52 protein-coding genes and 5 tRNA genes (1 of these 57 running past the window's edge) are annotated in these 57,671 nt (G+C 40.3%); 37 read left to right on the forward strand and 20 right to left on the reverse strand.

Features of this window, described 5'->3' with window-relative positions:
- Positions 1-197: 197 nt before the first annotated feature.
- Entirely contained in the window at positions 198-797 is a 600-nt protein-coding gene (locus I6F40_RS07860; protein ID WP_166376978.1) for a Yip1 family protein, read from the reverse strand.
- A 206-nt stretch (positions 798-1,003) separates the two neighbouring features.
- On the opposite strand from I6F40_RS07860, the gene miaE reads away from it, so the two are divergent.
- Positions 1,004-1,771, forward strand: a complete 768-nt coding sequence (gene miaE, locus I6F40_RS07865; RefSeq protein ID WP_197192717.1) for a tRNA isopentenyl-2-thiomethyl-A-37 hydroxylase MiaE — start codon at positions 1,004-1,006, stop codon at positions 1,769-1,771.
- Here miaE and I6F40_RS07870 read toward each other — a convergent pair.
- The 3 genes from I6F40_RS07870 to I6F40_RS07880 form a co-directional block, all read right to left on the reverse strand.
- Positions 1,768-2,553: a transporter substrate-binding domain-containing protein gene (locus I6F40_RS07870; RefSeq protein ID WP_197192718.1), complete on the reverse strand. Its 786-nt coding sequence runs from the start codon at positions 2,551-2,553 to the stop codon at positions 1,768-1,770. The two genes, miaE and I6F40_RS07870, sit on opposite strands and share 4 nt — an antisense overlap.
- 54 nt (positions 2,554-2,607) lie before the next feature.
- Positions 2,608-3,345: a UDP-2,3-diacylglucosamine diphosphatase gene (locus I6F40_RS07875; protein WP_197192719.1), complete on the reverse strand. Its 738-nt coding sequence runs from the start codon at positions 3,343-3,345 to the stop codon at positions 2,608-2,610.
- Between the two features lie 87 nt (positions 3,346-3,432).
- Positions 3,433-3,924 carry a peptidylprolyl isomerase gene (locus I6F40_RS07880; RefSeq protein ID WP_197118722.1) on the reverse strand — a complete coding sequence of 164 codons (492 nt, stop codon included), beginning with the start codon at positions 3,922-3,924 and terminating at the stop codon, positions 3,433-3,435.
- Positions 3,925-4,079: 155 nt separating this feature from the next.
- Here I6F40_RS07880 and cysS point away from each other — a divergent pair, with 155 nt between their 5' ends.
- Entirely contained in the window at positions 4,080-5,459 is a 1,380-nt protein-coding gene (gene cysS / locus I6F40_RS07885; protein ID WP_197192720.1) for a cysteine--tRNA ligase, read from the forward strand.
- Between the two features lie 71 nt (positions 5,460-5,530).
- Here cysS and folD read toward each other — a convergent pair whose 3' ends face one another.
- Positions 5,531-6,385, reverse strand: coding sequence for a bifunctional methylenetetrahydrofolate dehydrogenase/methenyltetrahydrofolate cyclohydrolase FolD (gene folD, locus I6F40_RS07890; protein ID WP_002958348.1), 855 nt, complete (start codon positions 6,383-6,385; stop codon positions 5,531-5,533).
- 352 nt (positions 6,386-6,737) lie between these two features.
- Between folD and I6F40_RS07895 the strand changes: the two genes are divergently transcribed.
- The 11 genes from I6F40_RS07895 to I6F40_RS07945 all read left to right on the forward strand — a co-directional run bounded on the left by I6F40_RS07895 (position 6,738) and on the right by I6F40_RS07945 (position 16,235).
- Positions 6,738-6,814: transfer RNA gene (locus tag I6F40_RS07895), tRNA-Pro, on the forward strand.
- Between the two features lie 55 nt (positions 6,815-6,869).
- Positions 6,870-6,946 (forward strand) — tRNA-Arg (locus tag I6F40_RS07900).
- Between the two features lie 23 nt (positions 6,947-6,969).
- Positions 6,970-7,045 (forward strand) — tRNA-His (locus tag I6F40_RS07905).
- A gap of 14 nt (positions 7,046-7,059) precedes the next feature.
- Positions 7,060-7,136: transfer RNA gene (locus I6F40_RS07910), tRNA-Pro, on the forward strand.
- Positions 7,137-7,206: 70 nt separating this feature from the next.
- Positions 7,207-7,283: transfer RNA gene (locus I6F40_RS07915), tRNA-Pro, on the forward strand.
- A gap of 378 nt (positions 7,284-7,661) precedes the next feature.
- A complete protein-coding gene (gene tig / locus I6F40_RS07920; RefSeq protein WP_197192721.1) occupies positions 7,662-8,966 on the forward strand; it encodes a trigger factor in 1,305 nt (434 codons plus the stop codon).
- A gap of 164 nt (positions 8,967-9,130) precedes the next feature.
- A complete protein-coding gene (clpP, locus tag I6F40_RS07925; RefSeq protein ID WP_197192722.1) occupies positions 9,131-9,748 on the forward strand; it encodes an ATP-dependent Clp endopeptidase proteolytic subunit ClpP in 618 nt (205 codons plus the stop codon).
- Positions 9,749-9,883: 135 nt separating this feature from the next.
- Positions 9,884-11,167 (forward strand): ATP-dependent protease ATP-binding subunit ClpX, encoded by a 1,284-nt coding sequence (gene clpX, locus I6F40_RS07930; RefSeq protein ID WP_166421484.1) that lies wholly within the window; start codon positions 9,884-9,886, stop codon positions 11,165-11,167.
- A 151-nt stretch (positions 11,168-11,318) separates the two neighbouring features.
- A complete protein-coding gene (lon, locus tag I6F40_RS07935; protein WP_197192723.1) occupies positions 11,319-13,688 on the forward strand; it encodes an endopeptidase La in 2,370 nt (789 codons plus the stop codon).
- Positions 13,689-13,871: 183 nt separating this feature from the next.
- Positions 13,872-14,162 (forward strand): HU family DNA-binding protein, encoded by a 291-nt coding sequence (locus I6F40_RS07940; RefSeq protein WP_157823336.1) that lies wholly within the window; start codon positions 13,872-13,874, stop codon positions 14,160-14,162.
- A 171-nt stretch (positions 14,163-14,333) separates the two neighbouring features.
- Positions 14,334-16,235 (forward strand): SurA N-terminal domain-containing protein, encoded by a 1,902-nt coding sequence (locus I6F40_RS07945; protein WP_197192724.1) that lies wholly within the window; start codon positions 14,334-14,336, stop codon positions 16,233-16,235.
- Between the two features lie 108 nt (positions 16,236-16,343).
- On the opposite strand, the gene I6F40_RS07950 is transcribed toward I6F40_RS07945, so the two are convergent.
- The 7 genes from I6F40_RS07950 to pspF all read right to left on the reverse strand — a co-directional run bounded on the left by I6F40_RS07950 (position 16,344) and on the right by pspF (position 23,276).
- Entirely contained in the window at positions 16,344-16,835 is a 492-nt protein-coding gene (locus tag I6F40_RS07950; RefSeq protein ID WP_197192725.1) for a VOC family protein, read from the reverse strand.
- Between the two features lie 85 nt (positions 16,836-16,920).
- Positions 16,921-17,682, reverse strand: coding sequence for an ATP-binding cassette domain-containing protein (locus I6F40_RS07955; RefSeq protein ID WP_024592758.1), 762 nt, complete (start codon positions 17,680-17,682; stop codon positions 16,921-16,923).
- Complete coding sequence (locus I6F40_RS07960; protein WP_197192726.1) at positions 17,682-18,674, reverse strand: peptide ABC transporter ATP-binding protein; 993 nt, start codon at positions 18,672-18,674, stop codon at positions 17,682-17,684. The genes I6F40_RS07955 and I6F40_RS07960 overlap by 1 nt, the downstream gene beginning before the upstream one ends.
- Complete coding sequence (locus I6F40_RS07965) at positions 18,675-19,568, reverse strand: ABC transporter permease subunit (protein ID WP_024592757.1); 894 nt, start codon at positions 19,566-19,568, stop codon at positions 18,675-18,677. It abuts the gene before it with no gap.
- Entirely contained in the window at positions 19,555-20,589 is a 1,035-nt protein-coding gene (locus tag I6F40_RS07970; RefSeq protein ID WP_007580956.1) for an ABC transporter permease, read from the reverse strand. The genes I6F40_RS07965 and I6F40_RS07970 overlap by 14 nt, the downstream gene beginning before the upstream one ends.
- Positions 20,589-22,196, reverse strand: coding sequence for an ABC transporter substrate-binding protein (locus tag I6F40_RS07975; RefSeq protein WP_197192727.1), 1,608 nt, complete (start codon positions 22,194-22,196; stop codon positions 20,589-20,591). Before I6F40_RS07975 ends, I6F40_RS07970 begins: the two co-directional genes overlap by 1 nt.
- Positions 22,197-22,211: 15 nt before the next feature.
- Complete coding sequence (pspF, locus tag I6F40_RS07980) at positions 22,212-23,276, reverse strand: phage shock protein operon transcriptional activator (RefSeq protein WP_197192728.1); 1,065 nt, start codon at positions 23,274-23,276, stop codon at positions 22,212-22,214.
- Positions 23,277-23,462: 186 nt separating this feature from the next.
- Here pspF and pspA point away from each other — a divergent pair, with 186 nt between their 5' ends.
- The 9 genes from pspA to I6F40_RS08025 all read left to right on the forward strand — a co-directional run bounded on the left by pspA (position 23,463) and on the right by I6F40_RS08025 (position 31,571).
- On the forward strand, positions 23,463-24,122 hold the full coding sequence (gene pspA / locus I6F40_RS07985) for a phage shock protein PspA (RefSeq protein ID WP_002958333.1): 660 nt from the start codon (positions 23,463-23,465) through the stop codon (positions 24,120-24,122).
- A 67-nt stretch (positions 24,123-24,189) separates the two neighbouring features.
- On the forward strand, positions 24,190-24,423 hold the full coding sequence (gene pspB, locus I6F40_RS07990) for an envelope stress response membrane protein PspB (RefSeq protein ID WP_008168589.1): 234 nt from the start codon (positions 24,190-24,192) through the stop codon (positions 24,421-24,423).
- Positions 24,420-24,821, forward strand: coding sequence for an envelope stress response membrane protein PspC (gene pspC, locus I6F40_RS07995; protein WP_024590986.1), 402 nt, complete (start codon positions 24,420-24,422; stop codon positions 24,819-24,821). The genes pspB and pspC overlap by 4 nt, the downstream gene beginning before the upstream one ends.
- A 63-nt stretch (positions 24,822-24,884) precedes the next feature.
- Positions 24,885-26,303 carry a YcjX family protein gene (locus I6F40_RS08000; protein ID WP_197192729.1) on the forward strand — a complete coding sequence of 473 codons (1,419 nt, stop codon included), beginning with the start codon at positions 24,885-24,887 and terminating at the stop codon, positions 26,301-26,303.
- Positions 26,300-27,325, forward strand: a complete 1,026-nt coding sequence (locus I6F40_RS08005) for a TIGR01620 family protein (protein ID WP_197192730.1) — start codon at positions 26,300-26,302, stop codon at positions 27,323-27,325. Before I6F40_RS08000 ends, I6F40_RS08005 begins: the two co-directional genes overlap by 4 nt.
- Positions 27,326-27,786: 461 nt before the next feature.
- Positions 27,787-28,968 carry a methionine gamma-lyase gene (gene megL / locus I6F40_RS08010; RefSeq protein WP_007580969.1) on the forward strand — a complete coding sequence of 394 codons (1,182 nt, stop codon included), beginning with the start codon at positions 27,787-27,789 and terminating at the stop codon, positions 28,966-28,968.
- A gap of 237 nt (positions 28,969-29,205) precedes the next feature.
- Positions 29,206-30,003: a phenylalanine 4-monooxygenase gene (gene phhA / locus I6F40_RS08015; protein ID WP_197192731.1), complete on the forward strand. Its 798-nt coding sequence runs from the start codon at positions 29,206-29,208 to the stop codon at positions 30,001-30,003.
- 36 nt (positions 30,004-30,039) lie between these two features.
- Entirely contained in the window at positions 30,040-30,384 is a 345-nt protein-coding gene (locus tag I6F40_RS08020; RefSeq protein WP_006793641.1) for a 4a-hydroxytetrahydrobiopterin dehydratase, read from the forward strand.
- A gap of 191 nt (positions 30,385-30,575) precedes the next feature.
- Positions 30,576-31,571 carry a DUF2971 domain-containing protein gene (locus I6F40_RS08025; protein WP_197192732.1) on the forward strand — a complete coding sequence of 332 codons (996 nt, stop codon included), beginning with the start codon at positions 30,576-30,578 and terminating at the stop codon, positions 31,569-31,571.
- Between the two features lie 110 nt (positions 31,572-31,681).
- Here the strand turns inward: I6F40_RS08025 and dapD are convergent, their stop codons facing one another.
- From dapD to map, 3 genes are all read right to left on the reverse strand, one after another.
- Complete coding sequence (dapD, locus tag I6F40_RS08030; RefSeq protein WP_197142634.1) at positions 31,682-32,509, reverse strand: 2,3,4,5-tetrahydropyridine-2,6-dicarboxylate N-succinyltransferase; 828 nt, start codon at positions 32,507-32,509, stop codon at positions 31,682-31,684.
- Positions 32,510-32,518: 9 nt separating this feature from the next.
- Complete coding sequence (gene glnD / locus I6F40_RS08035; protein WP_197192733.1) at positions 32,519-35,137, reverse strand: [protein-PII] uridylyltransferase; 2,619 nt, start codon at positions 35,135-35,137, stop codon at positions 32,519-32,521.
- Positions 35,138-35,203: 66 nt separating this feature from the next.
- Positions 35,204-35,989 carry a type I methionyl aminopeptidase gene (map, locus tag I6F40_RS08040; RefSeq protein ID WP_007580976.1) on the reverse strand — a complete coding sequence of 262 codons (786 nt, stop codon included), beginning with the start codon at positions 35,987-35,989 and terminating at the stop codon, positions 35,204-35,206.
- 271 nt (positions 35,990-36,260) lie between these two features.
- Between map and rpsB the strand changes: the two genes are divergently transcribed.
- From rpsB to I6F40_RS08110, 14 genes are all read left to right on the forward strand, one after another.
- Complete coding sequence (rpsB, locus tag I6F40_RS08045; RefSeq protein WP_007580978.1) at positions 36,261-36,989, forward strand: 30S ribosomal protein S2; 729 nt, start codon at positions 36,261-36,263, stop codon at positions 36,987-36,989.
- 103 nt (positions 36,990-37,092) lie between these two features.
- The gene (gene tsf / locus I6F40_RS08050) at positions 37,093-37,944 is read left to right on the forward strand and encodes a translation elongation factor Ts (RefSeq protein ID WP_007580981.1); all 852 of its coding nucleotides are present in this window, start codon (positions 37,093-37,095) and stop codon (positions 37,942-37,944) included.
- Between the two features lie 157 nt (positions 37,945-38,101).
- The gene (gene pyrH, locus I6F40_RS08055) at positions 38,102-38,851 is read left to right on the forward strand and encodes a UMP kinase (RefSeq protein ID WP_007580982.1); all 750 of its coding nucleotides are present in this window, start codon (positions 38,102-38,104) and stop codon (positions 38,849-38,851) included.
- Positions 38,852-38,900: 49 nt separating this feature from the next.
- Positions 38,901-39,422, forward strand: a complete 522-nt coding sequence (frr, locus tag I6F40_RS08060) for a ribosome recycling factor (protein ID WP_206008562.1) — start codon at positions 38,901-38,903, stop codon at positions 39,420-39,422.
- 324 nt (positions 39,423-39,746) lie between these two features.
- Entirely contained in the window at positions 39,747-40,526 is a 780-nt protein-coding gene (locus I6F40_RS08065; protein WP_007580985.1) for an isoprenyl transferase, read from the forward strand.
- Positions 40,527-40,545: 19 nt separating this feature from the next.
- Positions 40,546-41,412: a phosphatidate cytidylyltransferase gene (locus I6F40_RS08070; RefSeq protein ID WP_007580986.1), complete on the forward strand. Its 867-nt coding sequence runs from the start codon at positions 40,546-40,548 to the stop codon at positions 41,410-41,412.
- Complete coding sequence (gene ispC / locus I6F40_RS08075) at positions 41,409-42,614, forward strand: 1-deoxy-D-xylulose-5-phosphate reductoisomerase (RefSeq protein ID WP_197192734.1); 1,206 nt, start codon at positions 41,409-41,411, stop codon at positions 42,612-42,614. Before I6F40_RS08070 ends, ispC begins: the two co-directional genes overlap by 4 nt.
- Position 42,615: 1 nt before the next feature.
- Positions 42,616-43,968: a sigma E protease regulator RseP gene (gene rseP / locus I6F40_RS08080; RefSeq protein ID WP_197192735.1), complete on the forward strand. Its 1,353-nt coding sequence runs from the start codon at positions 42,616-42,618 to the stop codon at positions 43,966-43,968.
- A 96-nt stretch (positions 43,969-44,064) separates the two neighbouring features.
- Positions 44,065-46,536: an outer membrane protein assembly factor BamA gene (gene bamA / locus I6F40_RS08085; RefSeq protein WP_197192736.1), complete on the forward strand. Its 2,472-nt coding sequence runs from the start codon at positions 44,065-44,067 to the stop codon at positions 46,534-46,536.
- An 11-nt stretch (positions 46,537-46,547) separates the two neighbouring features.
- Positions 46,548-47,066: an OmpH family outer membrane protein gene (locus I6F40_RS08090; protein ID WP_024606271.1), complete on the forward strand. Its 519-nt coding sequence runs from the start codon at positions 46,548-46,550 to the stop codon at positions 47,064-47,066.
- A 7-nt stretch (positions 47,067-47,073) separates the two neighbouring features.
- Positions 47,074-48,096, forward strand: coding sequence for a UDP-3-O-(3-hydroxymyristoyl)glucosamine N-acyltransferase (gene lpxD / locus I6F40_RS08095; protein ID WP_197192737.1), 1,023 nt, complete (start codon positions 47,074-47,076; stop codon positions 48,094-48,096).
- Positions 48,097-48,122: 26 nt separating this feature from the next.
- Entirely contained in the window at positions 48,123-48,575 is a 453-nt protein-coding gene (gene fabZ / locus I6F40_RS08100; protein ID WP_007580997.1) for a 3-hydroxyacyl-ACP dehydratase FabZ, read from the forward strand.
- A 2-nt stretch (positions 48,576-48,577) separates the two neighbouring features.
- On the forward strand, positions 48,578-49,348 hold the full coding sequence (lpxA, locus tag I6F40_RS08105) for an acyl-ACP--UDP-N-acetylglucosamine O-acyltransferase (protein ID WP_007580998.1): 771 nt from the start codon (positions 48,578-48,580) through the stop codon (positions 49,346-49,348).
- A gap of 146 nt (positions 49,349-49,494) precedes the next feature.
- Complete coding sequence (locus I6F40_RS08110; RefSeq protein ID WP_121954030.1) at positions 49,495-49,887, forward strand: septal ring lytic transglycosylase RlpA family protein; 393 nt, start codon at positions 49,495-49,497, stop codon at positions 49,885-49,887.
- On the opposite strand, the gene cydC is transcribed toward I6F40_RS08110, so the two are convergent.
- The 5 genes from cydC to I6F40_RS08135 are packed head-to-tail and all read right to left on the reverse strand — an operon-like array spanning position 49,870 to position 56,287.
- Entirely contained in the window at positions 49,870-51,615 is a 1,746-nt protein-coding gene (gene cydC / locus I6F40_RS08115) for a thiol reductant ABC exporter subunit CydC (protein WP_197192738.1), read from the reverse strand. The genes I6F40_RS08110 and cydC overlap by 18 nt on opposite strands.
- Positions 51,608-53,401 (reverse strand): thiol reductant ABC exporter subunit CydD, encoded by a 1,794-nt coding sequence (gene cydD, locus I6F40_RS08120; protein ID WP_197192739.1) that lies wholly within the window; start codon positions 53,399-53,401, stop codon positions 51,608-51,610. Before cydD ends, cydC begins: the two co-directional genes overlap by 8 nt.
- Entirely contained in the window at positions 53,391-53,555 is a 165-nt protein-coding gene (cydX, locus tag I6F40_RS08125; protein ID WP_002958303.1) for a cytochrome bd-I oxidase subunit CydX, read from the reverse strand. Before cydX ends, cydD begins: the two co-directional genes overlap by 11 nt.
- Before the next feature lie 12 nt (positions 53,556-53,567).
- Positions 53,568-54,707: a cytochrome d ubiquinol oxidase subunit II gene (gene cydB, locus I6F40_RS08130; protein WP_231609329.1), complete on the reverse strand. Its 1,140-nt coding sequence runs from the start codon at positions 54,705-54,707 to the stop codon at positions 53,568-53,570.
- Positions 54,704-56,287 (reverse strand): cytochrome ubiquinol oxidase subunit I, encoded by a 1,584-nt coding sequence (locus I6F40_RS08135; RefSeq protein ID WP_197192740.1) that lies wholly within the window; start codon positions 56,285-56,287, stop codon positions 54,704-54,706. The genes cydB and I6F40_RS08135 overlap by 4 nt, the downstream gene beginning before the upstream one ends.
- A gap of 301 nt (positions 56,288-56,588) precedes the next feature.
- Here I6F40_RS08135 and lpxB point away from each other — a divergent pair, with 301 nt between their 5' ends.
- Positions 56,589-57,671: the 5' portion of a lipid-A-disaccharide synthase gene (gene lpxB, locus I6F40_RS08140; RefSeq protein ID WP_197192741.1), read on the forward strand. 75 nt of this gene lie beyond the right edge of the window; only the first 1,083 of its 1,158 coding nucleotides appear in the window; it begins with the start codon at positions 56,589-56,591; its stop codon lies off the right edge, out of view.

Raw genomic sequence — 57,671 nt, forward strand, 5'->3', positions numbered from 1 at the left:
CTCAGTAGTAAGGTGTAATTCTTTAATAAATTCAGACATAAAAATAGGCCACAACTTCTGTTGTAGCCTATTATGAGCCCTTTGAAAGATCGTTCAATTAGCTTAAACGATCTGCATTAAGCTAATTAGCTCCTTTTTTGCGAAGGAAAGAAAGGGAACATTTCTATCAAACACGACTCATTATTAGGTAAACTTTATTAAGTAAACATTGGGCTAACAATCCCATTTGTCCAAAGCATAGCTGTTATAGCTAAAATAATAACCAGTAATATTAATCCACACGTTACTACCGAGCTGGCGTAAATAAAGCCACGCTCTTCTGGGATATGCATAAGTATTGGTACGCCGGTATATAGTAAATAGACCGAGTAAGCCAGTGCAATAATTCCAATACACACTACAAACCAAAGTACAGGCCAAAAAGCGGCGAGTGCCGACATAAACACTGGTGTTGCAGTATATGCTGCAAGTTCAAGTGTTTGTGTAAATGTAGGTTTAGACCCAAATGTAACCGCCATCCAATGGGCTAAATATGCCAATGCAAAAACACCCGCTATTAAAGCAAAATACATTGCACCTGCAATTAGCAGTGCACTATCGTGCGTTAAAAATACGGGATTGCCTGCACCTATACTCCATCCTAAATAAACAGATGAGTAGTAGCCCATTATTGAAGGAAATAAAGCAATCAGTAAAATATGCGACAAACTATAGGTTAAACTTTCATGGCGATTATCTATTGTTTGCCATTCTTCAAGTGGGTGAGCATAAATGCCCCAGAGGTGATTTAGTATCATAGTACTTACTCCATAAAAGGAACGTATTATTGTTTTGATTGGTTTATTTTTATACAGTCTATATACAGTTATGGTTCACTTATTTTGCAAAGTCAAGTTAACTCGCTATTAACATTTAGACGCAAAACAGGGCTTTGATTTATCCCAAGCAAAATTTCGTGTTAAAATAATGGTCTATCAAATTTATTTAGTAATGAGCAGTCAACGTGCCACATAGCCAACTTTTAGAGCCGATTAATAACTTTTTATTGTGTACCACCCCAGAGCAATGGGTGGAGCAAGCAATTAAAAAAGAAAACTTATCAGTCATTTTAATAGATCACTTAATTTGTGAATTAAAAGCAGCTCAAAGTGCGATGTTTTTAATACGTAAATACGCGGTAGATAAAGAGGGTAGTGATGCATTACTCGAGTGGCTAAAGCCATTTGAAACGCTTATTTACAAACGAGAAGGGAATTGGCGCGATCTGGCTGCTAAAAATAAGCTCACTAAATCAATAATTCCTAAATCGAGTTCTCCATACGGGCAAGGTCTAATCGATAAAATGGTTTTGCTGATAAAAGAAGAGCTGCATCATTTTTATCAAGTGCTCGAAATTATGGACGAGTACGGTGTTGAGTATCAAAGTATTAGACCATGTCGTTACGCAAAAGGCATGCTCCGTCATGTTAAAACGTTCGAGCCCGATGCATTAGTCGATAAGCTAATAGTAGGCGCTTATATTGAGGCGCGTTCGTGTGAGCGTTTTGCAAAGCTTGCACCGCATGTTGACAAACGTTTAGGTGATTTTTATATTTCGTTGTTACGTTCAGAAGCGCGTCATTACCAAGATTATTTAACTTTAGCGCAAGAAATTGCTGATTTTGATATTACCGAACGCGTAAACTTTTTTGGTGAAAAAGAAAAAGAGCTAATTTCGACAACCGATACTGATTTTAAATTTCACAGCGGTGTTCCAATAGCGCAAAGCTAATTTTCTTTTAAAAAATTAATATATTTTGTTATTTTCTGATTGCTGAAATTATGTTTTTTCATAATTTTAGCAATGCGTCCATTTTTAGTTATTATATCAATTCCTCTATCAAATTTTTGTAAGTATTCTTTGGCTCTATAATTTGATTTAGAGACAACTAAATATAGTTTATGAGAAGCAAGATCTGGCGATAAGTACTCAATATTATTATCATCTGAATCTTCGGTTTTAGTGTGTTCAAGCCAATAATTTCCAACCTCTTTAGTACCCGCGACTAAATCAATACGCCCTTGTTGTAGTAAATATAAGCTTGTAGGAAGGCTTTTTGTGGACGTTATTGCCAGCTCAGTATTTCTAGCAAACTCTTGGCTTACAACGGCATTGTCTTCTATACCAATACTATAAGGTGTTAATGATTGAACTGTACCATCGAAATTAATAACACTCTCTTTTCGTTTGAAAACTCCTGAGTGAGCCACTGCAAGTGGACGAGAGTAGTAAAAAATTTCATTTCTTCTTAATGAATAAAAAGCACCTAAAATAGCGGTTTTTCTGTTTTTTTCTAATAGCTTTAAAGCGCGGTCCCAGGTCGTAAACTCGGCTTCGCTATTAATACCTTGCGTTTTAAGAGCTGATTCGGCTATTTCATATAGCCAGCCATTACTAGGTAGGTTTTCGCTAAAATAGGGAGGGTAGTTTTCTGTAACAATTTGCCATGTTTGCTTGCTAAATACTTGTGTAGGAATGGTAATTACTACGATGAAAATTAACAGCTTAATCATTCAACCTCTCACTATTATTCATATATATAGATAAATAATAGTCAGAATTTTAAATTATGCGAAAGGCGTGCTAATTAATTCTTGTGATTGAGGGGTAACGACTAAATAAGAGCCTTGGGTATACCAGTCACCTAGCACTGTGCGAGTAAGTGTTTGTTCATTAACTTTATACGTATGAACATTAGGGCGGTGAGTATGACCATGAATCATATTCGTAACATTATGTTTGGCAAAGGTGGCAAGTACTGCCTCATCGACAACGTCTAAAATTTCGATAGGTTTATCAGCTTGGCTTAACTTACTTTTTTCGCGGGCATTACGCGCTATTTTTTTACGATACCAAAGCGGCATTGCAAGCATCAATTTTGGCCACCACCAACCACGGCTCTTTTTACGAAAATTTTGATATTCAGTGTCTTGAGTGCACATTTCGTCGCCATGTAAAATAACGGTAGGCGTGCCATATAAATCAATGACTGTTTGTTCATCGAGTAATGTCATTGCGGCCATGTCGGCATATTGCTTGCGCATAATGAAATCACGATTGCCATGTATAAAATAAACAGGTGTGCCATCATCATTAACGGCGCTTAAATGCTTTGCTACATCGGCACTCAGCTCTGTTATGTAGTCATCTCCAACCCATACTTCAAAAAAATCACCCAAAATATAAAGTGCATCTACATCTTTATTTAATATATGCGTATTCAAAAAGTCAAAAAATGCAGCACTAATGTCGGGGCGGTTTTCGCTTAGGTGTAAATCTGCAATAAAGTAAGTTTGGCGAGTCATAGGTCAGTCTATTCTAGTTTTAAAAAAACGGGCATATACTAATAGTACACACCCGCTTATATACTCACATAATATGAGTAAACGTTACTAGTTAACAGTAACGCTTTCGATGATCACATCTTCAAGAGGTACGTCTTGGTGAAAACCAGTACTACCTGTTGCAACTGCTTTAATCTTATTTACTACGTCCATGCCTTCTACTACTTCAGCAAAAACACAATAACCCCAACCTTGCGATGTTTCGCTGCTGTGGTTTAAAAAGTCGTTGTTGTTCACGTTAATGAAAAACTGTGCTGTAGCTGAATGAGGATCAGGTGTACGTGCCATAGCTAAAGTGCCTACTTTATTAGACAGGCCGTTATTAGCTTCATTCTGAATTGGGTCGTTTACGTCTTTTTGTTCCATACCTGGAACAAAACCACCGCCTTGAACCATAAAACCATCGATTACACGATGAAAGATAGTGCCGTTGAAAAAATCAGCATTTGCATACTCTAAAAAGTTTTTAACTGTGTTTGGAGCTTCTTTCTCAAACATTTTAATGGTGATGTCACCAAAATTAGTGTGTAGAACAACCATGTGTTTTCCTATATCCGGTTTAAATATTGGCGCTATTTTATCGTAGTTGGCTAAGATTAACAAAGTAGATGTTTGGTTTGTTATAAAGCGCTAGAGCAGGGGCTTTTCAAGTGGTAACATAACTGTTCAAGTAAATAGTCAAGGACTCAAAGTAAATGGTAAATATATACAACACACTCACGCGACAAAAAGAGCAATTTAAACCTATGGTCGAAGGAAAAATCGACATGTATGTGTGTGGTATCACCATTTATGATTACTGCCATATTGGACACGCTCGTACTTTTGTAGGTTTTGACGTAATTGTGCGCTACTTACGCCATATTGGTTACGATTTAAAATATGTACGTAACATTACAGATATCGACGATAAAATAATTAAACGTGCGAACGAAAATGGTGAGTCAATAAACGACTTAACTGTGCGCATGACTAAAGCGATGCATGAAGATTTTGATAGCCTAAATATGCTACGCCCAGATATTGAGCCAACAGTTACAAGCCATATGGATGAAATTATCGTTATGGTTAAGCGCTTGATTGAAAAAGGCCATGCCTATGTTGCAGCCGACGGCGATGTTTTGTTTGATGTATCAACGTTTGAGCAATACGGTGCACTTTCTCAGCAAGATTTAACGATGCTGCAATCAGGTTCTCGCGTTGAAGTGGCGCAAGATAAAGACGATCCACTTGATTTTGTGTTATGGAAAAAAGCAAAAGCAGGTGAACCATCATGGTCATCACCTTGGGGTGAAGGGCGTCCGGGTTGGCATATCGAATGTTCGGCAATGAGCTCAAAGCATCTAGGTGAACATTTTGATATTCACGGTGGGGGGTCTGATTTACAGTTTCCACATCATGAAAACGAAATTGCCCAATCGTGCTGTGCAAACAACGGCAAGTATGTAAATACATGGATACATACTGGCATGGTTCAAGTAAACAAAGAAAAAATGTCTAAGTCGTTAGATAACTTCTTTACAGTGCGTGAAGTTTTAAAAGCATACGATCCTGAATCTGTTCGTTACTTTTTAATTTCAGGTCATTACCGCAGCCAACTTAATTATTCACAAGAAAATTTAGACCAAGCGCGTTCATCACTTGAACGTATTTATACAGCGCTTCGTGATGTAGAACCTGTAGAGTGTGATTTAGAAGGCAATGAGTTTGTTGCTAAATTTAGAAAAGCAATGAATGACGACTTTAATACACCAGAAGCACTACCTGTGTTGTTCGAACTTGCTAAAGAGTTAAACCGCGTGAAAGACACTGATGCAGGTCAAGCTGGCAAATTAGCGTTTATACTGCGCAGCCTTGGTGAAGTGCTAGGGGTTGCTCAACAAGCACCGGAGGCTTTTTTACAAGGCGGACAAGATGACGATGAAGTTGCGACAATTGAAGCATTAATTGTAAAACGTAATGAAGCACGTGCGAGTAAAAACTGGGCTGCTGCTGATGAAGCACGTGATGCGCTTAATGCGTTAGGTGTAATACTTGAAGATTCAGCCGGTAAAACAACGTGGCGTAAAGCGTAAGCGTTTAAAATAATACACGTTAAACTAAAAAAGGGTTGCCAAATGGCAACCCTTTTTAATTTTTTAACAGCTTAGCTGTGATATTTCTCACACGCTTCAAGTGTGTTTTCAATTAAGCTAGCGACCGTCATCGGGCCAACGCCACCTGGTACAGGTGTAATAAAATGCGCTTTTTGTTCAGCCACACTGTATTGAACATCACCAACTAATTTACCCGTGTCTAAACGGTTAATACCTACATCGATGACTATAGCGCCTTCTTTTATCCAATCTCCAGGTATAAATTCAGGTTTACCTACAGCCACAACTAATAAGTCAGCGCGGCGAACATGCGTTTCTAAGTCTTGAGTAAACTTATGGCATACTGTGGTAGTACAACCCGCTAATAAAAGCTCTAGCGACATTGGACGACCAACAATATTTGACGCGCCAACGACAACTGCATGCATCCCTTTATAACGTACACCCGTTGAATCAAGTAATGTAATAATACCTTTAGGGGTACATGGGCGAAGGGCAGGCATACGCTGTGCTAATCGACCAATGTTATATGGATGAAATCCATCAACATCTTTATGTGGGGTAATGCGTTCTAAAATCTTTTCAGCATCAAGACCTTTTGGCAGTGGTAACTGCACTAAAATTCCATCAACTTCGGCATCATTATTTAGCTCGTCAATTAAATCTAAAAGAGTTTGCTCTTGCGTGTCTGCTGGTAAATCAAATGATTTGGAGATAAAACCTACTTCTTCACAGGCTTTACGTTTTGAACCAACATAAACTTGGCTTGCTGGATCAAGTCCTACAAGTACTACAGCAAGTCCTGGTGCACGTAAACCATTTGCTACACGTTCACTTACGCGTTCTGCTACAGCGCTACGTACTTGTTTTGCGATTGCCTTACCATCAATGATGTTTGCCGTCATGGGTGACCTTTAATTGGGGTTAATTAACTAGATACCGATACTCTAAAAACGAATGCATAATAAAATAGGGGTAAAAATGCTAATAAAGAAAACATACTCTTTATTTAACTCGTTTTATAATGTGCCTACTATTTTCGCAGAAAAGCATAGCAGCGCCAAGTTGCTTTTAATGTATATAACATTTGAGTTATTAAATAGTTTAAATTTCAGCCTACTATTGTAATATTTAACCATTGTGCACTAAAAATGAGCACTTGATTGGTTTTATAAAAAAAACGTTTGACCTAACCCCGTCAAATCACTATTATGCACCCCGTTGTCAACGAGGTCACTCGCTAACAATAATAAGTTTCGGCGATTAGCGCAGTTTGGTAGCGCACTTGGTTTGGGTCCAAGGGGTCGCAGGTTCAAATCCTGCATCGCCGACCATTTTTATAATTTATTATAATCGAATAGCTTATTGGTAAACTATGAAGTTTTCGATGCGCCCATAGCTCAGCTGGATAGAGCAACGCCCTTCTAAGGCGTGGGTCGAAGGTTCGAATCCTTCTGGGTGCACCATTTGAAAACATGTAAATATAGCGGTGATTGTAGCTCAGTTGGTAGAGCCCCGGATTGTGATTCCGGTTGTCGTGGGTTCGAGCCCCATCAGTCACCCCATTTACAACGAATATCGGCGATTAGCGCAGTTTGGTAGCGCACTTGGTTTGGGTCCAAGGGGTCGCAGGTTCAAATCCTGCATCGCCGACCATTTTCTTAAAATGGTCTTAAACTCTCAGTTTAAGTGTTCAGTATGAAAAAAGAAGTTAATTCTTCAATGTCGGCGATTAGCGCAGTTTGGTAGCGCACTTGGTTTGGGTCCAAGGGGTCGCAGGTTCAAATCCTGCATCGCCGACCATTTTCTTATCTAATAAGAATAATAAGTAAACTCCTCTAAGTTATAAATCTAAATTCGTTAACCTATAATTTTATTAAATAATTTGTACATTATTCTATTCAATGCTCAGTTAGCCTGTTTTTTATTCAGTTAGCCTCTATAGTCCCTTATCTAGTCCAAATAATTGCCCCCTATACTCGACTATCATAAATATTAGGTTATAATGCCGCGTCTATTGTTTAACATAGTGCCCGAAGGGCAAAGCAGCAATGGTATCTCATGGTAGCGACGGATGCTTTTAAGTGTGAAAAACCGCTTAAACTTTATCAAGACTCATGCAGATCACTTTGTTTGTAAAGGAAGGCGAACAGTCGCCAAAATTGAATATTGAGGTAAATCATGCAAGTTTCTGTTGAGACGACCCAAGGCCTTGAGCGCCGTATAACTATCACCGTTCCTTCAGAGAACGTTGAGACCGAAGTAAAAAAACGCCTACAACAACTGTCAAAAACACAGCGTATAGATGGTTTCCGTGCTGGTAAAGTTCCAGTATCTGTAATTAACAAGCGCTTTGGCCCTGCAGTTCGTCAAGAAGTTGCTGGCGAAGTAATGCAACGTAATTTTTACGAAGCAATTGTTTCTGAAAAAATTAACCCAGCTGGCGCGCCTACATTCGCTCCTAAATCACTTGAAGCTGGTAAAGATTTAGAATTCTCAGCAACATTTGAAGTTTACCCTGAAGTTGAAGTTCAAGGTTTAGACAAAATTACTGTTGAAAAACCAGCGGTAACAGTAACTGACGAAGATTTAGCTAACATGCTAGAAACACTTCGTAAGCAACATGCAGCGTGGGCTGATGTTGATACAGCTGCTGGCGAAAACGACCGTGTAACAGTTGATTTCGTGGGTACTATCGACGGTGAAGTATTTGAAGGCGGCAAAGCTGAAGACTTCCCATTAGAACTTGGCCAAGGTCGTATGATCCCAGGTTTTGAAGATAACATCGTAGGTAAAAAAGCAGGCGAAGAAGTAGTTGCTGATGTAACTTTCCCTGATGATTACCACGCTGAAAACTTAAAAGGTAAAGCGGCTCAATTCACTATCACAGTGAAAAAAGTTGAAGCGCAAGAATTACCAGAATTAAGCGAAGAGTTTGCAACTAAATTCGGTGTTACCGAAGGCGGCGTAGACGCGCTTAAAGAAGAAGTTAAAAAGAATATGACACGTGAGCTAGACCAAGCGGTTAAAGCAAGCGTTAAAGACCAAGCAATCAAAGGTCTTTTAGCTAACAACGAAATCGAAGTGCCTAAAGCACTTGTTGATCAAGAAGTTGATGCTCTACGTCAGCAAGCAGCTCAACGTTTTGGTGGCGACGCTCAAAACATGCCTGAGCTTCCAGCTGAATTGTTCCACGAGCAAGCTGTAACACGTGTTAAAACTGGCCTTTTATTAGGTGAAGTGATTAAAGCTAACGAGATTAAAGTTGATGACGCTAAAGTTGAAGCATTAATCGCAACGGTAGCTTCTGCATACGAAGATCCAACTGAAGTAGTAGAATACTACAAAGGTAATGATCAACTTATGCAGCAAATGCGTAATGTAGCAATGGAAGAGCAAGCTGTTGAAGCTATTTTAGCTAAAGCAACTGTAACTGATGTTGAAAAAGCATTTGATGACATCATGAATCCACAGCAAGGTGCTTAATAAGTCATTGACTTAAGCTCTCGCTAACGATTAAATGGCTCGTGTTACTCTGTTTATACAGCGTGCCCGGGCCATTTTAGTTTTTGGCTCTAAATTTGCGAAAAACGATAACTATGCTTCCTTATAATAAGGATAAGTATAAGCGCATAAGGAATTAAATAAGTATGAATACTGGTATTACAGATCCCCTAAATGCATTGGTCCCAATGGTTGTTGAACAAACACCAAAAGGCGAGCGCTCGTATGATATTTATTCGAGATTATTAAAAGAGCGTATTATCTTTTTAACAGGTCAAGTTGAAGACAACATGGCAAATCTGATCTTAGCGCAAATGCTATTTTTAGAATCAGAAAATCCTGATAAAGATATCTTTTTATACATCAACTCACCAGGTGGTTCAGTAACTGCGGGCATGGCTATTTACGACACAATGAACTTCATCAAACCAGATGTAAGTACAATATGTGTAGGTCAAGCTGCAAGCATGGGTGCTTTTTTACTTACTGCTGGCGCTAAAGGTAAGCGTTTTTGCCTACCAAACTCACGTGTGATGATTCACCAACCATTAGGTGGTTTCCAAGGTCAAGCATCTGACTTTGAAATACACGCTAAAGAAATTCTGTCTATTAAAGATAAGCTTAATCGCTTGATGTCTGAGCATACAGGTCAACCATTAGATATTATCTCTAAAGACACAGATCGTGATAACTTTATGAGTGCCACGCAAGCTGTAGATTACGGCTTGGTAGACTCTGTATTTACAAATCGCGACAAAAAGTAAGCGCTTGGTGAGCAGGATTGCCTGTTTGCCACTTTGAGTTACTATGCGAAAACCAATAAATTTTGGTATAGTTAAAGCGTATTGAAATAGCCGCCAACAGTTTTGGTGGCCAACGTAATAAAATGAGGTAGCTGAATGTCTGACACTCCTACAGACGGCGACAAAAGTAATAAATTGTTATACTGCTCTTTTTGTGGCAAAAGCCAACATGAAGTGCGTAAATTAATTGCAGGCCCTTCAGTATACGTTTGTGATGAATGTGTAGAGTTGTGTAACGATATTATCAGGGAAGAGATCAAAGACATTGCTCCTAAGCATGATACGTCTGACAAACTACCTGTACCAAAAGAAATTCGTAAACACTTAGACGATTACGTTATTGGTCAAGATCATGCTAAAAAAGTATTGTCTGTTGCCGTTTATAACCATTATAAACGCCTACGTAACCAATCGACTAAGCAAGACATTGAATTAAGTAAAAGTAATATTTTGCTTATCGGTCCAACAGGTAGTGGTAAAACATTACTTGCAGAAACGTTAGCGCGTCTACTTGATGTGCCGTTTACTATGGCCGATGCTACTACATTAACCGAAGCAGGTTATGTAGGTGAAGATGTTGAAAACATCATTCAAAAGCTTTTACAAAAGTGCGATTACGATGTTGAAAAAGCGCAACGCGGTATTGTCTACATTGATGAAATTGACAAAATTTCTCGTAAATCAGATAACCCGTCAATTACACGTGATGTATCGGGCGAGGGCGTTCAACAGGCGCTACTTAAACTGATTGAAGGCACCGTTGCTTCGGTTCCACCGCAAGGTGGTCGTAAACATCCACAACAAGAGTTTTTACAAGTAGATACATCTAAAATCTTGTTTATTTGTGGTGGTGCATTTTCAGGCCTAGATAAAGTAATTGAGCAACGCAGCCATAAAAATACCGGTATCGGTTTTGGCGTTAGCGTAAAAGAATCTGCGGCGAGCCGTTCTTTAAGTGATACATTTAAAGACGTAGAACCAGAAGATTTAGTTAAATACGGCTTGATTCCTGAGTTTATAGGTCGTTTACCAGTGGTTGCAACATTAACTGAACTTGATGAAGCGGCACTGATACAAATATTAAGCGAACCTAAAAACGCGATTACTAAACAGTTTTCAGTATTGTTTGGTATGGAAGACGTTGAACTTGAGTTCCGCGATGATGCCTTAGCTGCAATTGCACACAAAGCAATGGAGCGTAAAACAGGTGCACGTGGTCTTCGTTCAATCGTTGAAGGTGTATTGCTTGATACTATGTACGAGCTTCCTTCAATGGATGACGTAAGCAAAGTGGTTATTGATGAAACCGTTATTAAAGGTGAGTCAGACCCAATCTTGATTTATGAAAATAATAAACAAGATAAAGCCGCATCAGAATAGTTTTTAAGCTATTTGAATGAAAAAAGGAGCCTTAGGCTCCTTTTTTTATAATTAATTTAATCGAGTAAGGGAAAATTGTTGAACTTTAATTAGGTTATCCCCATATACTTGAGTAATCTTTAAAATAAATGAAGTGCGAAGAGAAACTATAATGACGCTTGAGAGAACCGACCGAGTCGAAATCCCAGTCCTAGCACTGCGCGATGTTGTGGTATACCCGCACATGGTGATCCCGCTTTTTGTAGGCCGTGAAAAATCAATAAAATGCCTAGAAGCGGCAATGGACAAAGACAAACAAATTTTCTTGGTTGCACAAAAAGATGCAACTGTAGATGAACCAGAACAAGATGATATTTATCGTATCGGGACTATTGCCACTGTACTTCAGTTATTAAAATTACCAGACGGTACAGTAAAAGTTTTAGTGGAAGGTACACAGCGCGCGCAAATTGAAGACTTTGTTGATAACGATGACTTCTTTGTAGCTAATGCTCAATTTATTGAATCTGATTTAATTGATGAGCAAGAGCAAGATGTATTTATTCGCAGCGCGATTAGCCAGTTTGAAGGCTATGTAAAGCTTAATAAAAAAATTCCACCTGAGGTACTAACTTCAGTTTCAGGTATCGATGAGCCTGCGCGCTTAGCCGATACAATGGCTGCACACATGCCATTAAAAGTACCTGAAAAGCAAAAAGTGCTAGAAATTTCAAGCGTGACAGAACGTCTTGAATATTTAATGGCATTAATGGAAGGCGAAATAGACTTATTACAAGTTGAGAAGAAAATTCGTACCCGCGTTAAAAAGCAGATGGAAAAATCTCAACGCGAGTATTACCTCAACGAGCAAATGAAAGCCATTCAAAAAGAGCTTGGTGAACTTGACGATGTACCTGACGAATTTGAAGCACTTAAAAAGCGCATAGAAGAATCAGGTATGCCAACAGAAGCACAAGAAAAAGCGACCACAGAGCTTAATAAGCTTAAAATGATGTCGCCAATGTCTGCAGAAGCTACCGTAGTGCGCTCATACATCGACACGTTAATTAATGTGCCATGGAAAAAACGCTCTAAAGTGAAGAAAGACTTAGCAGGCGCACAAAAAATCCTTGATAGCGATCATCATGGCTTAGATAAAGTTAAAGAACGTATTTTAGAGTACCTCGCGGTACAACAGCGTACTAATAAGCTTAAAGGGCCAATTTTGTGTTTAGTGGGCCCACCAGGTGTCGGTAAAACGTCATTAGGTCAGTCTATTGCGCGTTCGACTGGTCGTAAATATATTCGTATGGCGCTTGGCGGCGTACGCGATGAAGCTGAAATTCGTGGGCATCGTCGTACTTATATCGGTTCTATGCCAGGTAAGCTAATTCAAAACATGACTAAAGTGGGCGTTAAAAATCCACTGTTCTTGTTAGATGAAATCGACAAAATGTCATCAGACATGCGTGGCGACCCAGCATCAGCACTATTAGAAGTGCTTGATCCTGAGCAAAACAGTCACTTTGCAGATCACTACCTTGAAGTTGATTACGATTTATCTGATGTTATGTTTGTAGCTACATCAAATAGCTTTAATATTCCTGGTCCACTATTGGATCGTATGGAAGTTATTCGCTTATCGGGTTACACCGAAGATGAAAAGCTAAACATTGCAAAAGAACACTTAATCACCAAGCAAGTTAAGCGCAATGGCTTAAAAGAGCATGAGATTGAAATTGATGATAGTGCAATTATTGGCATTATTCGTTACTACACGCGTGAAGCGGGTGTACGTAATTTAGAGCGCGAAATTTCAAAATTATGCCGTAAAGCAGTTAAAAATATCTTAATTGAAAAAGACACTAAAACAGTAACTATCAATCAAGATAACCTAGAAGACTTTTTAGGTGTACAACGCTTTGACTATGGTAAAGCTGAAGATGGCGACCGCATTGGTCAAGTTACAGGCTTAGCATGGACAGAAGTTGGCGGTGATTTGCTAACAATCGAATGTGCAGCTGTACCAGGTAAAGGCAAGTTAACTTATACCGGTTCACTGGGCGATGTAATGCAAGAGTCGATTCAAGCGGCAATGACGGTAGTACGTAATCGTGCAGATACATTTCGTATTAATAGCGACTTTTACGAAAAACGTGACATTCACGTACACGTACCTGAGGGCGCTACACCAAAAGATGGTCCAAGTGCGGGCGCAGCAATGGTAACGGGTCTTGTATCTAGTTTAACAGGTAATCCTGTACGAGCAGATGTTGCAATGACCGGTGAAATTACGCTACGTGGTGAAGTACTTCCTATTGGTGGCTTAAAAGAGAAATTATTGGCAGCGCATCGTGGTGGAATTAAAACAGTCATCATTCCAAAAATTAACGAACGTGACTTAAAAGAGATCCCAGAAAACGTACTGGCAGGCTTGGATATTCACCCAGTTACTTGGATTGACGAGGTGTTAAAGCTTGCTTTAGTGCATCCTGTTGAGAGTTTTTCGGTCGAAACACCTAAAAACCAAGAAAAAAGCTAAAAAAAGTGCTTTTTAGGGCTTTTCAAATCTAAACGGTATGATAAGTTAAGCACTGGTTTTCAAGCCTAGCCCTTATGGGGCGTAGGCTTAAGAAAAATATAATCATGTGAGCATTAAAAGTTTGCTCTAAAATTTTCAAAACAGTGATGTTAGTTTAAAAAACCATCGCTCTTGATAATAACAATGAAAGAGGATGATATTGTGAATAAATCTCAATTAATCGATCAAATCGCAGCTGATGCTGACATTTCTAAAGCGGCTGCAGGTCGTGCACTAGATTCATTCATCGAATCTGTATCTGGCGCGCTAAAAGAAGGCGACTCAGTTGCACTTGTTGGTTTTGGCACTTTCTCAGTACGTGACCGTGCTGCACGTTCAGGCCGTAACCCGCAAACTGGTGAAACAATCCAAATTGCTGCTGCAACAATTCCAGCTTTTAAAGCCGGTAAAGCGCTTAAAGACGCAGTAAACTAATCACTGTTTTAAACACATTAGTTATGGCGAGTGTAAAGTTACTGATTCACCACAACAGATGAATTAAGTAACTTTTCCGCCAGTTACTTCAAGTGAAAAAGCGTATCTGGTAAGATACGCTTTTTTTACATGTGACAAGGTAAAATACCTTGATCAAAAAGAGATAAACAAATGCTTGAGAAAATCAGAGAAGGTTCGCAAGGACCTGTAGCCAAAATAATTTTAGGCGCGGTGATTTTATCTTTTGCCTTAGCAGGGATCGGTAGTTACTTAGGTCAAACCACAGAACAACCCGTTGCTGAAGTAAATGGAATTAAAATTAGTCAAACCGATTTTAACCGTGCTTATCAAAATGAACGTAGCCGTTTAGAGCAACAATTTGGTGAATACTTTACACAAATTGCTGCTGATCCAAATTACATGGCGCAAATTCGCCAAGGTGTAGTTGACCGCTTAGTACAACAAGAATTGCAATCACAGCTAGCGGCTGATTTAGGCCTTCGCGTAAGCGATGAAAGTGTACGTAAAACAATTTTAGAACTACCGTACTTTCAAATTGGTGAAAAGTTTAATAACGATCGTTACTTACAAGTAATTCGTCAAATGAACTTTCAACCAGATGCTTTTCGTGAATACTTACGTAAAGATATGACACGCAGCCAAGTAGTATCGGCTGTTGCAGGTACAGACTTTGCACTAGAGAGCGAGCTTAAAAGCGCAATTGCTCTACAGCAGCAAACTCGTAGTATTGATTATGTAGTGGTAAACAAAGAGGCGCTTGCCGCGAACGTTGAAGTATCAGATCAAGAAGTGTCTGATTACTACGACCTAAATGCATCACAATTTTTGTCTCCAGAGCTTATCTCAGTAAGTTACATTGAGCTTAAAGCAACAGATATTAATGTTGAATCGGTAACCGAGGATGACGTTAAAGCGTATTACGAGCAAAATAAAGCACAATACGTTGAGCCAGAAAAACGTCGCGTATCACATATCTTAATTGATAACAGTGAAGACGATGATGCAGCAAAAGAAAAAGCCAATGCACTTCATGCACAACTAGAGCAAGGTGCAGACTTTGCTGAGTTAGCACAATCATCATCTGACGATATCGTTAGTGGCGAAATGGGCGGCGACCTTGAATGGATTGAACGTGACGTAATGGACCCTGCATTTGAAGATGCGACTTTCGCACTGCAAAACAAAGGTGACATTTCTGAGGTTGTTGCTTCTGAGTTTGGTTATCACATAATTAAACTTACAGACATTCAACCACAACAAGTTAAAGCGTATGACGATGTTAAAGCTGACTTACGTGCTGAATTAGAACAAGCTGAAAAAGTAGATGCGTTTTACGAAAAGCAAACAGAAATGGGCGCACTTGCATTTGAAATTTCAGACCGCTTAGACGACGCTGCAGAAGTTGCTGAAGTGGAAGTTAAATCTACACCTCTTTTAGCACTTAATGCTCTACCAGAGCCTTTAAACAGCCCTGCAGTTGTAACAGCACTAACATCAGTTGATTTACTTGAAGATAAAGTAAACTCTGAAGTGATTGAGCTTGGTGAGGAGCATGCAATTATTGTTCGTATTAACGAGCATAAACCTGCTGCTACTAAAGCGCTGGATGAAGTAAGCGAGCAAATTAAAGCGCGTTTAGTTAATGAAAAATCGTCTGAGCTTGCTAAAGAAAAAGCGCGTAGCTTATTTGCAGAAGTACAAGCAGGTAAGAGCTTAAACGATGTAGCAAACGAGCAAAGCTTGACGGTTCGTCAAGAAGCGCAGTTAACACGTCAAAGCTACACTGTTTCACCTGCTATTGTGACTCAAGCATTTAAAATGGCTCACCCTGCAGGTTCTGCGGTAGTTGAGCTTGTTAATTTAAATAATGGTGATGCAGCAATTGTTGCGCTTAAGTCGGTAACAGATGCACAAGTTGCAGCTAATATTGACCCTCAAGCAAAACAAAGCATTACTATGGCGCAAGCTAATAAAAACTACATGGTATTTATTGAAGCGCTTAAAGCCAATGCTGAACTTAACTTACCAACGTCTACACAAACTGTTGAATAATTAATTTTAGCTCATAAAGAAAGGCGCTTTTAAAGCGCCTTTTTTATTGTCTTAAATAAAGTTGGTATATTACCAATTCGCTTAATTAAGTATTATTGCAGGTTGGTATTAATTACCTCTGGCAATAAACTCAATTCGATTGCCGCTAGGCTCTCTTATCATCATATGTTGGGTTGGACCTTTACCTAAGTTTTCTGGTGCAAACTCTATAATAATATTATTTTGCATTTTTAAGTGTGTATGTAGCTCGCTTAACTTTTTGATACTTTCTACACTGAGTGCTAAATGGTGTAAGCCCACATTTTCTGCTCGATTAAACTCCACACGTTTTTCATCATTTTTTACGCGCCATAATGTAATGGTTATTTTATTGTTTGATAAAAAATAAGCGGGGTAGGTTGGATCACTTCCTAGCTTTTTAAAACCAAGTACATCAGTAAAAAATGCTTTGGATGCATTTAAGTTTGATACGGTTAAACCTAAATGATCAACGCCACCAACCCAACTTTTAGAGGTAGAGTTTTCGTCAGCTATTGAGGTTGTTGATAGCAGTAGTAACGCTAATGATGAGATGCCTGTGAGTAATGTTTTTTTTAGCATAGATCCTCTTTATGGTTTTAGTTGTTAAATTGCGCATTTAACAAAGACCTTCATAAAGGAGATTACATTACACGCTAGGCTGCGTTTAGCAGCTAAGTAATCGCTGCGTTACTTTTGATTGGGGGTTTTGAAAAACATCTTCAGTAGGGCCGTATTCAACTACTTCGCCTTTATCGAGTACAACCACATAATCACTGATGTGGCGCACTAGACTTAAATGATGGGTGATCATCACATACGTAAGGCCTGTGTCGCGCTGCAGCTTAAGTAATAAATTCACTATTTGCGCGCGTATAGAAGGGTCTAAAGACGAAACGGCTTCATCAAGCACAATTACCTTAGGATCTAAAATTAATGCACGAGAAAACGCAACACGCTGTAGTTGCCCCACACTAAACATATGCGGGTAGTAGTGTTTATGATCGATTAACAAACCCACCTTTGAAAGTGTTGCATCAATCTTTTCAGTCCGTTCACTAGCATCAAGCACAGTATTATATTGCAGGCAATCATCAAGCATTTCGCCAATGGTTAATCCCGGGTTGAGCGATGCAGCTGAATCTTGAAAGATCATACGAATATGGCGACATTGATTATCGCGTACGCCATTGTTTTCAATGATATTATTTTCGAGCAAAATTTGCCCGCTATCAGCACTGTCAGCCCCTGAAAGTAGTTTTGCTAACGTACTTTTACCTGCGCCTGTTTCACCAATTATTGCAATACTTTCGCCTTTACCTACAGAAAACGAAATATTCTTAAGTACTTCAAATTTTTTACGCGAAAAAAGTCCATCTCGCACATTGAATGTTTTTGATAGTGCTTGTACTTTTAGCAGCGGCTGCATTATTTCATGTCCTTAATTAACGGAAAATGGCAGGCATAACTATGGCCATGATGCTTAGTAAGGGTAGGTGTTACCACACAGGCTTTTTGTGCTTGCGGGCAGCGTGGCCCGAGACGGCAGCCAATAGGCAAGTGCTGTAGGGTAGGAATCGTCCCTTTAAGTGCATAAAAAGGTTCTTTATGCGCTAAACCTTGTTCGTAGTCTGGCAGGCTTTTTAATAATGCTTGTGTATAAGGATGGCGAGGCCGTTTAAATATTTCGTGGGTTGGGCCTGCTTCAACCATTTGCCCGCAGTATAAAACATGAATGCCATGCGACCAATGTGCAATTTCTTCAAGTTCATGAGAAATCATCAAAATAGACATATTTTTAAGCTGATTTAAACTTTTTAATAACCTAAATACTTGTGCGCGAGTTGTACTATCAAGCGCTGTAGTTGGCTCATCAGCTATTAATAATTTAGGGGTGCGGGCAATGGCCATCGCAATCATTACTTTTTGACATACGCCTTCTGAGAGCTCATGAGGGTAACTACTTAGTACCGCTTCGTGGTTTTTAATACCCACCTTATGAATAAGCGCTTTTACTCTGTCTTTTCTCTCGCGGTTGCGTTTTAGAAAGAAACCTTTAGTTGCGACCTTTGGGAGTGTTTCGGCAATTTGGTCAAATATTTTAGCGGTTGGGTCAAGGCACCGACTTGGGTCTTGATAAATCATCGCTATATCTTGGCTTACTATTTTACGGCGTTTCTCTGGGCTTAAACGCATTAGGTCTACGCCGCGCCAATGAATACGATCGGCAGTAATGTCCCAGCGTTCGTTCAATACACCAATAATCGCTTTTGCTATTAGGCTTTTACCAGAGCCAGACTCGCCCACAAGCGCATGTACTTCGCCTTCTTTTAAGCTAAAGCTCACTCTGTCTACGGCTCTAATTACAGTTTCAGAGGTACGTAGTTCAATTGTTAAGTTACGAACATCGAGTAATTGCATTTAATCAGCCTTACGTGCTTTTAGCACTTGTCGCAGGCCATCGCCTACTAAATTAGTAGATAACACGGCTAAAAATAACAGTACACCAGGTAGCGCTACAGTCCACGGCGCTAAATAAATAAGGCCTAGGTTTTCGGCTAATATTGCGCCCCATTCGGTCGTTGGTGGCTGAGCCCCTAATTTTAAAAATCCCAGTGCTGAAATATCTAATATAGCGGTAGAAAGCGCCATCGTGAATATAACCACAATATGCTCATAAATATTAGGGAAAATACCGCGCGATATAATATGCCAATTAGACGCACCATCGAGTCTAAACGCAGTAATGTAATCTTTACTTAATTCATCAACAATCAGGTTACGCACTGAGTGAATAAACTGCGGCAGTAACGCTAAAATAATTGCCCATACGGTATTCATTAAACCCGGGCCGAGTATGGCGATTATTATTATTGCCAATAACAAAGAAGGGATAGAAAGCGTTATATCAAGCAAGTGATTTAAAAAGCTTGAACGCAGCCCTTTACTAATCCCTGCAAAAGTACCCACTAATACACCAAAAATAGTCGTGATCAGGGCAGCTACGACAGAAAGACCAAATGTATACGTAGCACCATTCATTAAGCGCGAGAGTACATCACGGCCTAAATCATCGGTACCTAAAAGAAAGCGTACATCGCCCATTTCTCGCCACGATGGCGGAATAAGCAGTGCATCACTGTGTTGTTGGTTTACACCATACGGGGCTAAAAAAGGAGCGGTGGCGGCTAATAGTGCAAACGCCATAAATATCCATAAACCAACCAAAGCAGGGTGGTTATTTTTAAACTTTCGCCAAAATCGCGCTAATGGCGATTTATTCGACTCTTCAGAAAATAAATTAAACTTTGCCATGGGCCTGATTCCGCGAGAGTGGATCGAATAAAGTGTAAGTAAGCTCAGCTGTAATAGAGGCTAAAATAACAAATAAAGATACTGCCATTAATCCGCCTTGAATTGCAGGAAAGTCACGCTGATAGATACTATCGATTAACCACCGGCCAATACCCGGCCACGAAAAAATGACTTCGGTAATCATAGCAAGCGTTATTAGCGTACTAAATTGCAAACCAATTTGCTTAATTACCGGCAGTAATGCATTACGCAGTGCATGGTGCATGATAAGTTGACGGCGGTTAAGGCCTTTTGCCCTAGCTGTTTTAATAAAGTTTTGATCCATAACCTTAAGCATAGACTCGCGAGTAAAGCGCACTAATACAGTGGTTGGATACATGGCCAGAACAATAGTAGGAAGTGTTAAATGGCGCAGCGCATCAACGAAAGCCATTCCTTTATATGGAAAGCCAGCCAGTGCAATATCAATTAAAATAAAACCAGTACTGGCGGGTATTTCGTAAAGCAGCCCCATTCTTCCTGACATAGGAAACCAGCCAAGCTTTAATGAAAAAACCATTATTAATAACAATGCGAGCCAAAATACAGGCATTGAATAACCCACCATAGTGGTAGAGTTTATAAGCTTGTCGGGCCAACGTTTATGATAGCCAGAGCCTAAAATGCCAGTCGGTACACCAATAACAACCGATACAATTAATGCGTATACGCTTAGCTCTAAAGTAGCCGGTAGCAAATCAACAATATGGCTAAACACACTATTACCAGAGGCAAACGAAAGCCCCCAATCACCCTGAAATATTCGCCCTAAAAAGGCAATGTATTGCATAAAGTAATTGCTGTTATATAAATATTTGTCTTCAAGCTCACTATGCTGTGCAAAGTTACTACTTGGTATGCCGCTTAAATTACTTAGCGGATCACCGGGAAATAAATACGCCAGTGAAAACGTAAATACGCTGAGCATCAGTATCATAAAAAAGAACAAACCAAGGCGACGTAAAATATAATCTAAGATCATTATTTCTTCCTCGCATTGGCAAGCGAAATAGCGCCAAATGGGCCAAGTGTTATGCCTTCCACGTCGGCGCTACTCGCTTGAAAGCGCAGGCCATGAGCAATAGGTAATAGCGGCAGCTCTTGAATAATTAAGCTTTGTGCGTCTTCGTAGTATTTTTTACGTTTGTTTAAATCAGTGGTGTCTAGTGCTTGAGTAAGCAATAAGTCAAATTGGGGATTACACCAGTTTGCTGGGTTTTTACCACTAAAAGTAGCGGTACAACTCAGCAGTGGGCTAAAAAAGTTATCAGGATCGGGTGTATCTGCGGCCCAACCAAGTAATACACTGTCGTGCCTATGCTCGCCAATACGTTGAATAAACGTGTTCCACTCATATTCTACAATGCTTACATTAACGCCCACTTTGCGTAAATCACTTTGCATAAGCTCAGCCATTTTTCGCGCGTTAGGGTTATAAATACGACTCACAGGCATAGCCCATATCGTCATATCAAAGCCATCAGGTAAGCCAGCTTCAATTAGTAACTTTTTAGCAAGTTCTGGATCAAACGTAGGTATATCTTCTTGTGGCTCAAACGCCCAAGAGGTTGGCGGCAAAATAGATTGTGCGCGAGTACCGTTACCGTAATAAACCGCCTGCATTATTTTATCTACATCTATTGCATGTGCGAGTGCTTGGCGTACACGCAAGTCGTCAAACGGGGCACGTTCTGTATTAAACGCCCAATAACCTATATTTAAGTTCGTTTCTTTTTCAACGTTTATATCATCACGTTGCGCTAAAATACTTAATTGCGCACTACTTGGATGAGCCGTTACATCGCACTCTTTAGTCAACATTTTTGCTATACGCGTAGTGCCGTTAGGGGTTATGTCGTAAACCAATTGTTCAAGTGCAACGTCGTGCTTCCAATAAAGTGGATTACGGTAAAAGCGTACAAGGTGATCTCGGCGGTATTCTTTATAAATATATGGGCCGGTGCCAATAGGGTACTGATCAAATAAGTTTTCTTCGTTCTTTTTCTTAAGTTCCATGGCGTATTCTTCTGAAAGCACCACGGCAAAGTCGGTCGCCATATTAGCTAAAAAGCTGCTTTCAGGATTAAACAGTTCAAAACGCACTTGGTAGTCAGACACACGCACAATTTTACGAATAAGTTGATCAATTCCCACACTTTGAAAATACGGGTAATTAGCATCGCCCACAAAGTGATATGGATTGTATACATCGAATAGTCGGCTAAAGGTGAATATAACGTCGTCGGCGTTAAAATCCCGCGATGGGGTAAAATAAGAAGTTGTATGAAACTTTACATCTTTACGCAAGGTAAAGGTAACAGATTTACCATCTTTACTAATTTTCCAATCGGTTGCTAACTCACTTTGAAATTCTGCCGTAACAGGGTCAATGCTAATTAAACGGTCGTATAATTGGTTAGCAATTATATCAATAGTTGAACCGGTGGTCGTGACTTGCGGATTAAACGACACAGGGTTAGCTTCAGCGCAATAAACTAAGCCTTGGTTTTTTTCTTCTATGACTTCTTCTTTGCTATCAAGGCAACCAACTAAAGTGGTGGCAAGCAAAACAAGTAATAATTTATGCACCCGCATAACCTCTGACTATTGTTGATCCAACAAGTTGTATTTTTTAAGATAACCACGTAATTGATGATACGTTAAACCAAGTACTTCTGCAGTTTTCTTTTGATTAAATTGGCTATGTTCGAGCGCTTTATTAATCATGTTTATTTCAAAGTCGTTAGAACGCTCTTTTAAGCTGCACGGAAATTGAATATCAACGGATGAATCATTGCTTGTTTGAGTAATCGGCGGCGCAACAACAATAGGCTCGGCATTAACAGTTTGAGCCGCTATAGATGCTTTAATGCGCGCTTTTGGTCTAAATGGGCTATCGAATGGGTCTAAAATAATCTGGTGAACGGGGATATGTTCACTACCGTGGCGATATAAACTGCGTTCAACCACATTTTTAAGTTCACGAATATTACCAGGCCAATCATAACTAAGCAGTGTTTCTGTTGCGCTTCGGGTAAAACCGCTAAACAGTTCCCACTCTAAATCGCGTGCCATATTCATCGCAAACTGCTCAGCAAGAAGCATAATATCGTCTTGACGCTCGCGCAGTGGTGGCAGGGTAATTACATCAAAGGCAAGGCGATCGAGTAAGTCACTTCTAAATTCACCTTGCTCAGCTAAATAAGGAAGATCTTCGTTTGTAGCACACACTAAGCGTGTATCTACTTTTACAGTTTGTTTGCCGCCAACACGTTCAAACTCACCGTATTCTATAACGCGCAGCAGTTTTTCTTGTACCATAGCTGAGGTATTAGCTAATTCATCTAAAAACAGTGTGCCGCTGTTGGCGCGTTCAAAACGACCTTCGTGGCGTTTACTTGCCCCCGTAAAGGCACCGCTTTCGTGGCCAAATAATTCACTTTCGAGAAGGTTTTCGTTAAGCGCTGCACAGTTAAGTTTTACGTAGTTCTGCTCCCAACGCTTTGATAAAAAGTGTAAGCGTGCTGCTATTAGCTCTTTACCTGTGCCGCGTTCACCAATAATAAGTACCGGTTTATCTAAATTAGCCAGTTGCGATACCTGATCTAATACAGACAGAAAGCTATCTGATTGGCCGAGTAAATTATCCTGTTGGCGATATTGGCTCATATTTCCTAACTCTTGGTCATTTTTACTAACAGTTAGTGTATTTCATAAGTAGGGATAACTAAAGAAATTTGTATATTTAGTTTAACGTAATGAAAATAAAGTGTATTTTAGCTTTTAAAAAGTTGGCAAGCATATTGATACTAGTTATAGCAGACTAACTACGTTTTAATTACAGAGGTAAATGTTATGGGAATTTTTTCACGTTTTGCAGATATTGTTAATTCTAATATCAACGCCATTTTAGATAAAGCAGAAGACCCAGAAAAAATGGTTCGTCTGATTATTCAAGAAATGGAAGATACGCTTGTTGAAGTACGTTCTACATCAGCTAAAACATTGGCTGAGAAAAAAGAAATTGTACGCCGCTTAGATACGCTTAAAGCACAGGTAAGTGATTGGCAAGATAAAGCCGAACTGGCTTTAAGTAAAGACCGCGACGATTTAGCGCGTTCAGCCCTGCTTGAAAAGCAAAAGTCGGCAGATGCCGTTGCTTCAGTCGCTAGTGAACTTGAACATGTAGAGTCTCATATCGAGAAACTACAGCAAGAAGTAACGACACTACAAGAAAAGCTAGCAGATGCGAAATCACGTCAAAAAGCAATTATACTTCGCCAACGTTCGGCTGAGTCGCGCCTTGAAGTGAAAAAGACACTTGATAGCTCAAAAGTAGAAGACGCACTTAATCGCTTTGAACGTTACGAAACTAAAATTGATGGACTAGAATCTCAAATTGAGTCTTACGATTTAGGTAAAAAGACGTTAGCGGACGAAATTGCTAATCTACAAAAAAATGAAAAGATAGATGATGAGCTAGCCGAACTTAAAAAGAAGCTAGCTGATAAATAATTTATAAAGGGGCACTTAAAGTGCCCCACTGCTTAAAAACATCAAAACGGATTGTCAGGAGAGAATTATGTTTGATTCAGATGTAATAATTGTTCCATTTGTTATGTTTATGATTTTTGTTGCCCCGCTGTGGCTAATTTTGCACTACCGTAGCAAAAAACAAGTAAGCCAAGGTTTAAGTGAACACGAACATCGCCAGTTACTTGAGCTTGCACATAAAGCTGAAAAAATGGCAGACAGGGTTGAAACACTTGAAGCATTGCTTGATCAAGAGTCACCACAATGGAGACGCAAAGTATGAGTGCCAAACGTGAATTATTAAGAGACCCACAACGCGGTAAAATAGCCGGAGTATGTGCGGGATTAAGTGACTACTTTAATATGGAGTTATGGTTAGTTCGCATTATATTTGTTAGTGCGGTACTGCTAACGGGTGGCCCATTATTTGTGGTAGCGTATATTGCAGCCTGGTTCATTTTAGATAAAAAAGAGCCCGCAACAGCGCAAACTAAAAGCTCAACTAAACATGACGATCCGCTAGAAGTAAAATTTAAAGTATGGCAAAAAGGCGAGCCGCCGCGCCGCGCATTGCAAGACTTAAAAGAGCGTTTAACGCGTGTAGATACTCGCCTTCAAGATATGGAGCGCCATGTAACCTCAAGCGAGTTTACGGTGAGCCGTGAAATTAACAAACTTTAAAGGATTTAATAGCACCTTATTTGCAGCGTGATAAATTACGGCAAATTAGGTGCAAGACACTTTATGAGCCAATCATTTGCAAAAAAGACCTTTAAAAGCATTAAAGGCAAAGCACAAAAAGCCCTTCATCGCAGTTTAGACCAACACGTAAAGCTTGCCGTAACTGGCCTAAGTGGTAGTGGTAAAACAGCCTTTATTACCGCGCTTGTTAAACACTTAACAACCCAAGCGGACGATAAAAACTTACCTTTTTTTGATGTAATGCGCGAGCACCGCCATGTGGCCACTAAAGTTGTGCCGCAAGAGGCGTTAAAAGTTCCTACGTTTAATTATACGCGCGCGCTAAATTCATTATTACCAAGCGATGGGATGCCTACATGGCCTGCATCAACCGAGCGTATTAATACTCTGCGCTTAGCAATAAAGTATCAAAGTAATGCAGGGCTGCGCGGCCACTTTTCCCCGCAATCAACGCTTTATTTAGATATTATTGACTACCCGGGTGAATGGCTCCTTGATTTACCTATGCTTGAGCAAAGCTATGCTCAATGGTGCGAGCAGCAATATCCGTTATTAACTCAGCCTTCGCGCGTAAACACATCAAGTGATTTTTTAATGGCCGTTGAGCAACTTGACTTAAACGCTCCCGTTGATGAAAACGCACTTGCCCATATTGCTCAGCTTTATCAAAGCATGTTAGTCGGGCTTAAAAAAGACACCAAACTTGCCATGTTGCAACCTGGGCGCATGCTTATGCCTGGCGACTTACAAGGCGCGCCATTGTTATTGTTTTTTCCGGTATCGGGTAAAGTAAATAGTGACGATGTTGTTGCGGGTTCTAATTTAGCGCATTTAATTAAGCGCTTTAACGCTTATATAAAAGAAGTTGTAAAACCATTTTATAATGAGCATTTTAGACACTTCGATCGCCAAATTGTACTTGTAGATGTACTTAGTGCGCTAAACGAAGGGCACGAAACACTCCAAGAGCAAAGCAGTGTAATAAACCAATTACTCGCACACTTTAACTATGGCGAGTCGGGCTTTTTTAAACGTTTATTTAAGCCCAACATAGACAAAATATTATTTGCAGCTAATAAGTCAGATCATATAAGTTCTAAGCACCATAAAGATTTAGCACTGCTACTTGATTCGCTCGTGCATGAGCAAAGTAATCATTTAAAGTTTGATGGTGTGCAAATAGAAACCATGGCAATGTCGTCAATTACAGCAACGCAACCGCGCCAAATTGCCGACAAAGGCCAAACGCTTGACTGTATTTACGGTAAACCATTACACGAGCCTGATTGGCTTACGTATTTACCGCCGCAACCTCCCACGCGGATGCTTAATAAAAATGAGTGGCCAGCACAGGGATTTGAGTTTTTATCGTTCTCTCCAATGCCGAGCCCCGATAAACAACTAAAACATATTCGATTAGATCATGTCATGCAGTACCTGCTAGGAGACAAATTAACATGAGTGAGTCAAACCAACCATTTCAAGCAGGGCGTCGTATAGATACGCAAAGCATAGAGCAAAACGAACCCGTTTTAGCACCTGCAAAAATTATTCGGCACGGACAAAGTGATTACGAAGAACTTGAAGATGAAGCACTAGAGCCAGAAATAGATCTAGAACCTGTATACAAAAAGTCAAAGTGGCAAACGCTCAAAGGTGTTTTTGCTATTAGTTTTATAGTGCTGGTGCTTTTAGAGTTTGCATACTCGTTATTATTTGCTTTCGAGCAATCAATTATTTTAGGCAGTGTTTATTTAACCGCGGTTGTAAGTGGTGTACTGCTAATAGGGCGCTTATTGTGGCGAGAGTACCGAATGCTGCGCAGTTTAAAGCGTAACCAATTGCACCGAGTTGAAGCCGACAGACTTTTAAACAGCGAGCAAGTAGGCGGTGCATTACCTTGGCTTGAAAAGCTTAATAAACACCAGGAGCTTGATAACTTTGAAACCTTCAAAAACCAAGTGGCGACGCATCACAGCGACAAAGAAATAATGACGCTGTACGCCAATAGTTTATTAATAACCCAAGACACCAAAGCTAAAAAGCTTATAAATCGGTTTGCGACTGAATCCGCACTGCTAGTTGCCCTAAGCCCACTTGCGCTGGTGGATATGATGGCTGTGCTTTGGCGCGGTACTAAGTTAATTGAACAAATTGGTAAAATTTATGGCATTGGTTTTGGCTACGCGAGCCGTATAAAGCTGTACCGTATGCTGATAAAACAAGTAATGTTTGTAGGCAGTGCTGAGCTTGTATCTGACCTTGCTGCAACAGCACTGAGTGCTGAGCTTTTAGGTAAGCTTTCGGGGCGGGCAGCGCAAGGGGTCAGCGCCGGTATTTTTACAGCGCGTATTGGTTACAAAGCAATGGAGCTTAGTCGCCCATTACCACGGCTTGAAAACAAACGCAGCTTACTAAAAGGCACTGTGCAAAGCATCGCAGGTAAAATTATGAGCCGTAAAAAAGCGGAACCAACACAATAAAATACGAGGGCGTGTTGATCTTTGATGGTTGAATTTGCAGCAGTGTGTTTGGTATTTAGGCAAGGCAGAGCCTATGTAGTGTGGTTATTCCCCATAAATGGGTGATAACGTAGCATTAATGCCAAACAGGCGCTGCCCAAAGGTTCTTCCTAGGGGCTATTTACTCTTTGTTGCCTATATGGATGTAGGTAAGGGGCGTGAGCAGGACGCGGAAGCTTTGCTCGGTTTTTACTTAGCCCACTAGGTTACAAACCTCGCGCCGCGATTTAATCGCCCCTAGATTGAACAAATTTCAATCCGCAAAGGTCAACACGCCCTGGTGGCAATATTTGTGTACAAACGTGCGCTGCACGGTTTTTACACAAATAGCCATCTGAGCATCCGGCATGCTTGCTGTTTGTAAGCGCATACGTTTTGATTGTTGAATCGCAAAAACATAATAATCAAAAAATGAGCCTACAATGAGCAAGCATCATATAAACACCCAGTGTATTCACGGACCACAAAAAGCAAACGACCCGCACGGCGCACTCACTTCTCCTTTGTATCAAACCTCTACCTTTCATTTTGAAAATGCCGCACAAGGTGCTGCGCGTTTTGCAGGCGACGAACCTGGCTATATTTATACGCGTTTAGGAAATCCTACAACCACAGAGCTTGAGCAAAAAGTTGCTCAACTAGAGAGTTGTGAAGCAGCTGCTGCAACCGCAACAGGTATGGGGGCCGTATCTGCCTCAGTACTGAGCTTTTTATCGCAGGGAGATCATCTTGTTGCCTCAAGTGCTTTGTATGGTTGTACCTTTGCGTTTTTCTCGCATATGTTGCCGCGCTGGGGAATCGAAGTCACTTTTGTTGATATGACCAACGAGGACGAACTACGCGCTGCCATCAAACCTAATTCAAAAATGATATTTGTAGAAACGCCAATCAACCCCACTATGGCGGTTATTGATTTGGCACTCATTGGCGCAGTTGCTAAAGAGCACAACTTAATTAGTGTGGTCGACAACACCTTTTTAACGCCGCTACTGCAATCGCCTAAAAAATACGGTATCGACATTATAATGCACAGTGCGACCAAGTACTTAAACGGCCACGGAGACGTAGTCGCCGGTATTGTATGTGGATCGCTTGAGCACATAACACACATTAAAATGACCGTATTAAAAGATATTGGTGCAACCATAAGCCCGCACGACGCATGGCTAATTAATCGAGGCCTAAAAACACTCGCTATTAGAATAGAGCGCCATTGTCAAAGCGCACAAACAATAGCCGAATATCTAGAAGCGCACCCACAAGTAAGCACCGTATATTACCCGGGGCTTAAATCGCACCCAGGTTATAAGTTTATTGGTAATCAAATGAAAGCCGCTGGTGGTGTTATTGCGTTTGAAATAAAAGGCACGCTACAAGATGGCGCACAATTTATTGATAGTATGAAACTTTGTACACTTGCAGTAAGCCTTGGCGACGCTGAAACACTGATTCAGCATCCTGCATCTATGACTCACTCGCCTTATACGCCAGAGGAGCGAGCCGCCGCTGGAATAAGTGATGGGCTGATCAGACTCTCGGTTGGGCTTGAAGATGTTAACGACATTATTAGTGATTTAAACCAAGCTTTTACTAAAATTGGTTAGGTGTAATTAATTATATACACATAAAAACAAGCTACAGGCCTTTATTTAAAGGTCTGTATTTTTAGTGTGCCACAGGTGTAATTTTAACTTTACGATTGGGGTGATCGCGCCAAATACTGATGTTAGCCTATCTATTAAACTTTTCTTCACTTTTGCATAGTATGGGGTCATTCGATATTCAATAGATTTGAGTATCACACTGACACCGATTTAGGGCACACACCCAAGAAGGTACTTATGGCTAAAGCAAGTAAATACACATCCAAAACACCAGACGAAAATGGTGTTATACATTGGAGTGATGAAGAAAATAAAATTTGGTCTGAGCTTGTAGCACGCCAACTTGCGTGCATTGAAGGCAAAGCCTGCAATGAGTACATGCAAGGGTTAAAAAAGATTAACCTGCCGCACGATCGTATTCCGCAGTTAAGCGAACTAAACGAAGTATTGCTAGTCACTACTGGGTGGCAAGTTGCGCCAGTACCTGCGCTTATCGACTTTGATGAGTTTTTTAGATTACTGGCAAACAAGCAGTTTCCGGTAGCTACATTTATTCGTAGCCGCGAAGAATTTGACTACCTACAAGAGCCAGATATTTTTCATGAAATATTCGGCCATTGCGCCATGCTAACTAACCCTGACTTTGCCGAGTTTACGCATAAGTACGGGCAATTAGGTTACGCAGCGCAGAAAAAAGACCGTGTATACCTTGCGCGTATATACTGGTTTACAGTCGAATTTGGCTTAATGCAAACCGAAGACGGTCTGCGTATTTACGGCGGTGGTATTTTATCAAGCCCAGGTGAAACTCAGTACGTATACTCAAACACGCCAGAAATTAGCCCAATGAATGTGCTTGATGTACTGCGTACGCCGTACCGTATTGATATTATGCAACCACAGTACTACACCATAAATTCGATTCATGATCTGTTTGATATATCGCAAATGGATATTATGACTTTGGTTGAGCGAGCTAAAGAGCTTGGCTTGCACGACCCAAAATTTCCACCAAAAGAAAAATTAGCCAGTTAAACATTAATGCTAAAAAGCTAAAAGTAAGGATTTAAAATGTCTTCATTAAGTGAACAAAAATGCGAAGCTTGCCACGTAGATGCACCAAAAGTATCTGACGAAGAGCTTGCGCAATTAATTACTAAAATCCCAGACTGGGTTCCAGAAGTACGCGACGGCATTATGCAGCTTGAGCGTGTTTATAAATTTAAAAACTTCAAACAAGCTATCGCGTTTACTAACAAAGTAGGCGACATGGCAGAAGACGAAGGTCATCACCCTGGTTTATTAACCGAGTGGGGCAAAGTAACGGTTACATGGTGGAGCCATTCAATTAAAGGCCTACACAAAAACGATTTTATTTGCGCAGCTAAAACTGACGACGTATTTAACGCGCTGTAAACCACACTATTGAGCGAACCAACAAAAGCACTTATTTTATAAGTGCTTTTTTAGTTTTGGGAGATTTTTTGGTAGGTTGGGTTGAGTGAAACGAAACCCAACGTTTTACACCTCATAATATTCAATTTTATTGTTTTCGCTTAAAGAGTTAGACTCAGAATAAATAAAATTAATTATTTAAGGCTTTAAATATGGAATATGTTTACCACTACACGTCTGCAGAGGGTCTGAAAGGGATTTTAGAGAGCAAAAGTTTATGGGCTACTAATACAGAGTATCTAAATGATTTTAGAGAAATTAAAGAAGGTATCGATACGATAAAACCGCTTAGAGAGGAATTTTCAGAATTTTCACAAGAAAAACTCGAAGAAATTTATGCTAAGCATAAGGGTATACCTTTAAAAGATATTAAAAATAAAATGCAAAATGCAGATATTGATAAGGTTAATAAGTTCTTAGCATCTTTTTGGGATGCTTTAGATGAAAATGAATTAAGTGATATTTATACAGTTTCATTCACAACAGAGCGAGACAGTTTAAATCACTGGCTTACTTACGGTTCAGAACAGACTTCATATTGTATAAAGTTTAATAAAGATAAACTCCACGATAACGAATACTTTATACGGCATAAATTTTTGATTGATTATGCCGATGTTGTTTATGAGCGAACAAAGGAAATGCTACATTTATTAATTGAAAAATGTCTTCCTGAAGTATTAGATTGCAGCCTGGATGAAAGTTTAGATAAAAACGAACTTAATAGAAAGCTGAGCAAACTCGTTATCGAAGCTTTTAATGATATTGCTTTTAAGGTTGCAAGTATAAAAAACAAAGCATTCATGTACGAAAAAGAATATCGCTTTATACTTTATTCACCAGGTTTTGTAGTGATAAATGATGAGCCAAAAGTAAATTACTTTGATTTTATAGAATGTTCTTATATCGATTTTGTAGAGCTTAAAAATGGGGAAAAAGAGTTTTTTCCTTTAAAGTATAGAACTTTAAAGTCCGGCATTATAGCCCCATATAGAGCGATACCTTTTCCTAAAAATTCAATTGAAGAAATTATAATAGGACCATCAGAAAATAATGAGTTGGCTGTTAAGGGCTTAGAGTCCCTTTTGAGTTCATTGAATTTTGATGTAGAAGTTTCCAGCACTCAAACTTCATTTAGAAGAATTTAAAAAAGCTCCAAACCAAAGGCTTAGAGCTTTTCTATATACAATTAAAGTTTAGCTAAAATACTTAACTTTAAAGTATCGTTGGGTTTCGTTTCACTCAACCCAACCGACTATTACTCATCAATTGAGCGTAGTAGGGCGTTGATGCCTACTTTTTCGCGTGTTTGCTTGTCTACTTTTTTCACGATAATTGCAGCGTACAGGCTGTGGGTGCCATCTTTTGACGGTAGTGCACCTGGTACAACTACTGCGCCTGCTGGTACGCGGCCGTAGTGAATTTCGCCAGTTTCGCGGTCATAAATACGCGTGCTTTGGCTGATGTAAACGCCCATTGAAATTACAGCGCCTTCTTCAACGATTACGCCTTCAACAATTTCAGAACGTGCGCCAATAAAACAGTTATCTTCAATAATAGTTGGGTTAGCTTGTAGAGGCTCTAAAACGCCGCCTATGCCAACGCCACCTGATAAATGTACGTTCTTACCAATTTGTGCACACGAGCCTACAGTCGCCCATGTATCAACCATGGTGCCGTCGTCAACGTATGCGCCAATGTTTACGTACGATGGCATAAGTACAACGTTTTTACCTACAAAGCTGCCTTTACGTGCTACTGCGTTTGGTACTACGCGCATACCGCCTTGCTGAAACTGCTCTGGGGTGTAGTCGCTAAATTTAAGCGGTACTTTGTCGTAAAACTGGTTTACGCCATCGTTCATTGGTTGGTTGTCGCGAATACGAAACGACAGTAACACTGCTTTTTTAAGCCACTGGTGTACAACCCATTCACCTGATATTTTTTCGGCAACGCGTGCTGCGCCACTATCAAGTAAATCAAGTGCGTCGATAATAGCTTGTTTTACGTCGTTTGATACTGTGCTTGGGCTAATGCTATCGCGGTTGTCCCATGCGTTTTCGATCATCGTTTTTAAATCTGACATGTGTGTCCTCTATTCTGTTTCGGCGTTGAATTTTTTACGTAATGCCTGATGAATTTTTGCTTGCTCTTCATCAGTCAGCGCTTGGTATTCGTTATTAGATACGACAAAGAAATCCTCTGCACGTTCACCTACCGTTGTAATACGGGCTGCGTGAATGTGTAGTAAATGCGCTTGGAAAACTTCGGCTATTTTGGTTAGTAAACCTTGTATATCGACGGCTTGAATTTCTATTAAACTACGGTCTTTGCGTGCATGTGGGCGCAACACAATTTTAGGTTTAATATTAAAATCTTTAAAGCGTTGAGAGCGGCTCTTTTTAAAGCGAATCTTTTTACGCGGATCGCTTAGTGCTTGCTCAAGCCCGCGTTTAATTGATTGCGCTCGACCACTTGCAATAGGGTCGCCACTTACTTCAAGTATTACAAAGCTAAACAAGACGTAGCCGTCTTTTGTGGTCAGTACTTGCGCGTGTTGTATTTGCGCTTTTTTAGAGCCAATAACACTTACTAATCGGGCAAACAGTGGGCCAGAGTAGGGGCTGTATACAAATACTTGTGTGCCACCATGCATAGCTTTGTTAGATACAACAACACTTGGCTGGCTTAAGTCTGTGCTACTTAATAAATGCTCACTTTGCCATGATATTTGCTGTTCGCTAAAGGCGGTAAAGTAGTTGGCTTTAAAGCGGCTCCAAATTAAATCAATTTTTTCCTCTTGATAACTCAGATTTATTAAGCGTTGTTTAGCTTGGTGCTTTTTATCGCGAATTTGGTCGCGTTGATCCATTGGGTTTTCGAGCCCTAGGCGCAAAGCGCGCTGCGTGTGTAAGTAGAGCTCACGCAGTAGGGTGTTTTTCCAATCGTTCCATAAGTTGTCGTTAGTTGCACGTATGTCGGCAACGGTTAAACAATATAAGTAGTCGAGTTGGCGCTCTGTTTTAACGCGTGTAGCGAAGTCTTTTATTACAGCCGGATCGTTAATGTCTTTACGCTGTGCGGTAACAGACATAAGTAAATGATTACTTACAAGCCATGCAACGAGCTTTGCATCCACCGATGAAAAACCATGTAATTTAGCAAATGCTATTGCGTCAACAGCGCCAAGTTCTGAGTGGTCGCCACCTCGGCCTTTAGCAATGTCGTGAAATATACCGGCTAAATAAAGTAGCTCTGGTTTGTCCATTCGAGTGACTATTTCACTGCAAATAGGAAACTCGCTAATGCCTGTTTTATCAAAATATTCGTAAATGTTTTTGATTAATTTGTGAGTGTGCTCATCTACGGTGTACGCGTGAAACAAATCGAACTGCATTTGCCCAAATATATTACGCCACTGCGGTAAGTAGGCGGCAAGCATGCCGTGCTTGTGCATGAGCGTAAATGCGCGGCCCATACCGTTAGGGTGTTTAACTAAGCGTAAAAAGGCTTCGCGACAGGCTGCGTAATCTTGCAAATCGCCCAATAAACGACGGCGCACTTGGCGAATAGTACGAATAGTACTTGGGTAAATATGCGTTATTGCTGGGTTATCGGCTATGTGCTCAAACAATACAAAGAGTTGGTCGCGTCTAAAAAATACCGACGGATCTTTTACGCGTATTTGATGACCTACTTGCTCAAAGTTTCTGTCGAGTTCTATTGCTGCCACAGCACTACTTTCGGGCATTATACTTTGTTCAAAGTATGAAAGTAGCATTTGGTTAAGTTCGCGCACGCGGCTCATTATTCTAAATAAGCGTTTCATCATACGCTCAACAGAGGCTTTACCGTCGCTACCAAAACCTAAAATTTCGGCGGCTTGCGGTTGATGATCAAACAATAAGCGGTTTTCAGCTCGACCTGCAGCTAAATGCAGTGCAAAGCGAATGTTCCATAGGTTTTCTAGACACTCAGAAAGCTCTTGAAACTCTTCGTGAGTTAAGTAGCCGTGGCTTATTAACTCTTGCAGGGTTTCGGTTCTAAAATGCTTTTTTGCCACCCAAATAATGGTTTGTAAGTCGCGCAAACCACCGGGGTTTTCTTTAATGTTTGGCTCAAGATTATACGCGGTGCCGTGGCACTTTCTGTGGCGTAAGTTTTGTTCTTGAACTTTGGCAGTAAAAAATTCACCTGAGCGCCATACTGGCGTTTCAAGAATATGCATTTTGAGTTTTTCAAACTCAATGTGGTTACCAAAAATAAGGCGGCTTTCGAGCAAGCTGGTGGCAAAAGTAACGTCTTCACGTTTTTGCTCAATGGCTTGTTCTATTGTACGCACGCTGTGGCCAATCTCTAAGTTGAGATCCCATAGCATGGTGACAAACTGGCCTATTTTTTCGCATATTTCTTCGCTTGGCGGTTTAGTTACAAGCAATAAAAAGTCGATGTCGGAGTAGGGATGTAGCTCACCACGTCCGTATCCGCCTACCGCTATTAATGCTAAATCAGGTTCGCGCGCTAAGTCGTATACATGAAAAAGCTTAATGAGTAGGCGGTCAATAAACTCAGCCCGGGCATTAATTAAATTCCCAACCGGTTGTTTAGAAAATTCGTTATGTAACCATTTATAAAAATAGCTAGAACAATCGCGATAATCACTAAGTTGCTCTGCATCGCTAAGCAACTTTTTTACTTTGTTGGGTAATGCCACGTGGGCTGGCTCCTTGTTGAACCTTTCACACGGATAAGAATTTTCTTATCAAGTGTTTTGGTTTTATTAGTGTTCTATGATCCGCTCGATAGTATCATCTGATCGTAGCGTTAAAATTTCAACACCATTTTCAGTCACTAATAAAGTATGTTCCCACTGTGCAGACAAACTACGGTCGCGTGTTACTACTGTCCAATCATCTTTAAGAAGCTTACATTGGCGTTTACCCGCATTAACCATAGGTTCAATAGTTAAACACATACCTGCTTTTAAGGCTTCGCCAGTACCGGCTTTACCGTAATGCATTATTTGTGGTTCTTCATGAAATCCTGCGCCGATACCGTGGCCGCAATATTCACGTACAATTGAGTAGTTAAAGCTCTCTGCATATTTTTGAATTGCTGAGCCAATATCACCCAAGCGCACACCTGGTTTTACCATTTTAATAGCAAGGTATAAGCTTTCTTGTGTTACTTCTGCAAGACGCTTAGCTTGAATGTTTGGTGTACCAACGTGGAACATTTTAGATGTGTCGCCGTGGTAACCATCTTTAATGACAGTTACGTCGATATTTACACTGTCGCCTTCTTTTAATGCTTTGTCATTTGGAATTCCGTGACAAATAACATGATTAACTGACGTACAAACTGATTTTGGAAAGCCATGATAATTTAACGGAGCAGGGATTGCTTGTTGCACATTAACAATATAATCATGACAAAGTGTATTTAGCTCATCGGTGGTAACACCTGGCACTACATGAGGGCCGATCATTTCAAGTACATCGGCCGCTAAGCGCCCAGCTACGCGCATTTTCTCTATTTCTTCAGGGGTCTTGATAATAGCGCTCATTGAGGCTCCAAAGTTGAGTTTTTAACATTTATCGCCGAACAAATTTTGCACGCGACGTTGAGTATTTAATTTTAATATGGTATAAAGCGCGCCGTCTTTTTACAAATAAATTCTTAAATGATTTTTTGTATTTAAGGCAAACACAATTTTATTTTAACACACACACGTATCGTCACATACACTTGGGTGCATTTGAAGTTTAATTACTTCGGTGTTGGTGCTATGGGATATGTGGAGGCCTAACCCTAAACAACTATAGAGGATCTATAAAATGGCAAACGTTTCAATGCGCGATATGCTTCAAGCTGGTGTTCACTTTGGTCACCAAGCACGTTACTGGAACCCTAAGATGAAGCCTTTCATCTTCGGCACACGTAACCGTGTACATATCATCAACCTTGAGCAAACTGTACCAATGTTCAACGACGCACTTAAGTTTTTATCAAGTGCTGCAGCAAACAAAGGTAAAGTTCTTTTCGTTGGTACTAAGCGCGCAGCAAGCGACGCAGTTAAATCAGCTGCTTTAGAAAGCGACCAGTTCTTCGTAAATCACCGTTGGTTAGGTGGTATGTTGACTAACTGGAAAACTGTACGTCAATCAATCAAGCGTCTTAAAGACCTTGAAGCACAAAGCCAAGACGGAACTTTCGAGAAGTTAACTAAGAAAGAAACGTTAACGCTTAACCGCGAAATGGAAAAGCTTGAAAAGAGCCTTGGTGGTATCAAAAACATGGGCGGTCTTCCAGACGCGCTTTTCGTTATCGATGCTGACCACGAGCACATTGCTATCCGTGAAGCAAACAACCTAGGTATTCCAGTTGTTGCAATCGTAGATACTAACTCTAACCCAGACGGTGTTGATTACATCGTACCTGGTAACGATGATGCTATCCGTGCTGTAAGCCTTTACACTAGCGCTGTTGCAGCTGCTATTACTGAAGGTCGCGAGAATAACATCGTTGCTCAAGCTGAGAAAGACGATTTCGTTGAAGCTGAGTAATTAGCTGTCATCAAGTCTTCATCTTTTTAAGGTGAAGACTTGCTATTCTTGTCGAGCGGGTAACCCGCTTATCTAACCTGATTTCAGATTTGAGGATTTACTAATGGCTGTAACTACTGCCCTAGTTAAAGAATTACGCGAGCGCACAGGCGCTGGCATGATGGATTGTAAAAAAGCGTTAACTGAGACTGATGGCGACATCGAGTTAGCGATTGAAAACATGCGTAAAAGTGGCGCTGCTAAAGCTGCTAAAAAAGCAGGTAACATTGCTGCTGAAGGTACTATCATCATCAAGCAAAACGCGGGTGTTGCAGTACTAGTAGAAGTTAACTGTCAAACAGATTTCGTTGCAAAAGACGTAAGCTTCTTAGCATTTGCTAACAAAGTTGCTGACGCTGCAATTGCTGACACTATCTCTATCGAAGACTTACAAGCTAAGTTTGAAGAAGACCGTGTTGAGCTAGTTACTAAAATTGGCGAAAACATCAATGTACGTCGTTTACAGTACGTAACTGGTGAAAACCTAGTTGAGTACCGTCATGGCGATCGTATCGGTGTTGTTGTTGCGGGTGTTGCTGATGAAGAAACACTTAAGCACGTTGCAATGCACGTTGCTGCATCTAGCCCTGAATACTTAACACCTTCAGATGTACCAGCCGATGTTGTTGCTAAAGAAAAGCAAGTACAAATCGAAATCGCGATGAATGAAGGCAAGCCTGCTGAAATCGCTGAGAAGATGGTTGTTGGCCGCATGAAAAAATTCACTGGTGAGGTTTCTCTTACTGGTCAAGCTTTCATCATGGAGCCTAAGAAAACTGTTGGCGATATTCTTAAAGAGAAAAACGCAACAGTTACTAGCTTCGTACGTGTAGAAGTTGGTGAAGGTATCGAGAAGAAAGAAGAAGATTTTGCTGCTGAAGTTGCTGCTCAAATTGCTGCTGCTAAAGCTAAGTAAGATTACTATTTGTGAAGGATAATGAAATTAGATGCAATTAAAGTACTATTTGGTTTTGCTTCGCAGCTAGAAATTCTTTAAAATAACCGCGCTTTTATGTTTAACATAAGCGCGGTTATTTTTTATCCATAATTCAATAAAAGTTGGCCCCAATACTATGACTATCAATCGCAAACCTATTTTTAGACGTGTTCTTCTTAAATTAAGTGGTGAAGCTTTAATGGGAGACGAAGGCTTCGGCATCGATCCTAAAGTTTTAGACCGTATGGCACAAGAAATTAAAGAGCTAGTAGAGCTCGACGTAGAAGTGGGTTTAGTTATTGGTGGAGGTAACTTTTTACGCGGTGGATCACTTGCAGAAGCAGGTATGAATCGCGTAGTAGGCGATCACATGGGTATGCTTGCAACTGTTATGAACGGCCTTGCAATGCGTGATGCGCTACACCGTGCATTTGTAAATTGTCGTCTTATGTCGGCTATTCCGCTTAATGGTGTATGTGACGCTTATAACTGGGCTGAAGCAATTAGTTTATTGAAAACTGGTCGCGTAGTCATTTTTGCAGCGGGTACTGGTAACCCATTTTTTACTACCGATTCTGCAGCATGTTTACGCGGTATCGAAATTGAAGCGGATACAGTAATTAAAGCGACTAAGGTTGATGGCGTATACAGTGATGACCCTGTTAAAAACCCAGATGCGACGCTTTATACCCACTTAAGCTACAATGAAATCATTGAAAAAGAATTAAAAGTTATGGATTTAGCGGCATTTACTCTAGCCCGCGATCACAATATGCCATTGAGCGTATTTAACATGAACAAATCAGGCGCGCTAAAACGCGTAATTATGGGTGAAGAAGAAGGTACACTTATTTCTTCACAAGCCTCAGATGAAATAATCAAATAATTAGGATTAAACCGTGATTAACGATATTCAAAAAGACGCGCAAGCGCGCATGCAAAAAAGTGTAACTGCACTAGGTAGCCAATTGTCTAAAATTCGTACTGGCCGTGCACATCCTGCAATCCTAGATGGCATTATGGTGTCGTACTACGGTGCACCAACGCCTTTAAACCAAGTTGCTAACGTAACAATTGAAGATTCTCGTACACTGGCTATTGGTGTATTTGACAAGTCTTTAGCGCAAGCTGTTGAAAAAGCAATTATGGCATCTGACTTAGGTTTAAACCCTATGTCGGCAGGTACTGTTATTCGCGTACCACTTCCTCCACTTACAGAAGAGCGTCGTAAAGACCTAATCAAAATTGTACGTGGCGAAGTTGAAGGCGGTCGTGTTGCTATTCGTAACATTCGTCGTGATGCTAATGGCGATGTAAAGGGTTTATTAAAAGATAAAGACATATCTGAAGATGAAGCGCGTCAATCGGATGATGCGATTCAAAAGCTTACTGATAAGTTTATTAAAGAAATGGATACTTTATTAGCTGCTAAAGAAACAGAATTGATGGAAATCTAAGTAAGGTCCTGTTTATCTTTCGAGGTTGAATTTGCAGCAGTGTGTTTGGTTTTTAGGCAAGGCAGAGCCTATGTTGTGTGGTTATTCCCCATAATTAGGCGATAACGATGCATAAAATCCAAACACGCGCTGCCCAAAGGGTTCTGCCTAGGGGCGATTAACTCTTTGTTACTCGATTTTTGCTTAGTCCACTAGGTTACAAATCTCGCGCCGCGATTAAGTCGCCCCTAGATTGAACAAATTACAATCCTGAAAGGTCGACAGGACCTATTAAAATTATTAGTTTTGAAACGCCGTCTAGGGTATACTAGGCGGCGTTTTTTTATGGAATACTCGATATTTATGGTTCTAGATGCTGACACAATTTCACAGCAATGTTTACCCAAACATGTTGCTATCATCATGGATGGGAACGGACGTTGGGCGCAAGCTAGAAATAGACCTCGTGTGTATGGGCATAAAAAAGGCGTAGACGCAGTTCGTCAATCTGTTCAGTTTTGTACTAAATTAGGGATACAATCGTTAACCTTATTTGCTTTTAGTAGTGAAAACTGGCGCCGCCCTGAAGACGAAGTAAACACTTTAATGGAGCTTTTCTTATTTGTTTTAACAAAGGAAGTTAAAAAGCTTCATAAAAACAATGTAAAACTGACCATTATTGGAGACTTATCACGATTTTCTGAAGGATTACGTAGCAAGGTAGACGCTGCGCATAAGCTGACTGAAAATAACACCGGGTTGCGTTTAAATGTTGCAGCTAATTACGGTGGTCGTTGGGATGTTGCCAATGCGGCAAAACAACTTGCTTTGCAAGTTGCGCAGGGCACACTAAACGCAGAAGATATTACAGAAGAGCGCTTAGCACAGCATATGAGCATGGCAGATCAGGCAGAACCTGATTTACTTATTCGCACTGGTGGCGATGTTCGTATTAGTAATTTTTTACTATGGCAAGTTGCTTATGCAGAACTTTACTTTACCGAGACACTTTGGCCAGATTTTAATGAAGCAGCATTTGCTGAGGCCATTGCGTGTTACGTTGCCAGAGAGCGACGTTTTGGTTGTACGGGCGAACAAATAAAACAATTACTCGCTCAAACCTAAATAGAATAAGGGTCACATTTTGTTAAAACAACGAATTTTAACCTCTCTAGTGCTAGCTCCATTAGCATTGGCTTTGGTTTTTTATACACCGCTTACGTTATTTAGTTACTTTGCTGGTGCAATTGTATTATTAGGCGCATGGGAATGGTCTGCATTTATGGGCCTTTGCGACAAGCTTAAACGTGCTGCCTTTGTTGTGTTTATTGGCGCTTTACTTGCCTTGCTTAATTTACATTGGCCTATTGAATCATTATGGGAAAATGGCAAGCTAGTCGGTGATGCAAATTACGTATTCACGCTTTCGTTTGCTTGGTGGATTGTTGCTAGCTATTTAATTTGGCGCTACCCAGAAATGGCTAAAGCGTGGAATGAAGGCCTAGTTATGCGCGGCATTGCAGGATTATTAACGCTTGTGCCGTTATGGCTTGCACTAAATACACTACGTAGCGCGCAATATGCTGAATCAACTCATTTTGGTTCGGTGCTAATTTTAGTGGTACTCGGTATTGTATGGAGCGCAGATGTGGGTGCTTACTTTACGGGTAAAAGTTTTGGTAAACATAAGTTAATGCCTAAAGTAAGCCCTAATAAAACAATTGAAGGGTTAGCAGGCGGTGTAGTCGCTTCTATTATTTTTGTATTAGCATTTTGTCACTTTACCGATGTTGATTTAGTTGTATGGCCTGTGTACGCGATAATGACAGCATTTATTGCGTTGTTTTCTGCGGTAGGTGATTTACTGGAAAGCATGTTTAAACGTGAAGCTGGTTTAAAAGATAGCGGTCGATGTTTACCAGGACACGGCGGTATTTTAGATAGAATTGACAGCTTAACGGCTGCTGCTCCAATGTTTGTTATGTGCTATGCGTGGACTCTTAGTTTATGAGCCAAAAGCAATTGCTGGTTATTTTAGGCGCAACGGGCTCAATTGGTTTAAGTACACTTGATGTTGTGTCGCGCAATAAAGAGCTATTTGATGTTTTTGTTTTGGCTGCAGGACAAAATGCAAAGAAAATGGCGGAGTTGTGTATTGAACATGAACCGCTTTATGCGATTATGGCTAACCAGCAGGCCGCAGAGCAATTATCTGCGTATTTAGCCAATACTCAGTGCCAAACTCTTGTTATGCACGGTGAGCAAGCAATGAGTGACTTATGTGCTCATCCTGATGTTGACATTGTAATGTCGGCAATTGTAGGTGCAGCTGGTTTACTACCTACATTAAGTGCTGTTGAAGCGGGTAAAAAAGTACTACTAGCTAATAAAGAATCTTTAGTTATGTCAGGTCAGTTGTTTATTGATAAAGTTAAACAACATAAAGCCACTTTGCTGCCAATAGATAGCGAACATAATGCAATTTTTCAATGCCTACCGTCTTCGTTACAAAATGCCAAAGGCGATCAAAAACTACAGCAACATGGCGTAAGTAAAATTTTGCTTACCGGCTCTGGTGGCCCATTTTTAACGCGTGATATAAATACGTTAAAAGATGTAACCGTAAGTGAAGCCGTTGTACACCCTAACTGGTCGATGGGTCAAAAAATATCAGTAGATTCCGCAACTATGATGAACAAAGGTTTAGAGTTTATTGAAGCTAAGTGGTTATTCAATTGTGATGCGAGTGATATTGATGTGGTTATTCATCCACAAAGTATCATTCATTCAATGGTGCAGTACCACGATGGTTCTATTTTAGCGCAAATGGGTAACCCCGATATGCGCACGCCAATTGCCCATGCACTTGCGTATCCTGAGCGAATTAATGCGGGTGTTAAACCGTTAAACTTCTCTGACATTTGTGATTTTTCGTTTACTAAACCTGATTTTTCTCGTTATCCAAATTTACAATTAGCGATTGATGCGTGTAGTGCAGGGCAGGGTGCGACAACAACGGTTAACGCAGCAAATGAAATAGCTGTGGACGCATTCTTAAACGGTAAAATTGGTTTTACCGATATATACAAAATAAATGCACAGACGCTAGAAGCTGCAACTTACACCAATGTGCAAAGCCTAGATGAAATTTTAGAGTGTGATAAATTAGCGCGTATTAGCGCTTCAGAATTTATAACAAAAGTGGCGCATTAATATGTTTGATTTTTTTTGGAATCTTGGCTCATTTATTTTAGCGCTTGGTATTTTAGTGGCCATACATGAATATGGCCATTTTTGGGTTGCACGAAAAATGGGCGTTAAAGTGCTGCGTTTTTCAATTGGTTTTGGTAAGCCACTGTTAAAATGGCATGACAAATATAATACCGAATACGTGATTGCCGCTATTCCATTAGGCGGATATGTAAAAATGCTTGATGAGCGAGTTGATGACGTACCAGCAAATCAACGTCACTTATCGTTTAACTCTAAATCTGTACAAGCGCGTATTGCTATTGTTGCTGCGGGGCCAATGGCTAACTTTCTGTTTGCCATTTTTGCTCTTGCGGTGATGTATATGGTAGGAGTGCAATCGGTTAAGCCAGTTGTTGGCAGCATAACCGAAGGCAGTCGCGCAGAGCAGGCGGGCATTATGCCTTCTCAACATATTATAAAAATTGGTGATGATGACATAACGACATGGCAAGATGCCACGTTTGCGCTTATGTCTAACTTAGGCGAGCAAAGCGTTGAAGTTATTGTTCGTGATAAAAACTTTCAACCACGTGTTAAAACGCTTAATTTAGAGGGGTGGAAGCTTGACCAGCGAGACGTACCACCACTAAGTTCGTTAGGTATTGTGCCATTTAGACCTCAAGCAACTTTAACAATTGCCGCCGTGACTAAAGACTCAGCAGCAGAACACGCTAATTTACAAGTTAACGACACAATTTTGGCTGTAAACGGTGAAACAATAAGCAATTGGCAGCAATTAGTTAATCTTATTACGCAATCAGCTAACAAATCTTTACAATTTAGTGTAAAAAGACAAGATACTATACAAGCAATTACAGTAACCCCTAAAGGGCGCATTGATAATAACGGTATTGAGCAAGGCTTTTTAGGTGTTGCTCCTGTTGTACAGCAATGGCCTGATGGTTATGTAGAGACTAGACATTACGGCCCGCTCGATAGTATCGTGCGAGGCACAAAAGAAACGTGGCGCTTAATTACACTCAGTTTTGATATGATTGGTAATTTAGTTACAGGCCAGGTTTCGGTTAAAAATTTAAGTGGTCCTGTGGGCATTGCAGTAGGCGCTGGAACTAGCGTAAGCTATGGGTTAGTGGCCTTTTTAAGCTTTTTAGCCTTAATAAGCGTTAACTTGGGTGTATTTAATTTATTACCCCTACCAGTGCTTGATGGCGGACACTTAATGTATTACATAATTGAACTTTTTCGTAAAAAGCCGGTCTCTGAAAAGACACAAGAGTTTGGTTTTAAAGTGGGTGCCTTGTTACTCATTTTTCTAACATGTTTCGCTTTGTTCAATGATGTATCGCGTTTGTAGTTACAGCGTGGCAAATTACTAATTAGAACACGATTGTAAAGCACCACTAGTAAGGTGTTATGCGGTAATACAGTTGTAAAGGATAAAGATAATAAAATGGCTATAAAAAAACATTTGGCAATAACAAGTTTATTGGGTGCAAGTTTTGCAGCCCTAGGCCAAAACTCCTTTATTGTTGAAGACCTGAAAGTTGAAGGTTTGCAGCGCGTAGCACTTGGTGCAGCGCTAACACATATTCCTATTAACGTAGGCGATAATGTTGATGACTATACGATTTCAAAAACAATAAAGTCACTTTATCGTTCTGGGCACTTTGATAACATAAAAGCACTTCGTGATGGCAACAACGTTATTTTTAAAGTAACGGAACGTCCTACCATCAGCTTTATTGAGTTTGAAGGCAATAAAGACATTAAAGACGAGCAGCTTAATGAGTCTCTTGATCAGCAAGATATTCGCCAAGGTGAACCACTTGATAAAACCGTTATCGATAGTATCGAAAAAGGCTTAGTTGAGTTTTTCCACAGCATTGGTAAATATAACGCTAAAGTAGATATCAGTATTACTAAGCTGCCACGTAACCGCGTTAAACTTAAGTTAGAGTTTGATGAAGGTGATGCTGCTTCTATCCGCCAAATTAACTTAGTGGGTAATGAACTTTTTTCTAATGAAGAGCTTTTAAAGCTTGCTGAGTCGCAACAAGATTTACCTTGGTGGCAGTTTATGGGAAGCGATCGCTACCAAAAGCAAACCATTGAAGGCGATTTAGAAAAAATCCGTAGCTACTATTTAGACCGTGGTTATCTACGTTTTAATATCGATTCAACGCAAGTATCAGTGAGCCCTGAGCGTGAGTCAGTTTACGTTACAGCTAACTTAACTGAAGGCGTAAAGTATAAAGTTAAAGGTTTTGACTTTATAGGTGACTTGCTTGGCCGTGAAGATTTAATTAAAAGTGTTATCCCACTTAGAGCGGGTGAACTTTATAACGGCTCAGTGGTTACCTCATCTGAAGAATTTATTAAAAGCTACCTAGCACGTTTTGGTTACGCGAATGCTGAAGTGCGTACAATTCCAGAAATTGACGACGAAAAGCAAGAAGTACAACTAACACTATCGGTTAATCCAGGTAAGCGTGTATACGTTCGTCGTATTATTGTAGGTGGTAACCAAAACACCGCTGATGAAGTATTACGCCGCGAAATGACGCAACTTGAAGGTGCATGGTTATCTAATCAAAACCTTGAGCGTTCAAAACTACAAATTCAACGTTTGCCTTACATGGAAAAAGTTGATTTTAACGTAGTGCCTGTACCAGGTGTGGATGATCAAGTAGATGTAGACTTTACTGTAAAAGAGCAATCAGCGGGTAGCTTTAATGCTGGTCTTGCTTATGGTTCTTACCAAGGCTTACAATTTAACATTGGTGTAACGGAATCTAACTTTTTAGGTACCGGTAACCAAATTGGTTTAAACCTGAATACATCTGTAGGTTCTGAAAGTATAAGTTTATCGTACACAGACCCGTATTTTACGCCAGATGGTGTATCACAGGGCAGTAGTATCTTTTACAGAAACTACGATGCAAGTAAATTTAGCCTTGTTGAATACAAATCGAAAAGTTATGGCTTAGGTACAAACATTGGTTTTCCAATTGATGCAATAAACCGAGTTAACTTTGGCGCTCGTTGGATTAAAGAAGAGCTTTCTGATATTGCAGAGTACGAGCAAACGCGTGTACTTCGTGAAACATTCTTAGATCCAGACAACCCAGATGCTGGCTTTGACTTTACTAAGTATGAGCTGAGTGTTGGTTGGTCGCGTATTACCGTTAACCGTGGTTTATTCCCAACTGCGGGTTCGCGTCAAACTCTAAACTTAACAGCAACAACGCCTAACTCAGATCTTCAGTACTTTAAACTGAATTACGATTCGCGTTTTTACTGGCCTATATCAAACGATCACCGCTGGGTATTCTCAACGCGTGCGGCGCTTGGTTATGGTAATGGTTATGGTTCTACAAACGGGTATGAGCAAACACTTCCGTTCCAAGAGTACTTCCGTATAACGGAAATGGAACTACGTGGCTTTGACCGTAATACAATACTACCACGTGCTGTATCGCGTATACCGCAGTCTATTCCGGGTACGCCTGGTGCTGACGGTACTACAACCGGTAGCATTGGTGGTGCATCAGACTTTGATATTCTAATACCGCAAGGCCGTATTGGTGGTAATGCTAAAGCAGTAGCGGGTATGGAGTTAATTGTTCCTACACCATTCTTAGACGAAGAGAATACCAGTTCTGTACGTACTAGCTTCTTTGTTGATGCTGCAAACGTATGGGATACAGAGTTTAATGTAGATCGCTATCAAAACTTAGCACCGGATGAGCGTGCTAAATTAGATGACTATTCAGATCCTATGCGCTTTAGGGTGTCAACCGGTCTTTCATTACAGTGGATCTCTCCAATGGGTCCAATGTTGATTAGTTTTGCGTATCCATTGCAAAAAGAAGAAGATGACGATACGAAAACTATCAGCTTTAACATTAGTAACACTTTTTAAAGGAGTTTTTTATGACTAAATTATTTAAATCAACGGCAGTAGCTGTTCTAGCAACGTTATTGATGGGTACTTCTGCGAGTGCACTTGCACATAAAGTAGGTATTGTTGATATGCAAGAAATTTACAAGCAAATACCTCAAATGGCTAAAATTGAACAGTCTTTACAAACTGAGTTTGCTGAACGTCGTCAAGAGCTTGAAAAGTTACAAGGCGATATTCGTTTTGAAGCTGAAAAATTTAAACGCGAAAGTACCACTATGAGCCAAGCTCAAAAAGATACTCTACGTGAAAAAATTCAGGGCATGCAAAAAAATCTTGCTGAACAAGGTCGCCCTTTAGAGCAAGAGATTAAAGCGCGTCAAAACCAAGAGCTTGCTAAAGTTCAAGGTGTAATCATCAAAACAATTGAAGAGATTGCTAAAGACGGCGACTTTGACGAAGTTAAAGTAAAAGACACAACAATTTACTTTAACCCTAAAGAAGTAACTGATCTTTCATCTAAAGTTGTAGCCGCTGTTAGTAAGAAATAATCACTCTATGCAAAATTATACGCTTTCGCAAATTGCGGAACTTCTAGGCGCCGAACTTCAGGGTGATGGCGCTTTAGAAATAAAAAAAATAGCGACACTTGCAAATGCCCATTCTGGGCATATTGCATTTTTAGCGAACTCAAAATATCGATCGCAACTTGAGACTACTCAAGCTAGTGCTGTAATAGTAAGCCAAGCCGATGCAGAGTACTTTAGTGGTAGCAAAATTATTGTTGCTAATCCGTATGTAAGTTACGCAAAATTAGCGCAATTTATGGATACAACACCACGCTCAGCCTCGACGGGTATTCATCCAAGTGCAACTGTTCATTCAACAGCGATTGTTAGTGATAGCGCCGCTATTGGTGCTAACGCAGTCATTGAAGCTCATGCAGTTATAGGTGACAACGCGCAAATTGGTCCGAACAGTTTTATCGGGGAACGTGTTAAAATAGGTTCTGGCACTAAGCTTTGGCCTAGTGTGACTATTTATCACGATGTTGAAATTGGTTCAGATTGTTTGTTTCAAGCAAATAGTGTTGTAGGTAGTGATGGGTTTGGTTATGCAAATGAGCGCGGGCAGTGGGTTAAAATACCTCAACTTGGTTCAGTGATCATAGGCAACAAAGTTGAAATTGGTGCAAGTACGACAATTGATCGTGGTGCACTGGACAATACCATCATTCATAGCAATGTTATTATCGATAATCAGTGTCAAATAGCACACAACGTTGAAGTTAATTCAGGCACCGCAATAGCGGGCTGCACTGTACTTGCAGGAAGCGTTACCATTGGCAAGAACTGTCAAATTGGTGGCATGGTTGCAATTAATGGTCACATGTCTGTATGTGATGGTGTTATAATTACCGGCATGAGTATGGTGACAAAATCAATCACCGAACCAGGTATTTACTCATCTGGTATGCCCCATACAACAAACAAAGAATGGCGTAAATCAATAGCTCACTTGCGTAACCTTTCAGACATGAAATCTCGTCTTAAAGCGCTTGAAGCATTGACTAAGTCATAACGTTGAACACTAATAAGGATGCTATTTTGGCAAACGAATTAAATAGCCTTGATATTCAAGAAATTTTAAGTTTATTACCGCACCGTTACCCGATGCTATTAATTGATCGTGTTATTGATTTCACACCTGGCAAGTCTTTACATGCTATTAAAAATGTTTCTATAAATGAACCAATTTTTACTGGGCACTTTCCAAATCAGCCAATTTTTCCTGGTGTGCTAATATTAGAATCAATGGCGCAAGCAACGGGTTTATTAGGTTTTAAAACAGTAGAAAACCGTAGCGAAAACGAATTGTATTTGTTTGCTGCTGTTGATAACGCACGTTTTAAACAACCTGTAATTCCTGGTGATACAATGCATCTTCATGTTGAGTTTTTAAAAGAACGTCGCAACATTTGGAAGTTTGCTGCAGAAGCTAGAGTCGACGGCAAAATAGTGTGTAGTGCCGAAATTATGTGTGCGAGAAGAGAGTTTTAATAGTGATCCATTCTACAGCAATAATCGAACCTGGCGCTAAACTAGGCAACAATGTCTCAGTTGGTCCGTATAGTTATATTGGCAATGATGTTGTTATCGGTGATAACTGTATTATTGAGTCTCACGTTGTTGTTAAAGGGCCGTCAACTATTGGCTCTGGCAATCATATTTTTCAGTTCGCGTCTGTGGGTGAAGCCTGCCAAGACAAAAAATACAACAACGAGCCAACCACTTTAATAATGGGTGATAACAACGTTATCCGTGAATGTGCCACTATTCACCGTGGTACGATTCAAGACCAAGGTGTTACTAAAATTGGTAGTAATAATTTGTTTATGGCTTATACACACGTTGCACATGACGCGGTAATTGGCGATAACGTAATTTTTGCTAACAACGCAAGTGTGGCCGGCCATGTACATGTAGGCGATTGGGTTATCCTTGGTGGTAATTCGGGTGTTCATCAGTTTTGTAAAATTGGTGCACATGCCTTTATTGGTATGTATTCAGGTGTTAACAAAGATGTACCACCATTTGTTACTACCATTGGTATGCCTGCAGGTCCTGCAGCTATCAATAAAGAAGGCATGAAGCGTCGTGGTTTCGAAAGTGATGAAATTATGGCTGTACGCCGTGCATACAAAGCATTTTATCGTAAAAGCTTAGGTGCTGAAGAAGCTATTGAGTCGCTTAGTGAGGATGCCGCAAAGTATCCTGCTGTGAAACTGATGGTCGATTTTGTTAAAAACTCAGAGCGCGGCATCGTAAGATAATTCGCGGGTTTGCTTTAAGCATTAAAAAAACCACCCTAGATGATAAATCGAAGGTGGTTTTTTATTGCCCTGCTTTAAGCTAATTCAGTTAATACTCAGGGTAATTGAGTTAGTATGCGGGTAATTTATATAATAAAAGCCGTCCTATGCGTTTACCTAAGTTAGTAGTCACTCTTTTTATTACTTCAGTTTTAGCCGCTTGTAGTAGCCAGCCTATTGTTAAATCATCTGCTGGAGAAATCACTCAAGTTGGGAAAGCATCTTTTTATGCTGATAAATACCACGGAAGAACAACCGCCAACGGAGAGCGCTTTAGTCAACAAGCCGCCACGGCAGCCCATTTAGAATTCGATTTTGGTACTACGGTGGTTGTTACTAATCTAGCCAATAACAAATCAGTCACGGTAAGAATCAACGATAGAGGCCCGTATGTGCGAGGTCGTATTATTGATTTATCAAAAAGTATGTTTAAAAAGATAGCCGACCCTAAGGTCGGCGTTATCGACGTGTCTATAAAGGTTTTAAAACCGGGTAGTTAGCGCAACATAACCAGGATAAGCCCCACTGAGCTCTTTATGAGAGCCTTGTGCGACTACTTTACCGCCTTCTAACCATACAACATTATCCATTTGAGCAAGTAGAGCGGGATCGTGCGTAATTGTGAGCACGCTCGCGTTATTCATAACATGCATTATTGCTTGCATTACCCCTTGCTTAGACTGATTATCAAGACCTTCTGTTGGTTCATCAAGAACTAAAATAGCCGGGCTTTTAAGTAATGCTTGTGCAATAGCTATACGTCTAGACTGACCTTGCGACACATTACGCCCGCCAGTGCCTAATCGTGTTTTTAAACCTTCTTTTAGCTCATTAAACCACGGGCTTAATTGCGCTAACGAGAGCGCTTCAATCATTTGCTCTTTAGTTGCATTTGGCGCGGCATAACGTAAATTTTCACTCAGTGTGCCATCAAAAATATGGTGTTGCTGGGCTAATATATTTATCACACTTGCGCGTATATCATTATTTAACGAATGTAAGTTAACAACGCTATTTTGACTATTTAGCGTTATGCTGCCTTGTTGTAAAGGCCATAAACCAGTCAGTAAATTTACAAGCGTTGTTTTACCGCTGCCGCTTCTACCTACAATCGCTACTTTTTGCTGGGGCATTAGCTCAAAACTGATATTAGTAAGCGCTGTTTGCTCACCATATTGGTAGCTAATATTGTTAAGTGCTAGCGTGTGGTTTTGCGCGCTAAAGCTTTTATCAACGTCTACATGTGTATCTTTAACTTGTGAGTTAGCGGCTTTATCTTCAAGTGTAAACAACCGCTCTGCTGCTTTTAATACACTAGGAAGCTCTATAAACGCATTGGGTAGTAGCAATACACTTTCAAAGCTTGCCAGTACAAACAGGCTTAACATAGCAAGTTCTACATTTACCATACTGTTGGTGTAAACCAGTGGAACTATGGTTACTATGCTAGCAAGCATCGCTAATTGAACAACCAACAAGCTTAACCCATCTGAGTTTGCCAGTGCTTTGTGGCGAATAAATAATTGCTGATTGTACTGCTCGCTTAATTCGTCGCACTTATTAAGTTGCTGCGAACGGGCTTGATAAATACTAAGCTCTCTAAGTCCTGTGAGTGTATCTGAAAGCTCAGAGCGAAGTTGTGCACTAAGTTGTGTTTCTTTATGGCTGTTTTTAGTGAGCTTTGCGCTGAGTAGGGCAGGTATAACCACACCAATAAGTATAATGCCAGTAAAGCAAATAAGGGCGACGTTGCCATTATAGGCCGACATAAACAGCATGATGATTGGCACACTTAAAAGAGCGACTAGCATAGGAAGTAAAACGTTTAAATAAAACTTGTCGAGTGCGTCTACATCGTTTTGTAATCGGTTAACTAGATCAGCGCTGCGGCTCATTGCTAAATCAACATTGTTAAGCTTACTTAACGTTGCAAATACATTGGTACGTATTTCACTTAGTAATAAAAACGTGGCGTTATGAGTAACTAGGCGTTCGCCATAGCGCGATGCAGTTCGTACAATTGCTAAAAACCGAATCGTTCCTGCTGGAGTAAAGTAGTTCATTTGCACGCCCGCAAGACCTGCAGCCGCCATTGACGCTAAAAACCAGCCAGAAATAGCCAACAAGCCCACATTAGCTAATACCGTAATCGTTGCTAAAAATGTACCCAATAGCATAGCTTTATAATGAGGAGCACAAAGCTTTAATAAGCGAATAAAATTATGCATGCGCAACCCCTTGTTTAGCCGTTTTTAGTAAGTTAGCAAATGCACCATTTTGCGTTGCAAGTGTTTCAAAGTGTCCTTGCTCAGCTATTTTTCCATCGTGCATAACAATGATATTGCTGGCATGTTTAACGGTATTTAATCGATGAGCAATGACTAATACTAAGTTATTTTTAGCATATTCATTAATAGCATCTTGAATAAGCTGCTCTGTTTGGCTATCAAGGTGCGCTGTAGGCTCATCAAGCACTAAAACTGGTGCTTGTTTTATGAATGCACGTGCGAGTGCGATGCGTTGCTTTTGTCCGCCAGAAAGCCCTTCGCCTTGCTCACCTATCAGTGTGTTAAAACCATCGGGTAGGGTATTTATAAATTCAAGCACACCAGCTTGCTTTGCTGCATGTTCAAGCTCTTGCTGTGTGGCAGTTGGTTTGGCCAATTTAATGTTGGCAGCAATGGTGTCGTAAAACAGCGTCGCTTTTTGTGGTATCCATGCAATGTTATTTTGCAGGTAAGTAATATCGGTTGTACTTAAACTCTGCTCATTAATAGATAGGTGGTTAATCACCTCAGGGTGAAACCCTAATAAGCAGTCAAGCAACGTACTTTTACCTGATCCACTACTGCCCACAACGGCAATTAAGCCTTTATTTGGCAGTGTTAAATTTATATTTTTAATCCCTTCGTTACTATCTGGGTATATAAAATTAAGGTCGGTGATACTTATGGAGTTAATTGCATTTAAAGTTAAATTGTTTTCAGGCGTGTTTGTAGTCGCTGACGCATTTTCGTCATTTGGCAGTGGTGCATTTAAAATCGCAACCATATCGGCAGCGGCACTAATGCCTTGTAAGCGTGCATGGTAATGGCTACCTAGCTGGCGCAGTGGTAAATAAAATTCAGGCGCTAAAAGTAGCACCACAAAGCCAGTAGCAAAATCAAGAGTGCCAAAAAACAGTCTAAAACCAATAATTACTGCGACTAATGCCACGCTAATGGTGGCTAAAAACTCAAGTGCAAATGATGATAAAAACGCGATTTTTAAAACATCGAGTGTAGCGTGTCTAAAGTCGTCTGAAATTTTGGCTATTTGTTTAAGCTCGGTACGTGTTGCATTAAATAGCTTGAGTTGAGTTAAACCTTGTACGCGGTCAAAAAAGTAATTGCCCAGTACAGCAAGTTGCTTCCAGCGTTTTTGGTTTAAAGCTTCGGCTTTTGAGCCTACCAAAATCATGAAAAAAGGAATGAGCGGGGCGGTTAATAAAAATATCAGCCCAGCTTTATAATCTGTCGGAAAAATAACAACCAATATTGCCAGCGGAATAAGCGCGCTGTAAGCAGCTCCGGGTAGGTATTTAGCATAATAGTCGTGGAGTGCTTCTACGCCATTATGTAGGGTATTTAATGTAGCGCCTTGGCCGTGTTGTTCTATATAGCTTGGCCCAAGTAAGCTGAGCTTATTTAGAAGTGTTTGGCGCATAGCCGATTTTATTTTAAGTGCAGCATATGCACTCAAGCGTTCGCTTAACGCTAAAAATACCGCGCGCAATAAAATAATGCCTGCTAAGGGCCATAATAAATGAGTAACTTGGGCTAAATTATTACCTTCAAACATAACGTTGTGAATAGTTTGCGCAAGTAAATAAGCACCTGCAATCATCAGTAATGCGTTAAAAGTACCCAGTGCAATGCTTAACTTTAACCACACTGCAGCGGATTTACTTTGACGCTTTAAAAAAGCGCGCAGTGATTGCTGCTGCGCGCGATCTGGTCGGGGGTTAGTCGTCATCTTTTGTGTTGTTAGCATCGTTTAATAAATCGTGCATGGCTTGTTCATCATCAGCAATGCTGTTTTTATTTTGATGAAATTCGTACCACATTACATTTATTACACCTAAGGTACAGGCCAAAAGTACACCTAAAATCCAAGCGAAATACCACATAGTTTAGTCTCCTTAGTAGCTACCGTGAGTGTTGTTTTCAATTTCTTCAACCGTTACTCTGCGCCACATTTTTACATAACACCAGGTGGTGTAAGTTAAAATAAGTGGGACAAAAATACACACTGCAACAAACATTACATTGAGCGTTTTATGGCTCGATACCGCATCCCAAATTGTTAAGCTAATATTTGGATTGTTGCTTGATGGCATAATAAATGGGAACAGTGAAACACCGGCCGTCATAATCACGCCAATTAACATTAAGCTTGTTGAAATAAGTCCAAGTGCTGGTTTGTTCAATTTAGAAAACAATAGCGCACTTAGTGCCATTGCAAACGCTAGAATAGGAAAGGTCATAGTCCATGGGCGTTCACTGTAATTGCTAAGCCACGCGCCTTGGGCTGTTGTTACTACTTTAGCTAATGGATCTGCATGGCTTTGTGTATCAGGCATAGATACAATTTGGTAACCCGTTAAATTAGCAACCCAAAAACCAGCGCCTGCAAACAGTATAATAAACACAATCAGTGAATAACGACCATATTGCCCTGAGCGATCTGCTACTGCATCAGCTGTACGAAGCTGTAACCACATACCAGCATGAGCAATTAGCATAGTGATACTCACTAAACCAGCAAGCAAACCAAACGGGTTAAGTAAACCAAAAAATGAACCTTGGTAGCTAACACGCATTAAGTTATCAATATTAAATGGTACGCCTAAAAATAAGTTACCAAAAGCAACACCAAAAACTAATGCTGGAATCGCGCTGCCTGCAAGCAAGCCCCAATCCCAGTTATTGCGCCAGCGTTTTGAGTCTACTTTACTGCGGTAATCAAACCCAAGTGGTCTAAAAAACAAAGCAAAGAGTACTAGCATCATGGCAAAGTAAAAGCCCGAAAATGCAGCTGCATAAACCATAGGCCACGCCGCAAATAACGCGCCGCCTGCAGTTATAAACCATACTTGGTTACCATCCCAATGCGGGCCAATTGTGTTTATTACTGTGCGGCGCTCTGAATCTGTTTTACCAACGAGGCGAAGCAACATAGCAACGCCCATATCCATGCCATCGGTAATAGCAAAGCCAATAAGCAGCACACCAATGATCAACCACCAAAGCATTTTTAATGTTTCATAATCAAAAATCATGATTGCTCTCCTTCAGTTTTATCAGCTTTGTTTGGTAATTCAAAATGATACTTACCAGTATGTAGCGAGCTTGGCCCTTGCTTAACAAAACGGATCATCAACCAACCTTCAACAATGGCTAAACCAGTATAGAAAACAATAAACCCAGTTAAGCTAATTAAAATATCGTTTACTGTTAGTGACGACGTAGCTAAAAAGGTCGGCAGTATTTCAGATATAGCCCAAGGTTGACGGCCATACTCAGCAACTATCCAGCCAAATTCAATAGCTATCCAAGGTAGTGGAATACTCAATACGGCAGCCCATAACAACCAGCGTTTTTGCTCAATAACGCGATGTGCGTTGTAGTAAAATGCCAATATAAATACACCAAGCATGGCTACACCACAGGCAACCATAATCCTAAATGACCAAAACATAGGGCCTACTTTAGGGAAAGAGTCTTTAACCGCTTTTTGAATGTGCTCTTCGGTAGCATCTACAACATCAGGTGTGTAGCGCTTAAGTAACAAGCCATAACCTAAATCATCTTTTAGGGTATTAAACTTAGCAATATTTTCTGGCGTATCTTCACCGTTTCTGAGTTTTGTAAGGTATTCATAAGCAATCATACCGTTGCGAATACGTACTTCGTGTTGTTTTTCTAGGTCGTTAATACCCGTTACTTGCTCATCAAGTGAACGCGTAGCAATTAACCCAAGTGCGTAAGGTATTTTAACCGCAGCATGTGTTACTTGCTCTTCTGAATCAGGAAAACCAAATGCGGTAAACGCAGCCGGAGCTTCTTCTGTGTGCCATTCAGCTTCAATCGTGGCAAGTTTTACTTTTTGAACTTCGCCTACTTCGTAACCTGATTCGTCACCGAGTAAAATTACACATAGAATTGATGCTAAACCAAAGCCCGATGCGACCGAAAAAGAACGTTTAGCAAACGCTAAATCACGACCTTTTAATATGTACCAACTACTTATGCCCAGTACAAACATAGATGCAGCTACATAACCTGCCGATACGGTATGAATAAACTTAACTTGTGCTACAGGATTAAACACAAGCTCAGCAAAGCTGGTCATTTCCATGCGCATGGTTTGATAGTTAAATTCAGCACCTACTGGGTTTTGCATCCAACCGTTGGCAATCAAAATCCACAGCGCCGACATGTTAGTACCAATGGCCATTAAAAAGGTTGCACCTAAATGTTGGCGTTTAGAGAGTCTGTCCCAGCCTAAAAAGAACATACCTACAAAGGTCGATTCTAAAAAGAATGCCATTAAACCTTCAATAGCCAGGGGAGCCCCAAAAACATCACCTACGTAATGGGAGTAATAAGACCAGTTAGTACCAAACTCAAATTCCATGGTAAGGCCTGTCGCCACACCAATTGCAAAGTTAATACCAAACAATTTTCCCCAAAACTTAGTCATATCACGATAAATTTCGCGACCGGTCATAACATAAACCGATTCCATAATAACTAAAATCCAGGTCATACCTATCGTTAACGGTACGAATAAGAAATGAAAGAGAGCGGTAACAGCAAACTGTAATCGCGATAGATCCACAAAGGTTTCATCTATCATTATTGGCTCCTTGAGAGTGACGGATTAACAGGGCAACATTTAATTGGCAAAGTTAAGGTTTAATGAACTTTCAGTAATTACTGAAAGTTTGTAATAGTATTTACTTTTGTGCAATTTTTGTCAACATACATATTAGTAAAACTTAATATATATTTCCTATGCTACATCAGTATTAAAAACAAACAACATAAAGCCTTAACTTACGTGATAAAAAACCAGTTATTTAAAGCGTTTAACCAAACAGTAAAACACGGTAAACTAACAAGCATGAACGCCTGGTTTACTTGTGAAATAAAATCAAATGAATAAAGATAAAAAACAACTACGAATTGGTATTGTGGCAGGTGAACTGTCGGGCGATATTTTAGGTGAAGGCTTAATTAAAGCCCTTAAAAAACACTTTCCGGACGCCATTTTTGAAGGAATAGCAGGACCTAAAATGCAAGCGCAGGGCTGTACAACACTTTACGATATGGATGAGCTTTCGGTAATGGGGCTTGTTGAGGTGCTAGGGCGTTTGCCGCGTTTGCTTAAAATACGTAAACAACTCGTGCAGCATTTTGTAGATAACCCACCTGATGTATTTATTGGTATTGATGCACCCGATTTTAACTTACGCGTTGAAAAGCCACTTAAAGATGCGGGCATTAAAACAGTACAGTATGTAAGTCCGTCTGTTTGGGCGTGGCGCGAAAAGCGAATTCATACAATAAGTGCAGCGACTAATTTAGTGTTGGCGTTATTACCATTTGAAAAAGAATTTTACGATAAGCACCAAGTGCCATGTACATTTGTGGGTCATACTTTGGCAGACGATATCGCACTTGAACACGACGACAGCAAAGCACGTGCAGAACTCGGCTTAAGCCTTGATGACAAAGTACTGGCGTTACTTCCTGGTAGCCGAGGCTCAGAAGTTGGTTTACTAAGCGAAACTTACATTAAAACAGCCGCAGAGCTGCAAGCTAAAAACCCCAATCTTAAAGTTGTGGTGCCACTGGTTAACGAAAAACGCAAAGCGCAGTTTACTGATATATTAAACGCTACCGCGCCAAACCTTAATGTTAACCTGCTTGATGGACAATCAAAATTAGCGATGCAAGCCGCCGATGCTATTTTATTAGCGTCGGGCACTGCAACACTTGAAGGTATGCTTTATAAAAAGCCAATGGTAGTCGGTTATAAAATAAAGCCGTTGAGCTATTGGATATTTAAGACTTTATTTACGTTTAATATTAAGTATTTTTCGTTGCCTAACTTATTAGCAGACGAAGAGCTAGTGCCTGAGTTTTTACAAAGTGAGTGTAATGTGGCTAATTTAACAAATGCGCTTACTCCTATGCTCAACACTGATAACAAAGAGCTAAAAGCACGCTTTTTAGCT

This window comes from Pseudoalteromonas sp. SWXJ133 (assembly GCF_015864365.1).
Taxonomy (GTDB): Bacteria; Pseudomonadota; Gammaproteobacteria; order Enterobacterales; family Alteromonadaceae; genus Pseudoalteromonas; species Pseudoalteromonas arctica.

Excerpts from the sequence above, each read along its gene's own strand:
- lon (WP_197192723.1), top strand. The coding sequence starts at position 11,319 with ATGACGCTTGAGAGAACCGACCGAGTCGAAATCCCAGTCCTAGCACTG.
- I6F40_RS08090 (WP_024606271.1), top strand. The coding sequence starts at position 46,548 with ATGACTAAATTATTTAAATCAACGGCAGTAGCTGTTCTAGCAACGTTA.
- cysS (WP_197192720.1), top strand. The coding sequence starts at position 4,080 with ATGGTAAATATATACAACACACTCACGCGACAAAAAGAGCAATTTAAA.
- I6F40_RS07870 (WP_197192718.1), bottom strand. The coding sequence starts at position 2,553 with ATGATTAAGCTGTTAATTTTCATCGTAGTAATTACCATTCCTACACAA.
- I6F40_RS07875 (WP_197192719.1), bottom strand. The coding sequence starts at position 3,345 with ATGACTCGCCAAACTTACTTTATTGCAGATTTACACCTAAGCGAAAAC.
- ispC (WP_197192734.1), top strand. The coding sequence starts at position 41,409 with ATGAGCCAAAAGCAATTGCTGGTTATTTTAGGCGCAACGGGCTCAATT.
- I6F40_RS07860 (WP_166376978.1), bottom strand. The coding sequence starts at position 797 with ATGATACTAAATCACCTCTGGGGCATTTATGCTCACCCACTTGAAGAA.
- folD (WP_002958348.1), bottom strand. The coding sequence starts at position 6,385 with ATGACGGCAAACATCATTGATGGTAAGGCAATCGCAAAACAAGTACGT.
- I6F40_RS07960 (WP_197192726.1), bottom strand. The coding sequence starts at position 18,674 with ATGCAATTACTCGATGTTCGTAACTTAACAATTGAACTACGTACCTCT.
- I6F40_RS07970 (WP_007580956.1), bottom strand. The coding sequence starts at position 20,589 with ATGATCTTAGATTATATTTTACGTCGCCTTGGTTTGTTCTTTTTTATG.
- clpP (WP_197192722.1), top strand. The coding sequence starts at position 9,131 with ATGAATACTGGTATTACAGATCCCCTAAATGCATTGGTCCCAATGGTT.
- tsf (WP_007580981.1), top strand. The coding sequence starts at position 37,093 with ATGGCTGTAACTACTGCCCTAGTTAAAGAATTACGCGAGCGCACAGGC.
- I6F40_RS07965 (WP_024592757.1), bottom strand. The coding sequence starts at position 19,568 with ATGGCAAAGTTTAATTTATTTTCTGAAGAGTCGAATAAATCGCCATTA.
- cydB (WP_231609329.1), bottom strand. The coding sequence starts at position 54,707 with ATGATTTTTGATTATGAAACATTAAAAATGCTTTGGTGGTTGATCATT.
- rpsB (WP_007580978.1), top strand. The coding sequence starts at position 36,261 with ATGGCAAACGTTTCAATGCGCGATATGCTTCAAGCTGGTGTTCACTTT.
- tig (WP_197192721.1), top strand. The coding sequence starts at position 7,662 with ATGCAAGTTTCTGTTGAGACGACCCAAGGCCTTGAGCGCCGTATAACT.
- pspB (WP_008168589.1), top strand. The coding sequence starts at position 24,190 with ATGTTTGATTCAGATGTAATAATTGTTCCATTTGTTATGTTTATGATT.
- megL (WP_007580969.1), top strand. The coding sequence starts at position 27,787 with ATGAGCAAGCATCATATAAACACCCAGTGTATTCACGGACCACAAAAA.
- pspF (WP_197192728.1), bottom strand. The coding sequence starts at position 23,276 with ATGAGCCAATATCGCCAACAGGATAATTTACTCGGCCAATCAGATAGC.
- frr (WP_206008562.1), top strand. The coding sequence starts at position 38,901 with ATGCAAAAAAGTGTAACTGCACTAGGTAGCCAATTGTCTAAAATTCGT.
- map (WP_007580976.1), bottom strand. The coding sequence starts at position 35,989 with ATGAGCGCTATTATCAAGACCCCTGAAGAAATAGAGAAAATGCGCGTA.
- pspA (WP_002958333.1), top strand. The coding sequence starts at position 23,463 with ATGGGAATTTTTTCACGTTTTGCAGATATTGTTAATTCTAATATCAAC.
- I6F40_RS08005 (WP_197192730.1), top strand. The coding sequence starts at position 26,300 with ATGAGTGAGTCAAACCAACCATTTCAAGCAGGGCGTCGTATAGATACG.
- I6F40_RS08000 (WP_197192729.1), top strand. The coding sequence starts at position 24,885 with ATGAGCCAATCATTTGCAAAAAAGACCTTTAAAAGCATTAAAGGCAAA.
- I6F40_RS07955 (WP_024592758.1), bottom strand. The coding sequence starts at position 17,682 with ATGCAGCCGCTGCTAAAAGTACAAGCACTATCAAAAACATTCAATGTG.
- phhA (WP_197192731.1), top strand. The coding sequence starts at position 29,206 with ATGGCTAAAGCAAGTAAATACACATCCAAAACACCAGACGAAAATGGT.
- I6F40_RS07940 (WP_157823336.1), top strand. The coding sequence starts at position 13,872 with ATGAAAGAGGATGATATTGTGAATAAATCTCAATTAATCGATCAAATC.
- pyrH (WP_007580982.1), top strand. The coding sequence starts at position 38,102 with ATGACTATCAATCGCAAACCTATTTTTAGACGTGTTCTTCTTAAATTA.
- I6F40_RS07880 (WP_197118722.1), bottom strand. The coding sequence starts at position 3,924 with ATGGTTGTTCTACACACTAATTTTGGTGACATCACCATTAAAATGTTT.
- dapD (WP_197142634.1), bottom strand. The coding sequence starts at position 32,509 with ATGTCAGATTTAAAAACGATGATCGAAAACGCATGGGACAACCGCGAT.
- cydX (WP_002958303.1), bottom strand. The coding sequence starts at position 53,555 with ATGTGGTATTTCGCTTGGATTTTAGGTGTACTTTTGGCCTGTACCTTA.
- I6F40_RS08135 (WP_197192740.1), bottom strand. The coding sequence starts at position 56,287 with ATGATAGATGAAACCTTTGTGGATCTATCGCGATTACAGTTTGCTGTT.
- bamA (WP_197192736.1), top strand. The coding sequence starts at position 44,065 with ATGGCTATAAAAAAACATTTGGCAATAACAAGTTTATTGGGTGCAAGT.
- I6F40_RS07950 (WP_197192725.1), bottom strand. The coding sequence starts at position 16,835 with ATGCTAAAAAAAACATTACTCACAGGCATCTCATCATTAGCGTTACTA.
- lpxD (WP_197192737.1), top strand. The coding sequence starts at position 47,074 with ATGCAAAATTATACGCTTTCGCAAATTGCGGAACTTCTAGGCGCCGAA.
- I6F40_RS08025 (WP_197192732.1), top strand. The coding sequence starts at position 30,576 with ATGGAATATGTTTACCACTACACGTCTGCAGAGGGTCTGAAAGGGATT.
- clpX (WP_166421484.1), top strand. The coding sequence starts at position 9,884 with ATGTCTGACACTCCTACAGACGGCGACAAAAGTAATAAATTGTTATAC.
- I6F40_RS08065 (WP_007580985.1), top strand. The coding sequence starts at position 39,747 with ATGGAATACTCGATATTTATGGTTCTAGATGCTGACACAATTTCACAG.
- I6F40_RS07945 (WP_197192724.1), top strand. The coding sequence starts at position 14,334 with ATGCTTGAGAAAATCAGAGAAGGTTCGCAAGGACCTGTAGCCAAAATA.
- I6F40_RS08110 (WP_121954030.1), top strand. The coding sequence starts at position 49,495 with ATGCGTTTACCTAAGTTAGTAGTCACTCTTTTTATTACTTCAGTTTTA.
- rseP (WP_197192735.1), top strand. The coding sequence starts at position 42,616 with ATGTTTGATTTTTTTTGGAATCTTGGCTCATTTATTTTAGCGCTTGGT.
- cydD (WP_197192739.1), bottom strand. The coding sequence starts at position 53,401 with ATGACGACTAACCCCCGACCAGATCGCGCGCAGCAGCAATCACTGCGC.
- cydC (WP_197192738.1), bottom strand. The coding sequence starts at position 51,615 with ATGCATAATTTTATTCGCTTATTAAAGCTTTGTGCTCCTCATTATAAA.
- I6F40_RS08020 (WP_006793641.1), top strand. The coding sequence starts at position 30,040 with ATGTCTTCATTAAGTGAACAAAAATGCGAAGCTTGCCACGTAGATGCA.
- pspC (WP_024590986.1), top strand. The coding sequence starts at position 24,420 with ATGAGTGCCAAACGTGAATTATTAAGAGACCCACAACGCGGTAAAATA.